Raw genomic sequence first — 57671 nt, 5'->3', positions numbered from 1 at the left:
CATCGCATGCATCACGGTCTCGACCGCGAGCTCGGAAGCTTGCACCTTCAGCAGCGTGATCGACGACTGGAAGTCGAGCGAGCCGAGTGCGCGCTCGTCATGCTCGGCGCGGGCGAAGGCCTCGATATTGGCGGCGATCAGCGCGCGGAGCTTTGCCAGCGACATTTTTGCCGCGGTGAAGTGCGCTGCTGCCGGCGGCATCTGGCCCCCGGAGCTGCGGGCCGCCTTGCGGATGAAGGCCTGCGCGCGCGTCACGGCCGCGGCGGCAATGCCGGCCCAGGCCAAGGACCAGCACAGATGCGCGAACGGCGTCATCGTCTGGGCATGGATCTTGTCGTAGGCTTCCGGGAAGACGCGGTCGGTCGGGCAGTCGACCTTCAGCTCGAATCCGGTGGAGCAGGTGCCGCGCATGCCGAGCGTTTCCCAGCCCAGCGTACGTTTCAGCGAATAATCGTCCTTGGCGAGCGCCAGCAGCACCTGGTCCGAGGCGGCGGCGTCGGTGGCGCGGCGGGCGATGGTGACGAGGCCGTCGGCCTCGGCGCCGTAGGAGATCACGGTGGCGTCGCGCACCAGCGAGACGGTGTCGCCGGCGACGTCGACGGCGGCGGCGCTGGCGCGGATGTTGCCGCCGTTCTGGCCTTCTGTGGTGGAGGAAGCGAGCAGCCACTGGTCGCGGGCGACCCGGCGCATCATGGTTTCCATCCAGGGAATGCCGTGGCCGTGCCTGACGACGCAGGCGACTTTGGTCTGGTGCATCGCGTAGATCATCGCGGTCGAGGCGCAGGCGCGCCCGAGCGTGTAGCAGATGTCGGTGACGTCGTAGATCGAGGCGCCGAAGCCGCCGAACTCGACCGGGATCATGACGCCGAGCAATTTCTGCTCACGCGCGACGTCGAAAGCCTTGTGCGGGAAGCGGGCGTCGCGATCGACCCCGTCTGCGTCGGCCGCTGCCGCTACCGCGGTTCGGGCGACGCGCTCGATCAGGGAGGGACCCTGCTCGAGGAGGTTCGTCTGCGTTTCGTCGACAGTGAGAACTGCTTCACGCACGTTCATGCTCGTCCGCCTCCGGTTTGCCGTTCGAGATCGCCGGCATCATTCGCGATGCCGCGTAAGCGATCCTCCGGCCATCTTTGCTTGTGAGACGAGGCTACGGATTTAATTCAAATTCGTCGATGAAATACAGGGTAAACAAAGCCAAATTCCGAACGAACAGTTAAGGTCGGGTTGTTGGCATGGCCGGAATTTCCGCGATCGCGTTAGGGATCTGGAAGATGTCCGGATTCCAGAAAATCTGAGTCATCGTTTACTAAGAAACGCGAAGTAATGGTGCCGGCCATTGCGGGATCGGCCGTCCCTGACCATCGTAGGCGGCAGTCCGGACCGACTAGACAAACGGGAATTTGCCGATGCAGGCCTTCAATACCGACGTGCGCAATCGCATCATCAAGCTGGTGAAGGGCATCCTCGAACAGAACGCGCTCGCCGCGGACGTCACGCCACAGGCAAAGCTCGTCGATGTCGGCCTGACCTCAATGGACATGGTCAATCTGATGCTCGGCGTCGAAGCCGAATTCGATTTCACCATTCCGCAGTCGGAGATCACGCCGGAGAATTTTCAGTCCGTCGAGACTCTGGAGCGGATGGTGATGACCCAGCTGCAGCCGGCGACCGCGGCTTAGCTAAGCGCACAGCTGTCTCCCCGGGGTCGTCCTGGCGAAAGCCAGGACCCATTACCCCAGGCAGGAGTTTGGCGAAGTTTGGTCGTTCGGGATTGATATCGCGCCCCATCGATGGACCTCGCGGTATGGGTCCTGGCTTTCGCCAGGACGACACCGAACGTGTTACGAGCGCCTCACGCCCATCGTTCCCCCACCCCCGTTCCAAAACCGCCGCAAAACTGGCATAGCTTAACCATGTCGCACGTAGCGGGCAGGGTGGAGCAGGCATGACGCAGGCGGTATTGGGCATCATCGGTGGCTCCGGCATCTATGACCTGCCGGGCCTCGAGGGCGCGCACGAAGAGGTGATCAAGAGCCCGTGGGGCGAGCCTTCGGCGCCCCTGCGGCGCGGGACCATCGCAGGCCTGCCGATCGTGTTCCTGCCGCGGCACGACAAGGGCCACAGGCTGTCGCCCTCCGACATCAACTACCGCGCCAATATCGACGTGCTGAAGCGCGCCGGCGTCACCGACCTGATCTCGCTGTCGGCCTGCGGCTCGTTCAAGGAAGAGATGCCGCCCGGCACCTTCGTGCTCGTCGATCAATTCGTCGACCGCACCCACAAGCGCGAGAGCTCGTTCTTCGGCCGCGGCTGCGTCGCGCATGTGTCGATGGCCCATCCGGTCTCGCCGCGGCTGCGCATCCATCTTGCCGCGGCGGCCGAGGCCGAGGGTATCGCAATCGCGCGCGGCGGCACCTATGTCTGCATGGAGGGGCCGCAGTTCTCGACCTATGCGGAGAGCATGACCTACAAGACGCTTGGCTATTCCGTGATCGGCATGACCAACATGCCCGAGGCGAAGCTCGCGCGCGAAGCGGAGATCTGCTACGCCACGGTCGCGATGGTGACGGATTTCGACTGTTGGCATCCCGACCATGACGCCGTTACCGTGCAGGACATCATCCGCGTGCTGACCTCGAACGCCGACAAGGCGAAGGCGCTGGTGGCGCGGTTGGCAAAGGATTTCCCGCGCGAGCATGAGCCGTGCCCGATCGGTTCGGACCGCGCGCTCGACACCGCGCTGATCACTGCGCCCGAGGCGCGTGATCCCGAGCTTCTGAAGAAGCTCGATGCCGTAGCAGGGCGCGTGCTACGCGGCTGAGACGAAAGGCAGAAAGCCATGAAGGTTGACGGCAAGCATTTCCGCAGCATCTGGCGCGAGCGCGACGGCTGGTCGGTCGGCGCGATCGACCAGCGCCGGCTGCCGCATGAGTTCGTCGTTGCAAGGTTGACCTCGTGCGAAGACGCGGCCGTTGCGATTCGCGACATGCTGGTGCGCGGCGCGCCGCTGATCGGCGCCACCGCGGCGTACGGCATGGCGCTCGCGATGCGCGAGGACAGTTCCGATGTCGGCCTGAAGCGTGCCTACGAGACGCTGGTTGTGGCACGCCCGACCGCAATCAATCTGAAATGGGCCCTGGATGAGATGCGTGCGACCCTCGCGCCGATCGATCCGGTTGAACGGGCCGAGGCGGCCTATGCGCGCGCCGACGAGATCGTCGAGCAGGACGTCGAGATCAACCGCGGCATCGCCGCCAACGGTTTGGCGCTGATCGAGGCGATCGCGGCGAAGAAGCCGGGCGAGGTCGTCAACGTGCTGACCCATTGCAACGCCGGCTGGCTCGCCACCGTCGACTGGGGCACCGCGACGGCGCCGATCTACCTCGCGCATGAGCGCGGCATCAAGGTCCATGTCTGGGTCGACGAGACGCGCCCGCGCAACCAGGGTGCCTCGCTCACGGCCTGGGAGCTCGGCCATCACGGCGTGCCGCACACGGTGATCCCCGACAATACCGGCGGCCATCTGATGCAGCACGGCATGGTCGATCTCGCCATCGTCGGTACCGACCGCGTCGCCGCCAATGGCGACGTCTGCAACAAGATCGGCACCTACCTCAAGGCGCTCGCCGCGCATGACAACGGCGTGCCGTTCTACGTCGCGCTGCCGTCGCCGACGATCGATTTCGCCGTCCATGACGGCATCCGCGACATCCCGATCGAGCAGCGCAGCGGCGTGGAGGTCACCGATATGACCGGCCGCACCGCCGACGGGAGGCTGGAGACGGTGCGCATCGTGCCCGAGAACTCGCCGGTCGCGAACTACGCCTTCGACGTGACGCCTGCTCGCCTCGTCACCGGTCTCATCACCGAGCGCGGAGTGCTGAAGCCCGACCGCGCCTCGCTCGCCGCAGCGTTTCCGGAGCGAATCGCCGCCGCGGCGGAGTAGGCTCTCGTAGGGTGGGCAAAGGCGCGAAAGCGCCGTGCCCACCATCTGCTTGTCCCAATGGAATTGGTGGGCACGCTTCGCTTTGCCCACCCTACAGCCTTCGCGAACTATGTCAGCTTCAACCCTGTCGCCGCCTCGAGCTCGGCAATCGCCTGGGCGCCGCTGGTGACCTTGATGGTGGTCATTCCCATCTCGCGCGCGGGTTTGAGATTGACGCCGAGATCGTCGAGATAGACGCAATTTCCCGGATCGACCTTCATCGTCTCGACCATCATCTTGTAAATGCGTGGGTCGGGTTTGCGCAGGCCGATCTTGGCGGACTCGATGACGTGGTCGAACAGCACCATCACCTCGGCGATGTAGAGCGAGCGCCCGGTCATGCTGCCGATGGCGTTGGCAGGCAGGTTGTTGGTGATGCAGCCGGTCTTGAGCCCGGCCTTGATGCGCTTCAACGCTTCGACCATCTCGGGACGCAGATCGCCCTGAAGCAGCGGCAGCACGTCGCGGCCGCGCACCTCCGCGCCGAGCGCGCGCGACTCCTCCGCGAACAACGTGTCGAAGGTGTCGATGTCGACCTCGGCGCGCTCGAACCTGGCCCAGGCGTTCTCCAGATGGTTGGCCGCGTTGGTGCGCCGGATGATGTCGATGGGCAGCCCGCGCTCGGTCTCGAACCGCGCGAACGCCTCGAACGGCGAGCTCGTCAGCACGCCGCCAAAATCAAAGATCACCGCCTCGATCGCCAATGTCCTGCCCTCGTCAATTCCTTTCCAAGAGGGCTAGCATGCGCTATCGGCAAGGGCCAGTCCGAAGCAATCCGCCCTCACCGAGGCCGCCGCCAAAGCGTGTTCCCATGAAGAAGCTTGCAACTCCCATCATCGCGGCGCTGCTGCTCGCCGCGCCCGCCCATGCCATCGTCGGCGGCGGCACGCCGCAAGCCGACGGCGTTGCGCGCGCCGTCGTCACCATCGTCGGCTCGCGCGGCAATTTCTGCACTGGCAGCCTGATCGCACCAAAACTCGTGCTCACCGTCGCCCACTGCGTGCAGCCCGGCGCGGACTACAAGATCGTGGATCGCGGCACCGACGGCCAGCCGCAATTGCTGAATGTCCGCACCGTCGCGATCCATCCGAACTTCAACATGCAGGCGATGCAGGCGCATCGCGCCACCGCCGACGTGGCGCTGCTGCAACTGGAAATTCCACTCAAGGGAAAATCGGCGGTGCCGGTTGGCATGCCGAATATTCCAATTCAGGTCGGCAGCCGCTTCGTCATCGCCGGTATTGGCGTCACCGTGCGCGGTGATGGCAAGAGCGGCGGCGCGACGCGGGTCGCGGGCCTCGTCGCCACCGGCCAGCCCGGCACGCTTCAGATCCGGCTGGTCGATCCCGTAACCAACGGTGTTCGCGACGGAATCGGCGCCTGCACCGGTGATTCCGGCGGTCCCGTGTTCGAGGACAAGCCGAACGGCGCCGTGCTCGTCGGCCTCATCAGCTGGTCCACGGGGTCGAATGGCGCGGCTGGCTGCGGCGGGTTGACCGGCGTCACGCCGCTCACGCTCCACCGCGACTGGATCTTGCAGACCGCGCGGAGCTGGGGTGCGGCGCTGTGATTTGACCGCAACTTGATCTATGTCATTTTGTAGCGGAAGCGCGATGGGCGACCATGCCTGTCGCGGAGGAAACGCGTCGCTCAATCAAGGGCGGCCGCAAAAACAAGCAAGGCATAGAAGCAACAATGAATGTCGCTGTTCGCAGTCACGCCACGGCCAAACAGGTTTCAGAGCATTTCGACGTGCTGATCGTCGGCGCCGGCATCTCCGGCATCGGCAGCGCCTATCACGTCACAAAGCACCTGCCGGGCACGAGCTACGTCATCCTGGAAACGCAAGCGACGTTCGGCGGCACCTGGAGCACGCATCGCTATCCCGGCATCCGCTCGGACAGCGACCTCCACACTTTCGGTTATAGCTTCAAGCCCTGGGTCGGGCCGCCCATCGCGACCGCCGAGGAGATCCTCGCTTATATGAACGAGGTGATCGAGGACAACGATATCGCCCGCCACATCCGCTACAAGCACAAGATCAATTCCGCGAGCTGGTCGAGCGAACAAAACCTCTGGACCATCGAAGCGGTCACGACCGATACCGGTGAAGCAAAGACCTTCACCGCAAACTTCCTCTGGATGTGCCAGGGCTATTATCGCCATTCCGAGGGTTACACGCCCGAGTGGAAGGGCATGGATCGCTTCAAGGGCCGCATCGTCCATCCGCAGACCTGGCCTGATGACATCGACCTCACCGGCAAGAGGGTCGTCGTGATCGGCTCGGGCGCGACCGCAGCGACGCTGGTGCCGAACATCGCGGACGATTGCGCGCATGTCACCATGCTGCAGCGCTCGCCGACCTATTTCCGCCTCGGCCGCAACGCCATCGAGATCGCCGAGGAGCTGCGTCGGCTCCAGGTGGATGAAGCATGGATCCACGAGATCGTCCGCCGCAAGATCCTGTTCGAGCAGGATGCGTTCACGAAGCTCTGCGTGTCCAGGCCCGAGCAGGTGAAGAAGGAACTGATCGGCCAGATCAGCGCGGTGCTTGGGCCGGATTACGATGTCGAGACGCACTTCACGCCGAGCTACCGGCCGTGGCGGCAGCGCATCGCCTTCGTGCCCGATGCCGATCTGTTCAAGGGGATTGCCAGCGGCAAGGCCTCCGTCGTCACCGACGAGATCGAATGCTTCGTCGAGAACGGCATCCAGCTCAAGTCGGGCAAGCTGCTGGAAGTCGATGTCATCGTCACCGCGACCGGCTTCAATCTCGCGGCGCTCGGCGACATCGCCTTCGAGATCGACGGCAAGCCGCTCGCCTTCGGCGACACCGTCACCTATCGCGGCATGATGTTCACGGGCGTGCCGAACATGGTCTGGGTGTTCGGCTATTTCCGCGCCAGCTGGACGCTGCGCGTCGACCTCGTCGCCGATTTCGTCTGCCGTCTGCTCGGACATACGAAGGCGAAGGGCAAAAAGAAGGTCGAGGTGAGCTTGCGCCCCGAAGACCACAACATGCCGATCCTGCCCTGGATCGATCCGGAGAACTTCAACCCCGGCTACATGATGCGCAACATGAACCTGCTGCCCAAGCGCGGCGACAAGCCGGAATGGCAGCACAGCCAGGATTACTGGACCGAGAAGGACGAGATCCCGAAGACGGATCTGGATGACAAGGCGTTCGTGTACGGGTGAGGGGCTTGTTCCTGTAGGGCGATGGCCGTTGTCACGCATGCCACTGTCGTCCCGGGGCGCGAAGCGAGCCCGGGACCCATACTCTCAGGCAGTGGTCGTAGGGCGAGCAGATAACTCCGAGTCTTCGCCAAACGTCTCCCTGTGGCTATGGATCCCGGATCGGCGCTCCGCTCTAGACAACGCTACGCGTTGTCGGGAGCTGCGCTTGTCGGGACGACACCGTTTGTTGGGTTAGCGGTGTCCCAACTCATTCGCGCCGCGGCTACGAATTTCTCCGCGTTGCGCTCGTCGCAATCGCCGCCGCCGCAGTCCGGTTCTCCACGCCCAGCTTCGCGTAGATCTGCTCGAGATGCTTGTCGACCGTGCGCGGGCTCAATCCCAGGATCTGCGCGATGTCGCGATTGGTCTTGCCCTTGCTGAGCCAGGCCAGCACTTCCCCTTCGCGGGTGGTGAGGCCGAGCTCGCTGGTGAATTCCGGCGGCAACGCGGTGCCGGATTCCTTGGACAGCCGTAGCAGGAACTCGTTCGGCGCGGTTTCGCCCATGTAATAGAACCGGAGTTGCGGATTGTCGGGCAAGGAAGCGCCTTGCGACTTCGAGCTGCCCTTGCCCTTGGCCTGCTCCAGCCAGTGCAGCAGTGATGGCGGAAGGGCAAAGTCATCGGCCTGGGCCCCGTGGTGATCGGACAGCAGCTTCTGCGCCTGCGGGGTCGCCCAGAGGATGCTGCCCTGCCGGTTGACCGCGAACAGGAAGCGGCCGGAGACGTCGAGCGCGGCGCGCGCGCTCTGGGTCAGGCGGGCGTTGCCGAGATGGACACGGATGCGCGCCAGCATCTCCTCGATCACGATCGGCTTGGTCACGTAGTCGACGCCGCCGGCGTCCAGCCCGCGCACGATATGCTCGGTCTCGGCGAGGCCCGTCATGAAGATCGCGGGGACGTTGGCAAGGCCCGCATCGCGCTTGAGGCGGCGGCAGGTCTCGAAGCCGTCGATGCCGGGCATCACCGCATCGAGCAGCACGATGTCGGGCGTGATCTGCTCGACGATGCGCATCGCCGCCGCGCCGTCGAGCGCCACCATCACCGTCATCCCGGCGCCGTCGAGCGCGTCGGTGAGCAGCCGCAGCGTCTCGGGAGAGTCATCGACAACGAGCGCGACGTCGCGCTTCTTCGACTCAATGCTCATGCGCATGCAACGTCTTCAATGTGGTCATGTACTGGTCGAGATCGAAGCGGTCGACCAGCGATCGCATCTGGGCGACGAAGTCGGCATGCTCCGGATGCTCGCTGCCGATCTCGTCGAGCTTCAGCTGGATGCCCTTGACGTAGCCGATCTGGCCGAGCCCGATCAGCTCCTCGATGTGTCGCACCGGCGGCCGTGAGCCGCTCTCGGGCTGCCAGAACGGCACCGCGATCTCGTCCGAGCCGTATTGCCATTCGATCTTGAGCAGTTGGCGGATCGTCTCCAGCAGCCGCGGAATGTCGATCGGCTTCATCAGATAGCCGTCGTGGAACGGTTGCGCCAGCGGCGTGCCGTGAGCCTCCAGCGCGCTCGCCGAGACCATCAGGATTCGGGCCTGGTGATGGCCGCTCGCGCGCAGCGTCTCCGCGACCGTCCAGCCGTCCATGCCGGGCATGGAGATATCGAGCAGGAACAGATCGGGCCGGCAATGCTGTGCCAGCGCGAGGCAGCCCGGGCCGTCGGTGGCGCTGAGCAGGATGAAGCCGAGCGGCGTCAGCACTTCGCGCAGGAGGTCGCGATGAACGGGGTCGTCGTCGGTGATCAGGATCGTCTTGCGCGCGCCGTGATAGCCGGAGACCGGCGCCTCCACCGGCGCGATGCGCTGGGGATTGGCGACCTCCGACAGCAGGATCTTGACCTTGAACGTGCTGCCGGTGCCGACCGTGCTCATGACCTTGATGTCGCCGCCCATGACGCCGGCGAGCAGCCGGCTGATGGTCAGCCCGAGGCCCGTTCCGGTCTGCGGCTGCGAGACACCGAGGGCGCCGCGTTCGAACGGCGCGAAGATGCGTTCGAGATCGTCGCCCTGGATGCCGGGACCGGTGTCGATCACTTCGAATTCGGCAACGGGGCTGCGATAGTGCACGACGAACTGCACGCTGCCGGTCTGGGTGAATTTGATCGCGTTGGAGAGCAAATTGATCAGCACCTGGCGCAGCCGCTTCTCGTCGGCATAGACCACGACCGGCAAGTGGGCGGGACGCCTGAACACGAAGTCGATGCCCTTGGCGGCGGCCTGAAGGCGGAACATGCCGACGAGCTGGTCGAGGAATTCGCTGAGCCGCACCTCGTCGCGCGAGAGATACAGCCGCCCCGCCTCGATCTTGGAGATGTCCAGGATGCCGTCGATCAGGCCGGAGAGATGATCGGCGCTGCGGCGGACCACGCGGACCTGGTCGCGCGGCTTGGTGTTGAGCGTCGTATCCTGCTCGAGGAGCTGCGCATAGCCGCTGATCGCATTCAGCGGCGAGCGCAGCTCGTGGCTGAGGCCCACCACGTAGCGGCTCTTGGCGAGGTTGGCGGATTCGGCAACCTCCTTGGCGCGCTGGAGCTCGGCGTCGGTGCGCTTGTGCGCGTCGATCTCCTGGATCAGCAGCGTGGTCTGCCGCCGCGTCTCGGCCTCCGCGGCGCGCCGGCTCTGCTGCGCCAGCACGAACAGCCAGGCCACCACGCCGATGATGATGCTGAGCGAGAAGAACACCTTCCACAGCACGTCGGAGACGAGCATGTTCTCGCCATGCGCGCTCGCGGAGGTCTGGAGATAGATCAGCCCCAGCACGAGCGCGACGAGGCCGGCCGAGATCACGAACACGCCGATGTAATGGCCGAGCTGCGAATTGATCCGCTGGTAGATCGGCTGCGGCAGGATCTTGCCGAGCGTCTCGGAGAATTGCGTCTGTACGCGCGCATGCGGCTTGCAGAGGTCGTGGCAGCGGGCGTCGAGCGAGCAGCACAAGGAGCAGATCGGCCCGGCGTAAGCGGGGCAGGAGGCCATGTCCTCCGGTTCGAACGAGTGCTCGCAGATGCAGCACTGGATCGCCTCGATGTTCTGCCAGCTCCGCTTCGGCTTGCGCGCGATGTAGTATTTGCCACCGGTCGCCCATGCGATCAGGGGGGCGGCGAGGAAGGCAACCGCCAGCGCCTTCGCGGTCGGCCCGAACAGGCCGTAGAAGGCACTGATGGAGATGATGGTCGCGATCGTCATCGCACCGACGCCGACCGGATTGATGTCGTAGAGATGAGCGCGCTTGAACTCGATCTGCTGTGGCCGCAATCCAAGCGGCTTGTTGATGACGAGGTCGGCGACCAGTGCGCCGACCCAGGCGATCGCGACGTTGGAATAGAGTGCCAGCGTCTGCTCCAGCGCCTTGTAGACGCCGATCTCCATCAACAGCAACGCCACGATGACGTTGAAGACCAGCCAGACCACGCGGCCGGGATGGCTGTGGGTCAGGCGCGAGAAGAGATTCGACCAGGCGATCGAGCCGGCATAGGCGTTGGTGACGTTGATCTTGACCTGCGACAGGATCACGAAGGTGCCGGTCAGCGCCAGCGCGAGGTCGGGCTGTGACAGCACGTATCGAAATGCTTCGAGATACATATGCGCCGGCTCGGCGGCCTCTTCGGGCGGCACGCCGTGGCTGAGCGCGAAGAAGGCGAGGAACGAGCCGGCCAGCAATTTCAGCGCGCCGAGCACGATCCACCCGGGGCCCGCGCTCATCAGTGCGATCCACCAGGAGGTCCTGGAGGCCCGACGGTCGCGCGGCAGGAATCGCAGGAAGTCGACCTGCTCGCCGATCTGCGCCACCAGCGAAAACACGACCGAGGCCGCAACACCGAACAGCAGCAGATCGAAATGTCCGTTGAGGTCGCCGTGCTCGCCCGAGAACTTGCGCCACTCCGTGAACGAGTAGGGGTTGGCCCAGGCGATCGCCGCAAAGGGCAGGATGTGCAGAATGATCCAGAGTGGCTGGGTCCAGAGCTGGAAGCGGCTGATCAGCGTGATGCCGTAGGCCACCAGCGGGATGATGACGACCGCGCTGATGAGATAGCCGACCGGCCTCGGAATCCCGAAGCACATCTCGAGCGCGGACGCCAGGATCACGGCTTCGATCGCGAAGAAGATGAAGGTGAAGGACGCGTAGATCAGTGAGGTGACGGTCGAGCCGATGTAGCCGAAACCAGCGCCGCGCGTCAGCAGGTCAATGTCGATGCCGCATTTGGCGGCATAATAGGCAATCGGCACGCCGCAGCAGAAGATGATGGTCGAGACCACGAGGATCGCGGCGGTGGCGTTGGTGACGCCGTAGTTCAGGGTGATGGTGCCGCCGATCGCCTCCATCGCCAGGAACGAGATCGCGCCCAGCGCGGTGTTGGCAACGCGGGCGGTGGACCAGCGACGCGCGCTCTTGGCCGTGAAGCGCAGCGCGTAGTCTTCCAGCGTCTGGTTGGCGACCCATTGGTTGTACTGGCGCCTGACGCGGTCTATTCGCTGCCGCCCTGCCACTTAATCCCACTCCCGATACGACCCGGATCCCTCGCAAATCCCGTACCAAAAGCCTACGTCGGCATTTTGCGGTGCAGTATACGCGATCTTGCGTATGCTTGCGCTGCACAAATTCGAGCCATCCTCACGGCACCAATCGCGTGTCCTCGAACAAAAGTGGGGTGCTCATGTCAGACGAAGCAAGCAAGGGCCTGTTGTCGCCGCTCCGGCGCAAATTATTGATGGGAATGGCAGCCGTGCCGGCCATCACGATGCTGCCGCGGGCGTCTTTTGCACAGGCCCCGGCGACCTCGGCGGTCAATACCACGGGTCTCGCGGTCACCGACACCGAGGTGACGGTCGGCATCCTGCATTCGGCGACCGGCACCATGGCGATCTCCGAGACCGGCTCGATCGAAGCCGAAAAGCTCGCCATCGAGCAGATCAACGCCATGGGCGGCGTGCTCGGCCGCAAGATCAAGTTCATCCAGGAGGACGGGGCCAGCGATTGGCCGACCTTCGCCGAGAAGGCCAAGAAGCTGCTGGTCAACGACAAGGTCGCGGCGATCATGGGCTGCTGGACCTCGGCCTCGCGCAAGGCGGTGTTGCCGGTCGTCGAGCAGTACAACGGTATGCTCTATACCCGACCTTCTACGAAGGCCTCGAGCAGTCCAAGAACGTGATCTACACCGGCCAGGAGGCGACCCAGCAGATCCTCGCGGGCCTGAACTGGATCGCCAAGGAGAAGGGCGCGAAGTCGTTCTTCTTCATCGGCTCCGACTACATCTGGCCGCGCACCTCGAACAAGATCGCGCGCAAGCACGTCGAGAACGTGCTGAAGGGCAAGGTCGTCGGCGAGGAGTATTATCCGCTCGGCAACACCCAGTTCAATTCGGTCATCAACAAGATCAAGCTGACCAAGCCCGACGTGATCTTCACTGACGTCGTCGGCGGTTCCAACTCGCGTTCTACAAGCAGCTCAAGGCTGCCGGCATCGACCTCGCCAAGCAGCCGCTGCTGACGATCTCGGTGACCGAAGACGAAATCGACGGCATCGGCGGCGAGAACATCGCAGGCGCCTATGCCTGCATGAAGTACTTCCAGTCGCTCGACAATCCGAACAACAAGACTTTCGTGCCCGCGTTCAAGAAGATGTGGGGCGAGAAGACCGTGATCGGAGACGTCACCCAGGCTGCCTATCTCGGCCCGTGGCTGTGGAAGTTGACGGTCGAGAAGGCCGGCTCGTTCGACGTCGACAAGATCGCGGCGGCGTCGCCGGGCGTCGAGTTCAAGGGTGCTCCGGAAGGCTATGTGCGCATCCACGAGAACCATCACCTCTGGTCGAAGACCCGGGTGGGCCGCGCCAAGCTCGATGGCCAGTTCGAGCTGATCTACGAGACCGCCGATCTCGTCGAGCCGGATCCGTTCCCCAAGGGCTACCAGTAAGAAGCGCTACCAGTAAGGGCGCGGCCTCTGCCGCGTCTCCCTCGAGGCAAAACCGCGCCCTGGCGTGGATCGCAAGTCCATGCCCAAGACCCCCGCGTCGCGAACCTGCTCGCGACGCGGGACCCTTTCCCTGACGGAGGACATCGATGTTCGGCGACTACTCGATTGGCGACCTTGGCTCCATCTTCGTCATGCAGGGTTTTGCGGGACTGATCCTGTTCTCGGTCTACGTGCTGATGGCGCTCGGTCTTGCGATCATCTTCGGCCAGATGGGCGTCATCAACATGGCCCATGGCGAGTTCATGATCCTCGGGGCCTACGTCACCTGGATGACCTCCAATCTATTCCAGTCCTATTTGCCGAGCCTGTTCAGCGGCTACTTCTTCCTCGCGATGATCCTGGCCTTCGTCGCGTCCGGCGCGCTGGGAATGCTGGTGGAATGGGTGCTGATACGGCACCTCTACAAGCGCCCGCTCGATACGCTGCTCGCCACCTGGGGCCTCAGCCTGATGTTGCAGCAGGCCTATCGTTCGGTGTTCGGCGCGCGCGAGGTCGGCGTCGAGCTGCCGCAGTGGATGCTCGGCTCGCTGCACGTGACCGACAGCATCGAAGTGCCGATCAACGGCGTCTTCGTGATGTGCCTCACCGTGCTGATCACGCTGGGCGTCGCCTATGTGATGTACAAATCGCGCTGGGGCCGGCAGGTGCGCGCCGTCGTGCAGAACCGCATCATGGCCGGCGCCGTCGGCATCAACACCGAAAAGGTCGATCGCTATACCTACGGCCTCGGCTGCGGCATCGCCGGCATCGCGGGCAGCGCCTTCACCATGATCGGTTCGACCGGGCCGACCTCCGGTCAGCTCTACATCGTCGACACGTTCCTGGTGGTCGTGTTCGGCGGCGCCGCGAGCCTGCTTGGCACCATCGCCTCGGCCTTCTCGATCTCGCAGACCCAATCCACCCTCGAGTTCTTCATGTCGGGCTCGATGGCCAAGGTGCTGACGCTGCTCGCCGTTGTCGGAATCCTGATGCTGCGGCCGCAGGGGCTGTTCGCCCTCAAGGTCCGGAAGTAAGAAAATGGGGCTGATGCAATGACCGACAATCGGTTCTTCAATCGATCGGAGCTCATCGGAATTCTGGTGCTCGCGGTGTTCCTGGTGGTGGTGCTGCCGCTCTCGCTCGATGTCTTCAGGCTCAATCTGGTCGCGAAATACCTGACCTATGCCTTCGTCGCGCTGGGGCTGGTGATCTGCTGGGGCTATGGCGGCATCTTAAGCCTCGGACAGGGCGTGTTCTTCGGGCTCGGCGGCTACTGCATGGCGATGTTCCTCAAGCTCGAGGCATCGAGCGTTGAGAACACCAAGATCCAGTCGACCCCCGGCATTCCCGATTTCATGGACTGGAATCAGATCACCGCGCTGCCGTTCTTCTGGAAGCCCTTCAACAGCCTCACCTTTACCATCGCCGCCATCATTCTCGTGCCCGGCATCTTCGCTCTCATCATCGGCACCGCGATGTTCAAGCGCCGGGTCGGCGGCACCTACTTCGCCATCATCACCCAGGCCGTCGCTGCCATCCTCACCATCCTGATCGTCGGACAGCAGGGTTACACCGGCGGCATCAACGGCATGACCGATCTGCGCACGCTGAAGGGCTGGGACATCCGGCCCGACCACGCCAAGATCGTGCTGTACTTCTTCGAGGTTGGACTGCTGTTCGCCTGCATCATGATCGCGCAGTTCGTCCGGCACTCCAAGCTGGGGCGCATCCTGGTCGCGATGCGCGAGAAGGAGGACCGGGTTCGCTTCTCCGGCTACAGCGTCGCGAACTTCAAGATCTTCGCCTTCTGCATCGCCGCGGTCTTCGCCGCGATCGGCGGCGCCATGTTCGCGCTGAACGTCGGTTTCATGTCGCCCTCTTTCGTCGGCATCGTGCCCTCGATCGAAATGGTGATCTACACCGCGGTCGGCGGCCGGCTGTCGATCCTGGGCGCGATCTACGGCACGCTGCTGGTCAACTTCGCCAAGACCAGCCTGTCGGAAACCTTTCCCGAATTGTGGCTGTTTGGCCTCGGCGGATTGTTCATCGCCGTGGTCCTGGCCTTCCCGAACGGCCTTGCCGGGATCTGGGGCGACTATGTGCAGCCGCGCATCGATCGCCTGATCTCGTCACGCAAACCGAAACCCGAGGGCTGGACCGAAAGCTCGGTCGCCGACGGCGCTCCGGCAGAGTGAGGAGATCATCATGCTCGTAGGTCACCACGATGCCGATGCCATGCTGGCAGTGAGGAGATAGGTCATGCTCGTCGGTCATCACGATGCCGATGCCACGCTGGCAGTGAGGAGATAGATCATGCTCGTCGGTCACCAGCCCAAGGAATTCCTGCTCGCCGTCGAAGCGCTCACCGTGTCGTTCGACGGGTTCAAGGCGGTCAATGATCTCTCCTTCTACGTGGACGAGAACGAGATCCGCGTCATCATCGGCCCCAACGGCGCCGGCAAGACCACGGTGCTCGATCTGATCTGCGGTAAGACCAAGGCGACGTCGGGCTCGATCCAGTTCCGCGGCAAGGAGCTGACGCGGATGAAGGAGAACGAGATCGTCAAGACCGGGGTCGGCCGCAAGTTCCAGAACCCCTCGATCTACGACGATCTCACGGTGTTCGAGAATCTGGAGATCTCATATCCCCGCGGCCGCTCCGTGTTCGGCGCGCTGACCTTCACCCGCGACGCCGCCGTGCGCGACCGGGTGCACGAGGTCGCCGAGATGATCTTCCTGAAGGATCGGCTCAACGTGAACGCCGATCTGCTCAGCCACGGCCAGAAGCAATGGCTCGAGATCGGCATGCTGCTGATCCAGGACCCGGACCTCTTGATGCTGGACGAGCCCGTCGCCGGCATGAGCGTGTCCGAGCGCGCCAAGACGGCCGAGTTGCTCAACCGCATCATCAAGAACCGCTCGGTGCTGGTGATCGAGCACGACATGAAGTTCGTCGAGGACATCGCGCACAAGGTCACCGTGCTTCACCAGGGCCAGATCCTCTCCGAGGGGACCATGGAGAAGGTGAAGAACGATCCCAAGGTCGTTGAAGTCTATCTGGGTCACTAGGAGCGCGATGATGCTGGCAATTTCCGACCTCCACGTCGCCTACGGCCAGAGCGAGGTGCTGCATGGGCTCAACGTCAAGGTCGCGCCGAACGAGATCGTTGCGATCATGGGCCGCAACGGCATGGGCAAGACCACGCTGATGAAGTCGCTGATGGGCATTCTGCCGGCGAAAAGCGGCTCGGTGACCATGGACGGCGCCGGGCTCGGTGGTCTGCCGAGCTACGAGAGGGTGGCCAAGGGCCTCGCCTATGTGCCGCAGGGCCGCATGATCTTCTCGACCATGACGGTGAAGGAGAACATCGAGACCGGCCTCGTCGTCTCCGGCGGCACCGAGGTACCTGAAGACATCTACGAATTATTCCCGGTGCTGCTGGAGATGAAGGGCCGCCGCGGCGGCAATCTGTCCGGCGGCCAGCAGCAGCAGCTCGCGATTGCGCGGGCGCTCGCGACCAAGCCGAAGGTGCTGCTGCTGGATGAGCCGACCGAAGGCATCCAGCCGTCGATCATCAAGGACATGGCGCGCACCCTGAAGCGCATCCGTGACGAAAAGGGGCTCTCGATCGTGGTGTCCGAGCAGGTCCTGAGCTTCGCCCTCGATATCGCCGACCGCGTGCTGGTCATCGAGAACGGCGAGATCGTCCGCGACGATCCGCGCGACGCCGTCGATGCCGCGCAGGTCTCCAAATATCTGTCCGTCTAACCAACCGTAGTAAAAGGGGAGCATCTCGATGCCAGAGACACTGATCAAGGTCGATCTCACCAAGTCGGCCTACGAAAATGACATGGTGCATAATCGCTGGCACCCCGACATTCCGATCGTGGCCTGGGTCAATCCCGGCGACGATTTCATCATCGAGACCTATGACTGGACCGGCGGCTTCATCAAGAACAACGATTCCGCCGACGACGTGCGCGACATCGATCTGTCGATCGTGCACTTCCTCTCCGGCCCGATCGGCGTCAAGGGCTCCGAGCCCGGCGATCTCCTGGTCGTCGACCTGCTCGACGTCGGCCCGCTCAAGGAGAGCCTGTGGGGCTTCAACGGCTTCTTCTCCAAGCAGAACGGCGGCGGCTTCCTGACCGACCACTTCCCGCTGGCGCAGAAATCGATCTGGGACATCAAGGGCCTCTATACCTCGTCCCGTCACGTTCCGGGCGTCAACTTTGCCGGCCTGATCCATCCCGGCCTGATCGGCTGTCTGCCCGATCCGAAGATGCTGGACACCTGGAACAAGCGCGAGGCTGAGCTGATCTCGACCAACCCGACCCGCGTGCCCGGCCTTGCCAACCCGCCATTCGCGCCGACCGCCCATGGCGGCCGCGCCAAGGGCGAGGTCAAGGCGAAGATCGGCGCCGAAGGCGCACGCACAGTGCCGCCGCGCGAGCATGGCGGCAATTGCGACATCAAGGACCTGTCGCGCGGATCGAAGATCTACTTCCCGGTCTATGTGCCCGGCGCCGGTCTCTCGATGGGCGACCTGCACTTCAGCCAGGGCGACGGCGAGATCACCTTCTGCGGCGCGATCGAGATGGCCGGCTGGCTGCATCTGAAGGTCGAGGTGATCAAGGACGGCATGGCGAAGTACGGCATCAAGAACCCGATCTTCAAGCCGTCGCCGATCACGCCGAACTACAAGGACTACCTGATCTTTGAGGGCATCTCGGTGGACGAGGCCGGCAAGCAGCACTATCTCGACGTCCACATCGCCTACCGCCAGGCCTGCCTCAACGCCATCGAATATCTGAAGAAGTTCGGCTACTCCGGCGCGCAGGCCTACTCGATCCTCGGCACCGCGCCGTGCCAGGGGCACATTTCCGGCGTGGTCGACGTGCCCAACGCCTGCGCCACGCTATGGTTGCCGACCGAGATCTTCGACTTCGACGTGATGCCGTCGGCGGCGGGTCCCATCAAGCACATCACCGGCGATATCCAGATGCCGATCTCGCCGGACAAGTAATCCCTGCGCGACGGGATGCGGGACGGCGCGTATCTGCCGCCCCGCATCCGCCGCCAGGTGTGTTGAACAGGCAAGAGCGTGGGGATGATGCGATGCCGGTCTATGAATATCTCTGTGACGACTGCGGTCCCTTCAAGGACCTGCGCCCGATGGCGGAATGCGACGATCCGCAAAGCTGTCCGCATTGCGAGACCATGGCGCCGCGGGTGATCCTGACCGCGCCGAATTTCTTCTGCATGCCGGCGGAGAAGCGCAAGGCGCACGCCGTCAACGAGCGCAGCACGCACGCGCCGCAGACGCTCGCGCAATACAAGGCCTCGCACGGCCCCGGCTGCGGCTGCTGCTCCACGGGCAAGACGGTCAAGGACAAGGGCTCGGCGGACAAGAAGAAGCCGGCGCGGTTGATGACCAAGAGCAGGAGCGGCGCCAAGGGTTTTCCAACGGCCCGCCCCTGGATGATCAGCCACTAACCCACGCGACCGCTCGATCGGCGGCCAACCCAGAACAACAAGTCAAGAACAGGAGCGGTCAAAATGCTTCACGGCGACATTTCCAGCAGCAACGACACCGTCGGCGTCGCAGTGGTGAACTACAAGATGCCTCGCCTGCACACCAAGGCTGAGGTGCTCGACAACGCCCGCAAGATCGCCGACATGGTGGTGGGCATGAAGGTCGGCCTGCCCGGCATGGACCTCGTGATCTTCCCCGAATACTCCACTCAGGGGATCATGTACGATTCCAAGGAGATGTATGAGACCGCCTCGGCGGTGCCCGGTGAAGAGACCGCGATCTTCGCCGAGGCCTGCCGCAAGGCGAAAGTGTGGGGCGTGTTCTCGCTGACCGGCGAGCGCCACGAGGAGCACCCGCACAAGGCGCCCTACAACACCTTGATCCTGATGAACGACAAGGGCGAGATCGTCCAGAAGTACCGCAAGATCATGCCCTGGGTGCCGATCGAGGGCTGGTATCCCGGCAATTGCACCTATGTCTCCGACGGCCCGAAGGGCCTCAAGGTCAGCCTGATCATCTGCGACGACGGCAACTATCCGGAGATCTGGCGTGACTGCGCCATGAAGGGCGCCGAGCTGATCGTGCGTTGCCAGGGCTACATGTATCCGGCCAAGGAGCAGCAGGTCCTGATTTCCAAGGCCATGGCATGGGCCAACAATGTCTATGTCGCGGTCGCCAATGCCGCCGGCTTCGACGGCGTCTATTCCTACTTCGGTCACTCCGCGATCATAGGTTTCGACGGCCGCACACTCGGCGAGTGCGGCGAAGAGGATTACGGCATCCAGTACGCCCAGCTGTCGAAGCATCTAATCCGCGACGCGCGCCGCAATGGCCAGTCGCAGAACCACCTCTACAAGCTGGTCCACCGCGGTTACACCGGCATGATCAATTCCGGCGAAAGCTCGCGCGGCGTCGCGGCGTGCCCGTACGATTTCTACAAGAACTGGATCAAGGATCCCGAAGGCACGCGCGACATGGTCGAGGCGATGACTCGCTCGACGCCGGGGACCGACGAGTGCCCGATCGAGGGCATCCCCAATGAGGCAGCGTCCAGCAACTACTGAGCTGTCGCGGATGTCGCAGGGTGGGCAAAGCGTTCGCGTGCCCGCCCCTCATCGCGACCCCCCGGACAGGGGCGCCAAGCGTGTTCGCGGCGCAGCGCCAAGCCCCGACTGGCGGGGCAGTTCTACTGTGCATGGGGTTGTTTTCGACGTTTTTGGGGGGAGGGGCGGATCAGCTCGCTACGCCTACCGCTTCTTCTGCTCGGGCTTGCGCGGTGGCCGCGGCGGCACGGGCGTGCCGGCCATCTTGTTGGCGGTCTCGCTGACGTCGAGCAGCGAGCGACGAATGTCCTCGATGTAGCTCGCCGACTTCTTCCTCATGGTGTCGGTCAGCTCGCGCAGCCCCTGCACCGTCTCGAACAGCTCGTCGGCCCTGCCATCGACGAAGCCCGGCACTACGCCCTCGATCTTCGTGACCGCCTTGTCGAAGCCTGCGAAGGCGCTGTCGACCTTGGCCATGACGGAATCGATTTCGCCGCCCTTGCTCCTGAGGTCGGCACTGGAGTTCTCGAATGTGCGGAGCCCCTCCTTGATCGCAGGGGCGTTGCTCACGATCGTGCGCTCGACACTGTGCAAGGTGTCGACGATGGATTCGACGTCGCTGAGATCGGCGGTGAGCACGGGAATGCCGTCCGAATCAAGCGGCACTGGCGGTGCGGAAGGCGCTCCGCCGATCAGGGAGACCGCGGCGACGCCGGTGAGACCCTGGAACTCGATTCCCGCCACGGTGTCCTTGCGGATCGGCGCGGAGTTGTCGAGCATCACCAGCGCCACGACCTTGCGGGGATTGTCCAGCTTGATCGACAGGATCTGGCCCGCGAGCACACCGTCGAAATTGACCGGGCCGCCACGGCGCAGGCCGCTGGCGGAACCGCCTTCGAACACCACGCGCAGCTGGCTGCGACTCTGGATGGTGCGCCATTTCTGTACGCCGAGCAGGCCGCCGAACGCCACGGCGATCGCCGCCAGCGTCGCCGTCCCGATCACCAGATTGCTCGCGCGTGCCATGCGGGTGCGATTTTACGACCAAAGCGGGGAAGTTGGAAGGAGTCCGAACGACCGCAATGCTAACGCGGGCGGGTTAACGACTTGACCGCCGTAGCTCGAAGAGCGAAGGCGGAAGTGTAACCCGCCACTGCTCTCCGCCGTGCAAAATGGCGCGCTAGTACCCACTTTTCTTGGAACGTGAGTCGTGATTCAAGGTCGGGATGATACCCGAAGCAAGAGAAGTCCACCTTTCGAGGAAAGATCGCAAGGTGCTTGAGGCGTGCTGTCGCTCACCGGTGACGTTGCAGCGCGATTTGAAGCGGGCGCGGATAGTTCTGTTGGCGGCGGATGGGCGCAGCACCCGGTCGATCGCCAAGGAAGTTGGGGTCCAGCCGCGGATTGTCAGCCTTTGGCGGCATCGCTATGCCGACCATGGCCTTGAAGGGCTGCAAGACAAGCCGCGGCCTGGCAAGCAGCCGATCTATACGAAGACGACCGACAAGCGGATTCTGAAGCTGCTGGATAAGCCGCCACCGCAAGGGTTTGCGCGCTGGACCGGCCCCCTGCTGGCCGAGGCGCTGGGCGATGTCGATGTCCAATATGTCTGGCGGTTCCTGCGCAGCCACAAGATTGACCTGGTGGCTCGCAAGTCCTGGTGCGAGAGCAACGACCCGAACTTTACGGCCAAAGCCGCCGATGTTGTCGGCCTCTATGTCGCGCCGCCGGCGAAGGCCATTGTGCTGTGCGTGGACGAGAAGCCCTCGATCCAGGCTTTGGAGCGAGCGCAGGGTTATCTGAAGTTGCCCAATGGCCGCGCCTTGACCGGCCAAAGCCACGATTACAAGCGGCATGGCACCACAACATTGTTTGCGGCGCTCGAAGTCGCCACCGGAAAGATCATCGCGACCCATTCAAAACGCCGGCGCCGCGTCGAGTTTCTCGATTTCATGAACAGCGTCACCGCGGCTTTTCCGAACCGCAAGCTTCACGTCATCCTCGACAACCTCAACACCCATAAAAAGAACGAGGACTGGCTCAAGGCCCACCCCAACGTGCAATTTCATTTCACGCCGACAAGTGCGTCATGGCTCAATCAGGTCGAAGTATGGTTTTCCATCTTGCAGGGGCAGTCGCTCAGCGGCACCTCCTTCACGAGCCTCAAGCAGCTTCAGGAACACATCGATGCCTACGTCAACGCATACAACGACAGAGCCGAGCCCTTCGTCTGGACCAAGAAAAAGGTCCGTCAACGCCGTTTCAAAGGCCGCCGTATCACTCAGCTCTGATTCCGGGTACTAGTCCGCCCAACGCGACATCAATGCCCGGCCGCGCGCTTTGCCGCGGCATTGTTCAGCACGATCAGGGCATCGACGGCGACACCCGTCCTGGTGTTGATCAGGAACGGATTGATGTCGATCGAGGCGATCCGGTCGCCGGCATCCGCGATCAGGTTGGACAGGCCGACCAGCGCCTTCACCGCGGAAGCCTCGTGCAAGGCCGCCTTGCCGCGATAGCCGCGCATCTTGATGCCGGCCTTGGTGCGGCCGATCAGGAGCCGCGCCTCGGTCCCGTCGAGCGGCGCGCCGGCGAGCGCGACGTCCTTCATCAGCTCGATGTCGATGCCGCCGGTGCCGAACAGCACGACCGGGCCCATCTCGGCGTCGAGCGAGGCGCCGACCACGAGTTCGAGGTCGGCCTTGACCTGCTGCGCGATCAGGATGCCGTCGAGCCTCGGCTTGCCCTTCAGCCGCTTCACCCGCGCGGTGATATCGGCGTTCCTCACCTCGGCCGCATTGCTCAGGTTCAGCACCACGCCGCCGATGTCGGACTTGTGCAGGATCTCGGCGCTGACGACCTTTGCCACGACCGGGAAGCCGATCTGTTTCGCGATCTTCACGGCCTCCGCCGCCGTCTGTGCGGTCGCTTCCTTCGAGGTCGGGATGCCATAGGCCTTCAGGAGCTTCTTCGAGGCGACTTCGTCGAGCGCGGCGCCGTTCGCCGAAGTCAGCGCCTTTTCCAGCACGGCACGCGCGGCGGGTTTCGAGCTCGAGACGATGTCGGGTACTTCCTTGCGTAGCTTCGCATAGGCGAGCAGTGACTTGATCGCGGTCACCGCGCGGTCCATGCCCTGCATGACCGCGAGATGCGGCAGCGATTTGCGCAAGGACTTGGTGAACTCGGTGAAGCCGATCGACATCGCGCTGATGTAGATCACGGGCTTTGAGGCCCGGCTCGCCATCTCGTCGACGATGCGCAGGTTACGCTCGCGCAGCTCGTGCGGCGCCTTCGGCAGCTCGGCATCGATGATGACGATGTCGATTTCGGGGTCGTCGATCATCAGCTTGATCGACTTCATGTAGACGGAGGGATCGACGACCGCGGCAAAGCCGGCGTCAAGCGGATTGCCGACGATCGATCCGGGCCCGAGCATCCTCGCCAGCTCCGAGCTGACATGCGGGCTGAGCGGTGCGAAGTTCAAGCCTTCCGCATAGAAGGCGTCGATCAGCATGCCGCGCTTGCCGCCGGACAGCGTGACCGCGGCGAGCCGGTCCCCGTTGGGTACGGCGGCGTGGACGAAGCATTCGGTGGTCTCGATCAATTCGTCGAGCCCGCCGACCCGGATGACACCTTCACGCGTTGCGATTGCGTCGAACGTCTCGATCGAGCCCGCCAGCGCTCCGGTGTGCGCCATCGCCGCGGCGCGGCCGCCCTCGGATGCGCCGAGCTTGAGCGCGATCACGGGCTTGCTCGCCGCGCGCGCCGCCTTGCAGGCGTCGCGAAAGGCCTTGGTGTTGCGCACGCCCTCGAGGTAGACGACGATCACCTTGACGCTCGGATCCTCCGCGAAATAGCGCATCAGGTCCGGCGTCTCGAGCCCGGCCTCGTTGCCGGTCGTCACCATGTAGCCGACACCGACACCGCGATCCTCCAGCGCCTGGCGGATCGCCATGACGATGGCGCCGGATTGCCCGGCGATCGCCACCGCGCCCTGTTCCATGGTGACGATGCGGTCGTCGATATTGGTGAAGAGCTTTTCGCCGGCGCTTAAGTTGCCGAGGCAATTCGGGCCGGTGACGGCGAGGCCGGTTTCGCGGATGGCCGCTTGCAGTTCGGCGGCGAGCTTCTGGCTCTCGTCATCCTGCAACTCGCTGAAGCCGGAGGTGACGATGGTGGCCGAGCGCGCGCCGGCCGCGGCGGCATCGCGGATCACCTGCACGGCGAAACGCGCCGGCACCAGCACCAGGACATGATCGGGCTTTTCCGGGAGGGCTGCAAAATCCTTGTAGCAGGGCACACCCCAGATCGTCTCGCGCTTGGCGTTGACCGGATAGAGCCCGCCCTCGAAGCCGTATTTGACCAGATTGTTCCAGATGCGCTCGGCATAATTGCCGGGCTTGTCGGTCGCGCCCACCAGCACGATGTTGTGCGGGTGCAGCATGGCATGGATGCCTTTTACGATGTCGCTGGCGTCGGGCGATGGAGACCATGGGCGCGGAGAGGAGAATGCAGCAGATACGCGAGCTTCCATGGCGTGATCTCACCTGTTGTTCTTCTTGGTGGCGCGTCACTATGTTCTATGGCGAGTTCTTCGCAGTAGCAACCACATGGTATGCCGTGTGATGGAATGAGCGATGCATCGCTGCTATTCATTCGCTCCCATCAGGACGCCATGCAGGACATAACGTTCGGGACCGGACGTGACGGCGTCGAACGGCCAGCAGGTGGCGAGCACGAGCTCGGCATCCTGTGTCGCGGGATCGATGCCCGATGCGTCGAAACGGACAACGGCCGAAGAATCCACGCGATAGCGGAAATGCCTGCCGTCGCGGCGGGTGATCTCGATCACGTCTCCGATCGCAACATTCCGTAAGAAGCGGAAATGCGTATCGCGATGGGCGGCATAGACGGCAACGCCGCGTTCTCCGGCATCGGCTGTCCGCTCGATATGGCCGGGTCCGAAAGCGAGCGCCTGGCCGCTCGTGCCGTCCAGAACGATCGCACTAGCGCCGATCCGCTTCACCTCGATCCGGGCGACCGGCCAGGTATCGGCCCATGACCATGGCTTGACCACCTCTCCCGTCGCGACGCTTCTGTCGAACGCGCGTTCCAGCAGCACCTGCGCGAGCCACGCCTTGGCATGGATATAGGCGCCGTCGCCGAACAGGACGGCGCCGATCAGCGCGAGAATCAGGGGAGAGATGAGGCGCGGCATTGAGTATCTCTTGTTCGTCGTTCCGGGGCTCGCGTAGCGAGAACCCGGAACCTCGAGATTCCGGGTTCGGCTCTACGAGCCGCCCCGGAATGACATTCCCCAAAAAGGCGCGCGCGGCCGTTGGGTAGGGGACGGGCAGCCGCGCGCGCTAACAGAGGAGTTCGGGGCGCTCCTCTCTCAAGCGGCGTCAGTGAGCAAGGGCTGACGCCGGTTGAACACGAACAGGATCAGGGCGAGCACGATCAGGACCAGACCTGCGATCATCTTCAGCTCGGCCGAGGTGGCGGTCTTGGGCAGGCGGATCGCGTCGGGTGCGGCGGGGGTCGGCCGCCTTGCCGCCGGCTGGTTGCGCGCATCGGCATGACGCTCGCGCAGCTGCGTCGGCACCTGCTGCGGCCGTTCGCCGAAGATCTTCTCGAAATCCCAGCCGGCCGGCAGGTTGATCGGCAATTCGCTGAGCTTGAGCGGCTCGCCTTCGGGGCGGCTCGGCGTCTTGTCGACTGCGACGAGGCTGGTCAGCCGCGTGACGATCTGATGGTCGAGCGCCAGCGCCAGGATCGCCTTGTCGGCCTCTTCCGGCGTCATCTCGCGCATTGTGCGCGCCACTTCGGCGTCGCCGATCTTGCGCCTGGCCCGGAGTTTTGACAGGCCCTTGCCTTCGGCGGCATTCTGCAACGGCAGCGTTACCGACCACGGACGGTCGCCGACGCGACCCTTGATCTCGAGCGAGCCTGCGAGCTTGTCGAGCCTGGCCGCCAGCACCAGGGGCTCGTCGCGATAGACGTCCGGAATGATCGCCGGGGTGACGTCGGCCGTGGCTTCGGAGAACTTTGCGCTGAGGCCGGTCACCGCCGGATTTTCCAGCTTCGCGAACAGGCCGCGCATGCGCTCCTCGACCTGCTCGACAGAGCCGATATGGGTGAAGGCGCCGCGGCCGAGCTCGGAAGCGCGCGTCATCAGATAGGTGTTTGGCGCGGACCCGATGCCGACCATGAATACGCGCGAGCGGCCGCGCATCGCCGTGATCGTCTCGAACAATTGCTGCTCGTTGCCGATCGCGCCGTCGGTCAGGAACACGACCTGGCGAACCATGCCGGTGTCACCGATCTTGTCGGTCAGCGCGGCGCGCATCGCCGGCACCATCTCGGTGCCGCCGCGCGCCTGCAAGGCGCTGACAAACGAGGTCGCTTCGCCGACATGGGCGGCATCCGCCGGCACGGAGGCCGGAAACAGCACGTCCATGGTATCGTCGAAGCGGATGACGTTGAAGCGGTCGGCCGGCTGGAGGCGGCCGAGGGCGTAGAGCAGGCTCGCCTTGGCCTGGACGATCGAGGTGCCGCCCATCGAGCCCGAATTGTCGATCACGAACACGACCTCGCGCGGCAGCGGCTTCTGCGTTGCCTGCTCGGCGCTCGGCGGCGTGACGAAGGCGAGCAGGTAATCGGCATCGCCGACATGCTCGCGGAACAGGCCGACCGACGGTGCTTTCTGAGCCGCCGGCTTCCACGTCAGTTCGAAATCGCGGTCGGCGGGCACCGCGCCGTCGGCGAGCGTGACGATGCGCGTCGCGTTGTCCGGGCTCTCGATCTTGACGCTATGATGGTGGCTCTTGACCTCGCCGAGCGCAAAGCCGGCCTTCAGACGCACTGTGATGCTGGTCGGGTTAGCGGGCGCATTCCTGGCGGGATCCAGCACTGTCGGGGAAATACGCTCGCGGTCGGGCACGGGATCGGACGTGGCGGCGCCCCAGCCGGAGCCGTCGTTGCGGAAGTCGACACTCTGTACAATCGGCGCCGGATTGTAGCGCGGGGCGACCACCAGCGGCACGCGGAGCGAATATTCATTGCCGGATTGATGCACCGGCTCCTGATATTCGATCTGCACCAGCACGGTTTCGCCGGGACCGATATTCGCAACCGAGTTGGTGAAGATGTTGGGCCGCTCCTGCTCGGTGAGCGCGGCCTTCTGGCCGGCGCTGCGCGCCTGTTCGTAGATCACGCGCGCCTGTTGCCGCTCCTTGATGTCGCCGACGATGACGCGGTCGCCGACCACCATCTTCAGCGTGTCGACGGCGCCATTGGTCGCGAGCGGATAGACATAGGTGGCCTCGACCCAGTCCTTGGTCGGATTGCGGAACGCCTGGGTGACGCGGGTGCGCAGCGTCGGGCCCGATACCGTGATGTCGATATCGATGCCGAGGCGGATCGCTTCGGTGGTGGCGCCATCTTCCTTCAGGAGGAGGGTGCCGGACCTGGCATCGCCGGGCTGGAGCAGGCTGGCCTGTTCGGTCGTTGCTGACCAGCTCGTCCCGAAGCTCACCAGCAGGGCCACGAAGGCGACCAGCATCACTGCGATGCCCTGCGCGAGAAGAAACAATCCGAGCTTGATCAGCCGGCTCAGCATGGGATGTTCGTCGCTGTCGGCTGTGTCGTAGGTATTCATTTGGCCTGCTCCCGAAGGATGTTTGCAGGCTCAGCATCCGCCGGGAGGGCCTGATTTCGCGAGCAGAATGATCGGCAATGTTCCGCCGCGGCCGGCCCGGGCGGGCGGCGGACGGGTGGCCATGTGCGGTTTTGTGCTGGTTTGTCCGCCCTGCTAGAATGGTGCTCCCAAGGCAGGGGTGACGATGCAGACGCAGGGCGACAAGCAGCTTTCGGACGAGCAGAGCCGCGAGATCGCGGAGACCATTCGCGAGGAGCTCGCCAGGCGCCGGATCTCCCGGCAGGCGCTGGCCGAGCAGGCCAAGCTCAGCCTGTCGACGCTGGAGAAGGTGCTCGGCGGCCGCCGGCCGTTCACGCTGGCGACGACGGTTCGGCTGGAGCAGGCGCTAGGCGTGTCCTTGCGCAAGAGCGTCGTCGTCGTGACGCCTGCGGCCGCGAACGATGTCGCGCCCGACAGCCTCGGCTCCTATGCGCATCGCGCGGTGACCTGGCTCGAGGACGTCTACATCACGCTGCGGCCGTCGTTTGGCGACAAGGACGCGATCTTCGCCTACCGCACCGAAATCTTGTGGGAGCCGAAGGTCTCGTCGCTGGTCTTCCGCGAGGGCGATCGGACCGATGCCGCCTATGAGCACACCGGCGAGGTCGCCGTGCCGCATCAGTCCGGCTTCATCTATCTCGTCATCATCAAGCACGGCCAGCATCGCGTGATCACGGTGTCGCGGCCGACGGTCGCCGGCGAGATGTACGGCATCATCTCGACGCTCCGCGCCGGTCCCGGCTCGCAGCTGACGCCGATTGCAGCACCGATCGCCTACGTGCCGCTCAGGAACGTTCCGACGCCGTCCTTGGGACGGGTCGCGTCCGGCGACGCCAACTATGAGCTGTACCGAAAACACCTGCGTCGCACGGTGGAAGAGCCGTTCGCGCTGTTCTTGCCGGCATAGGTTAACCCTGGAGATCCGCGGACAAGGAGATGGCGGCCTCGCGGCCGCCATCTCCCATGCACGGAGAGTTCGCCGAGACCTAGCCGCTCGGCTCCGCGCTGATGATGGGGCCGAACAGTTCCCACTGGCCGTTCTTGAACCGCCACATCTTGAGCTGTTCGATCGGCGCGAAGTCGGTGGGCGAGGTGTTGATCTTGATCCCCGGGATCAGCGTATCGGGGGCGAAGTCCTTCAGGCTGGCGGCCTGCTTCATCACGTTCTCGCGGGTGAGATTGTCGCCCGCCTGCTTCAGCACCTGCACCATCGTCTGGGCCGCGGCATAGCCGTAGACCAGATTGGCGTCCGAGATGTTTGCGCCGGGCATGTATTTGTCGATGAAGGCCATGAACTTCTTCATGCCCTCGTCGTCCTTCCATTGCGGATCCGACGCGTCCTTCAGATAACCGGCCGATAACACGCCCTCGGAGGCTTCGAGGCCGGCGGGCTTCATCACCGCGCCGATGGACACCGAGACATCCGTCATCAGGTGCATCGGCTTCCATTCCAGCTCCGCGATCTTCTTGATGGCTTGCGCCGCGAATTTCGGGGTCGAGATGTTCACGAAGACGTCCGCGCCGGCGCCCTTGAGCTTGACGATGTGCGAGTCGATCGATGGCTCCGACGTCTCGTAGCTCTCTTCGGCCACGATCAGCTTCGATGCCTTGTCGCCGAACACGTCCTTGATGCCGGCGACGTAGTCCTTGCCGAAATCGTCGTTGGCATAGAAGATCGCGACCTTCGCGTCCGGCTTCTCCTTCAGGATGTACTTGGCGAAGATCCGCGCCTCGACCCGGTAGCTCGGCTGGAAGCCCATGGTCCACGGGAAATTTTGCGGGTCGTTCCACTTGCTGGCACCGGTGGCGAGGAAGAGCTGCGGGATCTTCTTGGCGTTGTGATATTTCTGCACGGCGGTCTGGGTCGGCGTGCCCAGCGCGTTGAACACCAGGAACACTTCGTCGCTCTCGATCAGCTTGCGGACCTGCTCCACGGTCTTGGGCGGCGAGTAGCCGTCATCATAGGAGATCCAGTTGATCTTGCGGCCGTTGATGCCGCCCTGGTCGTTGATCATCTTGAAATAGGCTTCCTCGGTCTTGCCGATGACGCCGTAAGCGGAGGCGGGGCCGGAATAGGCCTCGACATTGCCGATCTTGATCTCGGTGTCGGAGGCGCCGGTATCGTACCTCTTCTGTGCGTAAGCCCCTTGAACCGAGAGCAATGTCAGGGCCGTCGCCGCCGCGAGCAGGACGCGTTTCTTGTTTTTCATGGCAATTCCTTGGGTTTCTTGTGGGTCGGAGCAGGCACTACAAAAGGAAAAAGCGCCCGCGAGAGGGGCGCTTTGGTCAGGCGTTGGCGACTTTCTTGTCGACTTCGGAGGCCGCCGAGAATTCCTTGCGCAAGGTCGGCTTGTGGATCTTGCCGGTGGCGTTGCGCGGCAGCGCATCGACGAAGCGAATTTGGCGTGGGCATTTGAAGCGCGCGAGATTGGCCGCGCAATGTGCGAAGACGTCGGTTTCCGTCAGCCTTTGTCCTGGCTTGACCGCGACGATGGCAAGGCCCACCTCGCCCCATTGCGGATCGGGAATGCCGATGACGGCGGCTTCGGCGATGGCGCCAAGCTGGTGCAGGACGTTCTCGACCTCGGCCGGATAGACGTTCTCGCCGCCGGAGATGTACATGTCCTTCCAGCGGTCGACGATGTAGTAGAAGCCTTCCTCGTCGATTCGCGTCGCATCGCCGGTGTGGAGCCAGCCGTCGGTGAAGGAGGATTTGTTCGCCTCCGGCCTGTTCCAGTAGCCGGGCGTGATGTTTGGTCCCTTCACCCAGAGCTCGCCAAGCTCGCCGACATCGGCGTCGCTGCCGTCTGGTCGCACGATGCGGACTTCCGTGTGCAGCACCGGCTTGCCGGCGGAGCCGGCCTTGCGCGCCGCATCCTCGCGGTCGAGCACCAGCACGGCCGGCGAGGTCTCGGTCATGCCATAGCCCTGCTGGAGTGCGACGCCGCGCGCCTCCCAGACCTTCAGCAGCGGCACCGGCATTGGCGCGCCGCCGACACCGCCGACGATCAGCCGGGTAAGGTCGGTCGTTGCGAAGGCGCGATGCTGCGCCATGAACTGGTAGATCGCGGGGACGCCGAAGAACACGTTGATGCCCTGCGCGGGATCGTTGATCAGGCCGAGCGCCGTGCCGGGATCGAAGGCCCGCATGATCATCACGGTGCCGCCAGCATGCAGCACCGGATTGGTGTAGCAATTCAGCCCGCCGGTATGGAACAGCGGCAGCACGGTGAGCAGCACCGAGGACGGTCCGATGCAGGCGGGACCGCCGAGATTGACGCAATTCCAGAACGTCATGCCGTGGGTGATGGTCGCGCCCTTCGGATGACCCGTGGTGCCGGACGTGTACATGATGGTCGAGACGTCATCGAGTGTGACCTCCTCGATCCGGTCGAGCGGCTTTGCGGCGGCGATGCCGGCCTCGTAGGCCCCGCCGGGGCCGAGCAGCAGGCTGGTCGCTACACCGCAGAGCTTGGCGACGCTCAGCGCCGTCTCGGCGAGGTCGGTATCATGGATCATCACCTTCGGCGCGCAATCAGCGGTGATGAACTGGAGCTCGGGAACGGTGAGGCGGGTGTTCAGCGGCACGAAGATCGCACCTAACCGCCCGCAGGCAAACTGCACCTCCAACGTATCGGTCGTGTTCAGCGCCAGCACCGCGACGCGGTCGCCGCGCGAGACCTTCAGCGTGTGACACAGGAACGAGGCGAGACGCGAGACCCTCGCATCCAGCTGCGAATAGGTGAAGCGGCGCTCGCTCGCGAGGTCGATGACCGCGACCTTGCCAGGCGTGCGGCGGCCATGATGGGCGATCCAGTCGTAGTAACGAACGGCCAAAAAACCCTCCCTCGGCGGTCTTGTACCGCCTGTATCCCTATTGCCGTGCACCATGCCCGGCGTGGCCCTGGGGCCAGCCGGAGTTTGTGCGACACGTCTTTTTTGATTTGGAGTTGGCGCGCGAGGGGCGAAAATCGTCTTGCGTTGAGTTGCTAGGTGATGGCCTGCTGAATGGCCTTACCGGGTCAGCCACTCCGCGCAAGTGAGCTGCCCAGGTTCCAGCCATGGTGGATGAGACGAATCCGTCCGCGAGGCGAGAGTGCGATGAAGAACCCGTTCTATACCGCCGAGCACGATGCCTTCCGCGACGTGATGCGCCGCTTTGTCGAGAAGGAGATCTCGCCCTTCGCCCATGAATGGGACGAGGCCGGCGAATTTCCCCGCGCACTCTATCGCAAGGCGGCGGAGATCGGCCTGTTGGGGCTCGGATTCCCCGAGGAATACGGCGGGATTGCCGCCGACCAGTTCATGAAGATCGTGGCGAGCCAGGAGCTGGCGCAGGCCGGCGCCGGCGGCGTCAGCGCCAGCCTGATGAGCCACACCATCGGCTCGCCGCCGATCGCGCGTGCGGCGCGGCCGGAGGTGAAGGCGCGCGTGCTGCCGCAGGTGCTGGCAGGCGAGAAGATCTCCGCGCTCGCGATCACCGAGCCGGGCGGCGGCTCGGACGTTGCAAACCTTCGCACGCGGGCGCGGCGGGACGGCGATCACTACGTCGTGAGCGGCGAGAAGACCTTCATCACCTCGGGCATGCGCGCCGATTATCTGACCGTCGCCGTGCGTACGGGCGGCGAGGGCGCCGGCGGCGTCAGCCTGCTCCTGATCGCGGGCGACACGCCCGGCCTGTCCAGGACAAAACTGAAGAAGATGGGCTGGTGGGCCTCCGACACCGCGACGCTGCATTTCGACGACTGCCGCGTGCCGGCCGAAAATCTGATCGGCGAGGAGGGCCAGGGCTTCAAGATCATCATGCAGAATTTCAACAGCGAGCGCATGGGTATGGCGGCGGGCTGCACCGCCTTCGCACGCGTCTGCCTCGACGAGGCGATTGCCTACGCCAAGGAACGCAAGACCTTCGGCAAGCCGCTCGCCCAGCATCAGGTCATCAGGCACAAGATCGTCGACATGGCGCAGAAAGTCGCGGCCTCGCAGGCGATGCTGGAGATGCTGGCCTGGCGCCTGGAGCAGGGCGAAAGTCCGGTCGCCGAAATCTGCATGATGAAGAACCAGGCAACGCAGACCATGGCGTTCTGCGCCTCGGAAGCGGTGCAGATCTTCGGCGGCGCCGGCTTCATGCGCGGCATCAAGGCCGAGCGCATCTACCGCGAGGTCAAGGTCAACGCCATCGGCGGCGGTACCGAGGAGATCATGAAGGATCTGGCGTCGCGGCAGATGGGGCTGTGACCTTCGCCGTCATTCCGGGGCGGCGCGAAGCGTCGAACCCGGAATCTCGATATTGTAGGACTCATCTCTGGATTCCGGGTTCGCGCTACGCGCGCCCCGGAATGACGGGAAGGAGCATTAATGTCCATTCTCGAAAATACCATTTCCCCCGGCAGCGCGGCCTACCACGCCAACCGCGACGGCATGCTGGGTCTGATCGACCGCATGCGCGCGCTGGAAGAGCGCACGCGTGCCGCATCGGCCGCGGCAAAGGACCGCTTTCACAAGCGCGGTCAGCTGCTGCCGCGCGAGCGCGTCGCGCTGGTGCTCGATCCCGGCGCGCCCTTCATCGAGCTGTCGACGCTCGCCGGCTACATGTTCGACGTGCCCGATCCGAACAAGAGCGTGCCGGGCGGCGGCGTCATCGCCGGCATCGGCTTCGTCTCGGGCATCCGCTGCATGGTCAGCGCCAGCGATTCCGGCATCGACGCCGGCGCGCTGCAGCCGTTCGGCCTCGACAAGACGCTGCGGGTGCAGGAGCTCGCGCTGGAGAACAAGCTGCCCTACGTGCAGCTGGTCGAAAGCGCCGGCGCCAATCTCTTGCGCTACCGCGTCGAGGATTTTGTTCGCGGCGGCAACATCTTTCGCAACCTGGCGCGGCTCTCGGCGGCGGGCCTGCCGGTCGTGACCGTAACGCACGGCTCATCGACCGCGGGCGGCGCTTATCAAACGGGCCTGTCCGACTACATCGTCATGGTGCGCGGCCGCACCCGCGCCTTCCTCGCAGGTCCGCCACTGCTGAAAGCCGCAACCGGCGAGATCGCGACCGAGGAAGAGCTTGGCGGCGCCGAGATGCACACCCAGGTCTCCGGCCTCGGCGACTATCTCGCTGAGGACGATCGCGACGCGCTGCGCATCGCGCGCGAGATCATGGCTGCGCTGGAATGGGAGCGGCCGGACGGAGCTGCTCCGCAATTCAAGCCGCCGCGCTACGACCAGGACGAGCTGCTCGGTATCATGCCGATGGACCACAAGCGCCCCGTGGACATGAAGCAGGTGATTGCCCGCATCATCGATGATTCCGACTTCACCGAGATGGCGCCGAATTACGGCCCGGCCACTGTCTGCGGTCATGCCCGCATCGAGGGCCAGGCCATCGGCATCATCACCAACAACGGCCCGCTCGATCCTGCCGGCGCCAACAAGGCAACGCATTTCATCCAGGCTTGCTGTCAGACCCGCACGCCGCTGCTCTATCTCAACAACACCACCGGCTACATGGTCGGCAAGGCCTATGAGGAAGCCGGCATGATCAAGCACGGCTCCAAGATGATCCAGGCGGTGACGTCGGCGACGGTGCCGCAGATCACCATCTATTGCGGCGCCTCGTTCGGCGCCGGCAATTACGGCATGTGCGGGCGCGGCTTCCATCCGCGCTTCTGCTTCTCCTGGCCGAACGCCAAGACGGCGGTGATGGGCGGCGAGCAGGCGGCCGAGACCATGGCCATCGTGACGGAAGCCGCCGCCGTGCGGCGCGGCAAGCCGATCGAGAAGGACAAGCTCAATGCGATGAAGGCGCAGATCGTCGGCGTGTTCGACGGCCAGATGGACGTGTTCTCGACCAGCGCGCGCGTGCTCGACGACGGCGTGATCGATCCGCGCGACACCCGGGCGGTCCTCTCCGAAGTGCTCGCGATCTGCCGCGAAGGCGACGCACGCACGCCCCAGCGCATGCAGTTTTCGGTGGCCCGGCCATGAGGAACGGATCAGTGCAGCACCGGCCGTTCTTCAAGGTCCTGATCGCCAACCGCGGCGAGATCGCGTTGCGGGTGATGCGCAGCGCGCGCAAGCTTGGCCTCGGCGTCGTCGCGGTCTATTCCGACGCGGATCGCGATGCGCTCCATGTGCGGCAGGCCGATCAGGCCGTGCGCATCGGCGAGGCGCTGCCGGCGCAATCCTATCTCAACATCCCCGCGATCATTGCCGCGGCGAAAGCCAGCGGCGCGGATGCCGTCCATCCCGGCTACGGTTTCCTCGCCGAGAACGAGGACTTTGCGCAGGCCTGCAAGGACGCCGGTCTCGTCTTCATCGGCCCATCGCCACAGGCGATCGAGGCGATGGGCAACAAGGCCGGCGCCAAGGAGATCATGCGGAAGGCCGGTGTGCCCTGCGTGCCCGGCTATCAGGGCCTTGAGCAAGGCGACGAGGTCATGCTCGCGGAGGCCAGGAAGATCGGCTTTCCCGTGATGATCAAGGCGGTGGCCGGCGGTGGTGGCCGCGGCATGCGGCTTGTGACCGATGCTGCATCCTTCCCTGACGCGCTACGCAGCGCGCGGTCGGAGGCGAAAGCCGCGTTCGGCGATGCCACGGTCATTCTCGAACGCGCGATCCAGAACCCACGCCATATCGAAATCCAGGTGTTCGGTGACAGCCACGGCAACGCCATTCATCTCGGCGAGCGTGACTGCTCCGTGCAGCGGCGGCACCAGAAGCTGATCGAGGAAGCGCCGTCGCCGGCCGTCACGCCGGAGCTGCGTGCGAGAATGGGCGATGTCGCCGTCGCCGCGGTGAAGGCGCTGCGTTACGAGGGCGCCGGCACGCTGGAATTCCTGCTCGATGCGGGCGGGGAGTTCTACTTCATGGAGATGAACACCCGTCTTCAGGTCGAGCATCCCGTGACCGAGGCGATCACGGGGCTAGCCCGATCTATTCACGAGAGCACGGTCGTTCTTGACGTCTGACGGGGGCTGGCGGCTGGCGTGGGTGACCGTCCGGCCTTTTCTCACCGGGTTCTACATCAAGCTGTTTTGTAGGCGATGGAGGAGTGGGGCGGGTGAGCGGGCGCAGGCCCGGTCGGTTACGGACCGAGCGGGAGCAGCGCGCCGGGCAAGCCGCGGATCAGGTCGGCTTCGGGACATGCCGCGGCAAACGCAAGGCGAATGCGGCTCGTGGTCTCGACCACACGGGCAGCGAGTTTCAAGAGACGAAGACGCAGCGTCGCGAACTCGGCAGTGGCCAATTCCCGGGCTTTGGGAATGGCGTCGCGCACGGTCAGCATCAGCCAATAAGCGGCCGTATGGAGCACGAGACGGACCTGGTTGGCGAGCGCCGAACGGCAGCTGGTGCGGTCGGAGGCGAGCTGTGTCTTATGCAGCTTGATCAGATTCTCTGCTTGGCCGCGCGCGCAATACAGGCTGTCGTAGATCCACTCGGCCGAGCCGACATCGAGGCTGGTGACGACGAAACGGATGTCGAGGCCGAGCATCGTCGCCTCAATACGGGCGACGGTGCGCCGTTCGCGATCCCAGGACTTTGCCTTGTGGCGGGTCTCGGTATAGCCACGCAGAACCGGCAGGTTCTCGATGGCGCGTCGGGTGCGGATGTCGTCGGCGACCTCGTCGACTTTTCTGGCGAGAGGCTTGGTGCCGGACAGACCGAAGATGTAGTCGATGCCGTTGGTCTCGCACCACGCCATGGCCTCCGGCCGGGCATAGTGCCCGTCGCCACGGAACGTAATTCGCGTGTTGTGCCATCGCGTGCGGATATGCCGTACCAGGCGGCGCAGATGGGCACGCACCTCGACGCCGCCCGGCGTCTTGCCGGGCCGCAGCACGACGGCCACGGGCCGGCTCTTCTCCGTGTCGTAGACGTGGATCGGCAGAAAGCAGCGTTCGTCATAATGAGCGTTGAACAGCGAGAGCTGCTGATGGCCGTGGACGACGTCGCAGGTATCATCGATGTCGAGCGTGACGGATGCCGGCTCGTGGGGGTAGCTATCCATCCATGCGTCGACCAAAATGTAGGTCAGTCGGATCACGTCGCGCAGGCGCGGAGCATTCTCCAGCCGCGACAGCGTCGGCTGGGAACACAGATCCCGGCCCGTGTCCGGTAGGCGACCGCAGGCCAGCTTGAATGCCGGATCGGACCGCAGATGATCGAGGTCGTCGGCGTCCTCGTAGCCGCAGCAGATCGCGAACATGCGCGCGCGGAACATATCGACCAGGCTGTGCACGACCCGCGTCGGATCGCGCCGATCCGGGAACACCCGGGCCAGATTGTCGGCCAAGCCGAGACGCCGCTCGGCCATCGCCAGAAGCATCACGCCCCCGTTCGAGGTTAGGCGCCCACCATCGAAGGCAGCTGTGACTTTCTTGGCGTGAATGGCTGGAAACGAGAAGGGCGGAATCGTATCGTCGGTCATGGCGGGCGTGGCGTTCGCGGTTGGAGGTGATGGGGTTGGCTTCACAACCGAATCCTACGCCGTATCAGCGCTTTACACCACGCTCGCCAGCCTCTCGGGCGCCTCTTACGAATAAGACAGGCTAGATCTCGTCGAGCTGCAGCTGCGCGTCGCGCGCGGCGAGCAATTGCCGGTAAAGCAGCAGGACATCCGCTTCGCAGGTCACGCCATCGAGGTGCGGCTCTGCTCGGAAGATGCCGCGCAGGATTTCATGCCGCAGTCCGGCCGCATGGCGCGCTGGCAAGCGCCGGATGGCATCCGCGTCGAGCACGCGCTGCAATCGGGCTCGGAGATCCCGCCGTTCTACGATTCCATGATCGCCAAGGTGATTAGCCATGGCGCGACACGCGAGGAGGCGAGGGGGCGGCTGATCGTCGGCCTGGAGCAGCTCACCGCCTTCGGCGTGACCACCAACCAGGCCTTCCTGATGTCCTGCCTGCGTCATCCCGGCTTTGCCAGGGGCGAGGCGACGACGGCGTTCATCGGCGCGCATCGCGACGAGCTGCTGGCTCCCCCGGCGGACGCGGCGTTCGGCACGGCGCTGGCAGGCCTGCTGCTCTACGTCACAAATCCGCGCGCGCCGTCATGGCGGGGCGGCCGGAGCCTGTCGGCAACGTTTCCGCTTCCTGCGAAAATCGAGATCGCCTGCCAGGCGCGCGAACTCGAAGTTACGCGAGAGCGGGATGGTGGGTACACCGTCGCCACCGACGGCCGGCAGGACAAGTTCGAAATTGATCAGCTCGATCCTGACGCGATCCGCTTCCGTCACGACGGCATGATGGACAGCGCCAAATTCCTGCGCGATGGCGATCGGCTCTATCTCCAGCATCGCGGCTTTCCGCTCGCGGTGACCGACTTCACTCTCGCTGCGCCAAAGGCGGCGGCAACCAACGGCGGCGACGGAAAAGTCCGCGCCGCCATGAACGGCCGTGTCGTCGCCGTCCTGGTCAAGCCGGGCGACCGCGTCGCCGCCGGCCAGCCGGTGCTGACGCTGGAAGCGATGAAAATGGAGCACGTCCACAAGGCCGGCATCGACGGCGTGGTCGCCGCGATCGACGTCACCGAGGGTGAGCAGGTCACGACGGGCAGGATCGTCGCGGAGATCGGAGCGGGCTAGCGCGGCAAATTCGATTGCGAGCGCAGCGAAGCAATCCAGAATCTTTCCGCGGCGGCAGTCTGGATTGCTTCGCTGCGCTCGCAATGACGACGGAGATGCTGCCCCGAACTCAACTCGCTGTGGGTTGCTGGCCTCCGTCTCGTATGGAATCATAAATAATTTCAAAGAGATGTTAGAAATTTGCATCGATCGCGCGATTCAGATTGAACAATGTTCATTAGTGGATTACCAACGCTGAACATTGTTCAAATACGGAGCTCCCATGTTGTGCGCACATGACCACGCTCAAAAGCCCAATGTCACGTTCCCCTCAACGCCCCGTCGGTGCGCCGCACCTACAGTTCGCGAAAAATACCTGATCGGCGCGCTCTTCGTTCTGGCCCTGGCGGCGCTGCTGGCGCCGACTCTGCCCCCCGGCGCGTGGCACATCCCGCATTTCGTCGACGCCCGCTCCTGGCTCGGCGTGCCCAACGCCGGCGACGTACTGAGCAATCTCGCCTTCCTCGCGATGGGCGTCTGGGGCTCGGAGCGGCTGCGCGCCCGCCATGATGCACCCGTGGGAGCAAGCTGGTTTTTTGTGGGACTGATCCTCACTTGCTTAGGCTCGGGCTTCTATCATCTGGACCCCGACATGCCGCAACGGCTCGTGGCTGATCGTCTCGGCATGGCGGTGGCGTTCGCAGGATTCCTGGGCATCGCGGCCAGCGAGCGCATCAGCGTGCGCGCAGGCGAGGCGGTGCTGGTGCTGATGATGGTTGCGGGCCTGCTCGCGGCCTGGGTGGCACGCGAGAACCTCACGCCATGGGTGGTCGTGCAGTTCGGCGGCATGGCGTTGGCCGTGGGACTGGCGCTGACACGGCCCCGGCCTGGTGCGCTTGGCGTGCCGCTCGGCGGCGTGATTTTCTTTTATGTGCTGGCCAAGCTTTTCGAGCTCGGCGACGAGGCCGTTTTCGAAGCGACAGGGCACATCGTCTCGGGCCACACACTCAAGCATCTGGCTGCTGCGCTGGCGGCGTGGCCGGTGATCCGGGCGTTGGCGCCTGTTGCTATTGGCTCCGCCCAGTCCCGTCATTGAGCAAACACGCCACCTGGTGCCCGTCGCCCGCATCTAATAGCGCCGGCCGCTCCGTCCTGCACCGGTCCATCGCGAACCGGCAGCGCGTGTGAAACGCGCAGCCGGATGGCGGATTGACCGGGCTCGGCACGTCGCCGTCGACCAGCGGCGCGAGCTTCTTCGCGAGCGGGTTGGCGATCGGCACCGAGGCGAGCAGGGCCTGCGTGTAGGGATGGCGGGGGTTCCTGAACAGCTCGTCCTTGGCGGCGATCTCGACGATGCGGCCGAGATACATCACCGCGACGCGGTGGCTGATATGGGCGACCACGGCGAGGTCGTGCGCGATGAAGAGATAGGAGAAGCCGTGCTGGCGTTGCAGGTCGATCAGCAGATTGATCACCTGCGCCTGGATCGAGACGTCGAGCGCGGAGACCGGCTCGTCGCAGACGATCAGGCGCGGCCCCAGCGCGAGCGCCCGTGCGATGCAGATGCGCTGGCGCTGGCCGCCGGAGAATTGATGCGGAAAGTTGCGCATCTGGTCGGGCCGCAGGCCGACCTGCTCGAACAGCTTTGCAGTCCGCGCTTCCAGCTCCTTGCCGCTCGCGAGCCCGTGCACGGCCAGCGGCTCTCCGACAATGTCGCCCGCGGTCATGCGCGGATTGAGCGAAGCAAAGGGGTCCTGGAACACGATCTGCATCGAGCGACGGTGCGGGCGCAGCGCCGCCCTGGAAAGATGCGTGATGTCCTCGCCCTCGAGACGGATCTGGCCCGAGGTCGGTTCGACCAGCCGCAGCACGCTGCGCGCCACCGTCGACTTGCCGCAGCCGGACTCGCCGACCAGCCCCAATGTTTCGCCGACACCAACCGTGAACGAGACGCCGTCCACCGCGTGCACGGTGCCGACCTGCCGGCGCAACACGCCGGCGCGCACCGGGTAGTGCTTCCTAAGGTCGGTGACCTCGAGCAGCGCTTCGGTCATGCGACCTCCGCCGCGCGCCAGCAGGCGGCGAGATGGCCGCCGCCCCAATCCTGCAATGGCGGGTACTCCTCGCAGCGCTTGATCGCGAGCTTGCAGCGCGGCGCAAAAGCGCAGCCTGACGGCAGCCGCACCAGCGACGGCACGGTGCCGGGAATTTCGTTGAGCCGCGCCTGCGTCGCGGCGCCGGACGCCGGCACCGACGGAATCGAGGCCATCAGCCCGCGCGTATAGGGGTGTCTGGGATCGGCGAACAACGCCTCGACGCTGGCTTCCTCGACCTTCCTGCCCGCATACATCACGATCACGCGCTGCGCGGTCTGCGCGACGACGCCGAGATCATGCGTGATGAGAACGAGCCCGGTGCCGAGCTCCTTCTGGAGGTCGAGGATCAGCGCCAGGATCTGCGCCTGGATGGTGACATCCAGCGCAGTGGTCGGCTCGTCCGCGATCAGCAGCGCCGGCCGGCAGGCCAGCGCCATCGCGATCATCGCGCGCTGACGCATGCCGCCCGACAACTGGTGCGGATATTCCCGCGCGCGCCGTGCCGGCTCTGGAATCCGTACCAGCCGCAGCATCTCGACTGCGATGTTCCGGGCTTCTTTGGCCGACGTCACCCGGTGCAGCCGCACGGCCTCGACGATCTGGTCGCCGATCCGCATGACGGGATTGAGCGACGTCATCGGCTCCTGGAAGATCATGGAGATGCGGTTGCCCCTGACGGCGCGCATCTCCGCTTCGTCCAGCGTCAACAAATCGGTGCCTTCGAGCGAGACCGACCCGCCGACGATGCGGCCGGGCGGATCGGGCACCAGCCGCACCAGCGACAGCGCGGTGACGCTCTTGCCGCAGCCGGACTCGCCGACGATCGCCAGCGTCTCGCCGCGCCTGACGGTGAAGGAAACATCATCGACGGCCTTGAAGAGACCGGAGTTCGTGAAGAACACCGTCTTCAGGTTCTTCACTTCGAGCACGAGATCGGATTTATCAGCCATCAGCCGCGCTGCCGGGGATCGAGGATGTCACGCAGGGCGTCGCCGAACAGGTTGGCGCCGAACACGGCGAGGCTGATCGCGATCCCCGGGAAGATCACCAGCCACGGCGCGGTGCGGGCATATTCGGCGGCGGATTCCGACAGCATGCGGCCCCAGGACGGATAAGGCTCGGGAATGCCGAGGCCGAGGAAGGAGAGCGAGGCTTCGGTCAGGATCGTCGAGCCGAGCTGGGCGGTCGCCAGCACGATCAGCGGCGCCAGCGTGTTTGGCAGCACGTGGCGGAGCGCGATGCGCACCTCGCTCATGCCGATCGACTTGGCAGCTTCGATAAAGGGCAGCTCGCGCAGCGCCAGCGTGTTGGCGCGGACGACACGCGACACGGTCGGGATCAGCGGAATGGCAATGGCGATGATGACGTTCGGCAAGGACGGACCGAGTGCGGCGGTCATGATCAACGCCAGGACCAGCAATGGAAGCGCCTGGAGGACGTCGGAGACACGCTGGAACACCAGATCGACCCAGCCGGAGAGATAACCGGACGTCAGCCCGACGATCACGCCGATCGTGCCGCCGAGCGCGGTCGAGCCGATCCCGACCGCCAGCGAGATCCGCGAGCCATGAATGATGCGGCTGAAGACGTCGCGGCCGAAGGAATCCGTCCCCATCCAGTGCGCCAGGCTCGGGCGTGCCAGCGCACGGGCGGCATCGATCGTCAGGGGGTCATAGCGTGCAATGAAATCGGCAAAGATTGCGGTCAGCACGAACGCCGTCATGATGACGAGCCCCGCAGCGCCGAGCACATGCCGCTGCGCTAGAAACAGCACACGCCGCCAGCCCCCGGTCGCATGCATGCCGGCGCGCCTGAGTTCGAGATCATAGTCGATCGTGGCCAATCGGCTCTCCTAGTCCGTGTACCGGATACGCGGGTCGAACACCGCATACAGCATGTCGACGATGAAATTCGCGCTCACCACCACGACGGCGATCAGCATCACGAGGTTCTGCACGATCGGATAATCGCGCCAGCGGATCGCCTCGACCAGGAAGCGTGCGACGCCGGGGATGTTGAACACGGTCTCGGTGACGATCAGGCCGCCGATCAGGAACGCGGCCTCGATCCCGATCACGGTGATGACGGGCAGGATCGCGTTCTTCAGCGCGTGCTGATAGTTCACCGCGGCGTCGGACGCACCCTTGGCGCGCGCGGTGCGGATGTAATCTTGCCGCAGCACCTCCAGCATCGAGGAGCGGGTGATGCGCATGGTCAGTGCCGAACTGCGGAATCCGACCACCATCGCCGGGATGCAATAGGTTGCAACCGCCTCCCCAAAACTCTGGGGGTTCGGATTGAACAGCGGCATCTGGCCGAACATCGCCACCGACGCCGTGAGGACCAGCAGCCCCAGCCAGAATGACGGCAGCGACAGGCCGGAAAGACTGACGACACGCAGCGCGTAGTCGAGCCGCGTTCCCTGCTTCACCGCGCTGATGACGCCCAAGGGAATCCCGATGGACGCCGAGAACAGCAGTGCCAGGCCGGCGAGCCGCGCCGTGATCGGGATCCGCGGCAGGATCTCCTGAAGCGCCGGCTTCTCGGAGACATAGGAGTAGCCGAAATCGCCGCGCAGGAAGCCGCTGATCCAGTGCCAATATTGCACCACCAGCGGCTGGTCGATGCCGAGCTCCTTCTCCAGATTGGCCTTGTCGGCGGGATCGACATAGCCGGCCGCGGCGAACAGGATGTCGACGATGTTGCCGGGCACGATGCGCAGCAGGAAGAAGATGACGACCGAGATCCCGAACAGGGTCACGAGCATCAGGAACAGGCGCCGCACCAGATAGGCAAACATCCCGCGCCCTCCCGTCGAACCGTTAGCGCGCTACTTGTCCATCCAAACGTCTTCGTACCGGTATCCATTATAGGAGCTGTTCGACATCACCGTCACGCCCTTGACATAGGGCTGCCAGCAGCTGCCGGTGCGCGCATGGAAGATGATCGGGCGCGCGACGTCCTCCTGCAACTTCTTGTCGATGTCCCACACCAGCTTCTTGCGTTTGGCGATATCGGTCTCCTGCGACTGCACGTCGAACAGCTTTTCGATCTCCTTGTTGCAGTAGTTGGTGTAATTGCGTTCGGAACCGCAGGAATAGTTCTCGTAGAACGACTGGTCGGGATCGTCGACCGCGTTGCCGGTCAGGTTGAGCCCGAGCATGTAGTCCTTGCGCGCGATCTTCGGAAACCAGTTCGCGGTCTCGACCACGTCGAGCTCGCCGTCGATATAGATGCTCTTGAGCTGGTCGATCAGGATCACCGCGGGATCGCGGTAGACCGGAATGTTCCGGGTGGAGATCTTGACGGCGAGGTGCTTGTCCGGGCCGTAGCCGGCCTTCTGCATCAGCTTCTTGGCTTCCTCGCGGTTGGCGTTCACATCGGGGCCATAGCCCGGAATGGTCTCGAGCATCTCCTTCGGCATGCCCCACAGCCCGTTCGGCTGCGGCAGCATGGTGCCGCCGACATCGCCCTGGCCCTCGAACATGATCGAGATGAAGGCCTTGCGATCGAGCGCCAGCGCCATAGCGCGGCGGATGTCGATGTTGTCGAACGGCGGCGAGGAGGAGTTGACGATGATGTTGGTCGCGACATTGTTGGGCTCGACCACGCAGACCGCGTTCGGCGCCTGGGATTTCACGTCCTTGAGCAGCGGAATGCTCACCTCCGTCGGGAAGGTCATGTCGAACTTGCCCGCGACGAAGGCGAGGATGGCGGTCGAGCGGTTCGGAATGATGGTGAGCTCGATGCCGTCGAGATAGGGCCGGCCCTCGCGCCAATAGTCGGGATTGCGGGTCAGCTTGATCGATTCATTGGCCTTGAACTCGACGAACTTGAACGGGCCGGTGCCGATCGGGTGCGTGCGCATGTCGCCGGGCGAGACATGGCAGGGATAGACCGGCGTATAGCCCGAGGCGAGCAGCGCCAGCAGCGAAGGCTGCGGCCGCTTCAGGTTGAAGGAGACCTCGAGATCGCCGTTGGTCGAGATGTCGTTGACCTGGTCGTACCAGGTCTTGCGCGGGTTCTGCCGGAACTTCTGCTGCGATTTCCCCATCAGCATGTCGAAGGTGCATTTGACGTCCGCAGAGGTGAACGGCTTGCCGTCGTGCCATTTGACGCCCGGGCGCAGCTTGAAGGTCAGTGTCTTGTTGTCGTTCACCCAGGCCCAGCTCTCCGCGAGCTCGGGGACGATGGTGTCCATGCTGTTCTGCGCCACGTCCTGCTTGTAGATGACGAGGTTGTTGAACACAGGCATGAAGGGAACGTTGAGCGAGTAGGTCGCGCCTTCATGGATCGAGGCATTGCCGGGGCTGTCGCGGTGATACATCCGCAGGATTCCGCCCTGCTTGGGCCCGCCGGCCAATGCGATGGTCGAAAACGCCAGCAAAGATAGCGCCGCCGTCGCGGCAAGCGCCCGCACGCTCCGCATCCTCGTCCTCCCTGGACAACAGCCTTTTGCGGCCTGTTGAAGCGACGATAGCGACGCGCGCGCAGCGAGGCAACCGGCAAGGGTGGCGGCGCTCTCGACAATTCGGATGACGGAAGGCCGCAGGTCTCACTCTTTCACAATGAAAGAGTTCCCCCGGCGTCGTCCTGGCGAAAGCCAGGACCCATTACCCCAGGGAGGTGTTTGGCGAAGATCGTCGTCCGGTATTGCGACCTACAACAATCGCGAGATCACGCGGTATGGGTCCTGGCCTTCGCCAGGACGACGCTGAATGTGTGGCGCAGGATTGCCCAAAACCCCTCACACAATCCGCGACGACTTGTTCCCCCAGTACCGGTCGCGCAGCAGCCGCTTGTACAGCTTCCCCGTCGGCAGCCGCGGCAATTCCTTCTCGAAATCGACCGAGCGCGGCACCTTCTGCCGCGACAGCGATTGGCCGCAGAAGGCGATCAGCTCCTCGGCAAGCGCCTCGCCCGGCACCACGCCCGGCATCGGCTGCACCACCGCCTTCACCTCTTCGCCGAGATCGGGATTGGGCACGCCGAACACGGCGGCGTCCGCAACCTTCGGGTGCGTGATCAGCAGATTTTCGCATTCCTGCGGATAGATGTTCACGCCGCCCGAGATGATCATGAAGGTCGCGCGGTCGGTGAGGTAGAGGAAGCGGTCGGCATCGACATAGCCGACGTCGCCGACCGTGCTCATGCTGCCGTCGGCCGAGCGCGCCTCTTTCGTCTTCTCCGGATCGTTGAAATATTCGAACGGCGATGCGGTCTTGAACCACACCTGGCCCGGCGTGCCGGTCGGGCATTCCCGCATGTTCTCATCGAGAATGTGGAGGTCGCCCAGCAGCACCTTGCCGACGGTGCCGCGATGGCTAAGCCACTCCTCGCTGTTGCAGGCGGTGAAGCCGAGGCCCTCGGTGGCGCCGTAATATTCGTGGATGATCGGCCCCCACCATTTGATGATGTCGTCCTTGACGAGGGCCGGGCAGGGCGCCGCGGCATGGATCGCGATCTCGAGCGAAGACAGGTCGTAGCGCTTTCGCACCTCTTCCGGCAGCTTCAGCATGCGCGAGAACATCGTCGGCACCAGCTGGGTGTGCGTGATGCCCCATCGCTCGACGAGCTGGAGGTAACGCTCGGGATCGAACGTCTCCATGATGATGACGGTGCCGCCCATGCGGATCGTGAGGTTCACGGCGGCTTGCGGCGCGGAGTGATAGAGCGGCGCCGGCGACAGATAGACCATGCCCTCGCGGTAGTGCCAGAGCTTCGTCAGGAAATCGAACAGCGGCAGATTGTGTTTCGGCGGCTCCTCCGGCAGCGGCCGCAGGATGCCCTTCGGCCGCCCTGTCGTGCCGGATGAATAGAGCATCGCGGTGCCGAGCCACTCATCCGCAATCGGGGTCTTCGGCAGACCGGCGGTCACTTCGGCAAGTCCGACGATGCGGTCACTCTCGCCGGGACCGTCGGCGACGACACAGAGCCTGATGTCGGGGCAGGCCTGGATCGCCTCGCGCGCGATGTCGAGCTTCGCCACGGAGGTGATCAGGATTTTGGACTGGCTGTTGACCAGGAGATAGGCGAGCTCGCCGGGCGTGAGGAAGGAGTTGATGCAGGTGTAGTACAGCCCGGACCGCTCACCGGCGCCGCAGGCCTCGAGATAGCGCGAATTGTTCTCCATGAAGATCGAATAGTGATCGAGCCGCTTCAAGCCGTGCTTGCGGAACAGGTGCGCCAGGCGGTTGCTGCGCGCCTCGAGCTCACGATAGGTGACGGTCTCGCCGGTCGCCGCCATGATGAAGGCGGGCTGGAGCGGGCGCAGGCGGGCATGGAGACCAGTGTACATCGATCCTCCGGCTTGAGATTATGCGGCGAGAAGCAGGATTTCGCGCAACTGCGCGGGGCCGTCGATCTTGCGCGGGTTGCGCGGCACCCAGGGCGTGCGCATCGCCTGCTCGGCGATGGCGTCGAAATGCTCGGGCGAGACGTGCACCTCCGCGAGGCTGCGCGGCATGCCGAGCGAGCGGATGAAGGCGTCCAGCACGTCGGCGGCGTTGTGGCCGGGAAAGCCCATGGCGGCGGCCACGATCATCTGGCGCTCGGCATTGTCGCGCACATTCCAGCGCATTACCGCCGGCAGCATGATGCAGGAGGTGTAGCCGTGCGGCACGTCGAAGGCCGCACCCAGCACGTAACCGATGCCATGGCTCGCGCCCATCGGCACGCCGGCCGCAAGCGCGCCCATCGACAGCCAGGTGCCGATCTGCGCATCCATCCGCGCGTCAAGGTCGGCCGGATCGGCCTTCACCCGCGGCAGCGCGTCGGCGAGCATGGCGAGGCCCTTGACCGATTGCGCGTCGGCATAAGGGTGCGTCTCGCGTGAGCAGATCGCCTCGACGCAATGGTCCACCGCGCGGATGCCGGTGGACAGGAACAGCCATTCCGGCGTGTGCACGGTGATGGCGGGATCGAGGATGGTCGCGCGCGGCACCGTGAGCGGATGCCGCAGCATCTGCTTCACATGCGTGCTGCGGTCGGTCACGCCCGCGATCGCGCTGAACTCGCCGCCGGCAATGGTCGTCGGCACGCTGATCTGCCGTACGGTCGGCGCGTTCATCTCCGGCGCGACGCCCTTGTGCACGCGGATGCGCTCGATGCCGTCGACATCGTCGATGCCGTTGGCAAGGCAGAGCTGCACCGCCTTGGCGCCGTCGGTGATCGAGCCGCCGCCAACCGTGACGATCAGGTCGGCGCCCACCTCGCGGGCCGCATTGGCGGCGGCGATCACCGCCTCGCGCGGCGTGTGCGCCGGCATGGCGTCGAACACGCCCGCACAGCGTGCGCCGAGCGCCTGTCTGATCTTCTCGATTTCGTCGGTCTGCCGGTTCAGCGTGCCGGAGACCATCAGGAAGGCACGGCGCGTCCCCAGCCGGTCCATCTGCGCGACGATGGCGCCTGCCGCAGGATGGCCGAAGACGACCTCCTCGATCGCGCCGTAAACGACACGTCCCTGGTGCACGTCTGTCCTCCCGGACAATTCGTCTTGTTCTTGTAGAGGTAATCTAGCCGAGCCTGCCCCGCCCGTCATGCGCGAAGACGCTGGCTACTCTTCTCCCTCTCCCCGCCTGCGGGGAGAGGGTTGGGGTGAGGGGGGCTCTCCGCAAGGGAGGTGACAGTTGGACTCGCGGAGACTCCCCCTCACCCGGATCGCAACTTGCGATGCGATTCGGCCTCTCCCCGCAAGCTGGGAGAGGCGAAGGAGCGCCATCTCCCTCCCTGTCAACCCGTCATCAGGCTAGGTCCTCTCGCCGAGCGTTGCGCGAGCCATCGTCTTGAAGATTTCATTATGGCAGCCCATCTTGTGTCCCCCGCGGGTAGGCGAGTACCCTGCGTTTTCTGCGGCTTTTATGCGAGGACCTGGGATGAGCGGACCGGATGGAAGCGAGCAACTTGTCAAAACGCACGATTTCGTTCGGCCGCGGCCTTACGCCATCGCCGGCCTTCTCGCCGCGGCGTTTGCACTCACCGGTTGCGGACAGCCGACCTCGCAGGCCGCGGCCCCGCCACCTCCGCCGGTGACGGTCGCCCAGCCGGTCAAGCGCACCGTCACCGATTGGGACGAATTCACCGGCCGCTTCGAGGCCGTGGAGGAGGTGCAGGTGCGCCCCCGTGTCGGCGGCTTCGTCAACTCCGTCGAATTCCAGGACGGCGCCATCGTGCACCAGGGCGATCTGCTCTACGTCATCGACCCGCGTCCGTTCGAGGCGGTGGCGGAGCAGGCGGACGGTCAGCTCTCCGATGCGCGCGCCAAGGTGGAGCTTGCCAAGCGCGAGCTCGATCGCGGCCTCAACCTGGTGCAGACCAGCGCCGTCTCCGAGCAGGTCGTCGATCAGCGCCGCCAGGCCTTGCAGGCCGCGCACGCGGCGGAAGTGCAGGCCGAAGGCGCGCTCAAGGCCGCCAAGCTCAACATCGAATTCACCCATGTGACCGCGCCCCTCACGGGCCGCGTCAGCCGCCATCTCGTCAGCCCCGGCAATCTCGTGCAGGGCAGCGATACCGGCACTTCGACGCTGCTCACCTCGATCGTCGCGCTGGATCCGATCTACGTCTATTTCGACATGGATGAGACGACGTTCATCAAATACAGCAAGCTCTGGTTCGAAGGTAAGCGCCCGAGCTCGCGCGATACGGCGAACCCGGTGCAGGTGACGCTGGCCGGCGAGACCAAGCCCTCGCATGAGGGCACCATCAACTTCCTCGACAACCGCCTCGATGTCTCCACCGGGACCCTGCGCAGCCGCGCCGTGATCAAGAACACCGATCTGTCGATCCTGCCCGGCCAGTTCGGCCGCGTCCGCCTGATCGGCAGCGCGCCCCACGAGGCGCTGCTGATCCCGGATGTCGCCGTTGCGACCGACCAGTCCCGCAAGATCGTGTTCGTGGTCAAGCCTGATGACACCGTCGAAGCGCGTCCCGTGGTGCTTGGGCCGATCGACGATGGCCTGCGCGTGATCCGCGAAGGGTTGAAGGCTGACGACCGCGTCATCGTCAACGGCATCCAGCGCGCCCGCGTCGGCGCCAAGGTCGCTCCGTCTCCCGCGCCCGCGCCGGCCGGCGGCAAGCCCGGTGACAAGTCATGAACCTTGGCCGCCTCTCCATCAACCAGCCCATCCTGGCGATGGTGCTGTCGATCGTGCTGCTGATCGTCGGCGCGCTCGCCTACACCACGCTGCCGGTCTCCGAATATCCGCAGGTGGTGCCGCCGACCGTCGTCGTCACCACGCAATATCCCGGCGCCTCCGCGCAGACCGTGTCCGACACGGTCGCCGCTCCGATCGAGCAGCAGATCAACGGCGTCGAGGACATGCTGTATCTCTACAGCCAGGCGACCTCGAACGGGCAATTGACGATCACCGTCACCTTCAGGCTCGGCACCGACCTCGACAAGGCACAGGTGCTGGTGCAGAACCGCGTCGCGATCGCGCAGCCGCAATTGCCGGACGAGGTGCAGCGCAACGGCGTCGTCACCCGCAAGAACTCGCCCGACATCCTGATGGTCGTGTTCATGCTGTCGCCCGACGACAGCTTCGACCAGCTCTACATCTCCAACTACGCGCTGCTCCAGGTCCGCGACCAGCTGCTTCGCATCGACGGCGTCGGCGACATCCAGATCTTCGGCGCGCGCGATTATTCGATGCGGCTGTGGCTCGATCCCGACCGGATCGCCAATCTCGGCCTGACCTCGACCGAGGTGCTGGCGGCGATCCGTGCCCAGAACGTGCAGATCGCGGGCGGACAGATTGCCGAGCCGCCGATCGCCGATCGCGCCTTCCAGCCGAACCTCACCTTCACCGGACGCCTGAAGGACCAGAAGCAGTTCGAGGACATCCTGATCAAGGCTGGCTCCGACGGCCGCACGGTGCGCCTGCGCGACGTCGCCCGCATCGAGCTCGGGGCGCTGGCGTATTCCACCAACAGCTTCCTGTTGCGCAAGTCGGCGGTCGCGATGCTGGTGACGCAGCGGCCGGGATCGAACGCGCTCGCGACGGCCAAACACATCTCCGACACGATGACGAAGCTCAAGGAGAGTTTTCCGAAAGGCCTCGACTACAATATCGGCTACAACCCGACCGAATTCATCGCGCAGTCCGTCCATGAGCTGATCAAGACCATCTACGAGGCCATGCTGCTCGTGGTTGTCGTGGTGCTGGTGTTCTTGCAGGGCTGGCGGCCCGCGATCATTCCGATCATCGCGATCCCGGTTTCGCTGGTCGGCACCTTTGCGGTGATGGCGGCGCTCGGCTTCTCCATCAACAATCTCACGCTGTTCGGCCTCGTGCTCGCGGTCGGCATCGTGGTCGACGATGCCATCGTGGTGGTGGAGAATGTGGAGCGCCATCTTGAGCACGGCCTGAGCCGGCGCGATGCCGCGCTGAAGACCATGGAAGAGGTCGGCGGCGCGCTGGTCTCGATCGCGCTGGTGCTGTGCGCGGTGTTCGTGCCGACCGCATTTCTGGGCGGCATTTCCGGGCAGTTCTTCCAGCAATTCGCCGTCACCATTGCGGTTGCGACCGCGATCTCCTGCTTCTGCTCGCTGACGCTGTCACCGGCGCTGGCCTCGCAGATCCTGACGCCGCACGAGGAGAAGCGGCCGCCGGCGAGCTGGAACGTCGTCGCGCGCGGCTGGAATGCCTTCACCGGCGTCTTCAACCGCACGTTCGACCGTCTCGCGCATGGCTATGCCGGCCTTGCCAATTTCGTGATCCGGCACTCGGTGGTGATGCTGCTAATCTATGTCGTGCTAATCGGCAGCGCAGGCTGGCTGATCGGGACGACGTCGCAGGGCTTCATCCCGGCGCAGGACCGCGGCTACGTCATTATCTCAGTGCAGTTGCCGGGTGCGGCATCGCTGGCGCGGACCACCGAGATTGTCCGAGAGATCGAGCGGATCTCGCTGGACACGCCAGGCATTATCCGCGTGGCCGCCTTCGCCGGCTTCTCGGGCGCGACACGAACGCAGGCCGGCAATGCGGCGGCGCTCTTCCCTGTGTTCGATGAGCCCGAGGTGCGGCTGAAGAAGGGCCTGACCGCGAATGCCATCACGGCCGAGCTGCGCAAGCGCCTCGCCGCGATCCAGGGCGCCTTCATCATCGTGATTCCGCCACCCGCCGTGCCCGGCATCGGCACGGGCGGCGGCTTCACCATCCGCATCCAGGACCGCCAGGGCCGAGGGCCCGAGCTGCTGGCATCCGCGACCGACGAGCTCGTCGCCGCCGCCCGCAAATCGCCCTCGCTGCTCGCTCCGACGGTGTTCTCGCCGTTCTCAGCCAACACGCCGCAGCTCTTCGTCGACATCGACCGCACCAAGGCGCAGAAGCTCGGTGTACCCATCGCCAACATCAACGACACGATCCAGACCTATTTCGGATCGACCTATGTCAACGACTTCAACCTGTTCGGCCGCACCTACCACGTCACCGCGCAGGCCGATTTCCCGTTCCGCAAAGAGCCGAGCGATCTCGCGCGGCTGCGCACGCGCAACGCCTCCGGCGACATGGTGATGCTCGGCAGCGTGGTCGACTTCAAGGATGTCTCGGGGCCCGACCGCGTCGCGCGCTACAATCTTTACGCGGCGTCCGAGCTCCAGGGCGAGCCGGCGCCTGGGACGAGCTCGACCACCGCGCTCAACGCCATCAAGAAGCTCGCCGACGACACCCTGCCGAGCGGCTTCACCTTCGAGTGGACGGATCTCTCTTACCAGCAGGTCACCGGCGGCAACGCGGGCCTGCTGGTATTCCCGATCTGCGTGCTGTTCGTCTATCTCGTGCTCGCCGCGCAATATGGCAGCTGGACCCTGCCGTTCGCGGTGATCCTGATCGTGCCGATGTGCCTGCTAGCGGCCACCATCGGCGTCCGCATCATGGGGCAGGACGTCAACATCCTCACCCAGATCGGCTTCGTCGTGCTGGTGGGACTGGCGGCGAAGAACGCGATCCTGATCGTCGAGTTCGCGCGCGACATCGAGAACGAAGGCAAGCCGCGGTTGGAGGCCGTGATCGACGCCTGCCGCCTGCGTCTGCGGCCGATCCTGATGACCTCCTTCGCCTTCATTCTCGGCGTGCTGCCGCTGGTGGTCTCGACGGGCTCCGGTTCGGAAATGCGCCAGGCCGTTGGTGTCGCCGTCTTCTTCGGCATGCTCGGCGTCACCCTGTTCGGGCTTCTGTTCACGCCGATCTTCTATGTGGTGGTGCGCAACCTGGCTGAGGGGAAGAACGACGGGAAGCCGAAGGTCGCGATGTGATGTTTCTCCAGCGTCGTCCTGGCGAAAGCCAGGACCCATTACCCCAGGGAGAAGTTGCGGCGCGAGCAGGTTGCGACCACCGGTCTTCGCCAAATTGCTCCCTGGGGTATTGGGTCCTGGATCTACGCTCCGCTTCGCTGCGCTTGTCCAGGACGACGGTTTTTGTGGTGCCGCCCTTCATACTAACGACCAACACGCAATGGATGGGCATTCCCGGGGTTCTTCACTAGTATCCGCGCGATTTCAAAACAGAAAACTGCTGGGAGCCAACACATGAAATCAGCCCTTTTGGCCGCCGTCGCAACCTCGGCCCTGCTGCTGGCAGCACCGGCCTCCGCGCAAGGCGTCAAGATCGGCATCCTCAACGACCAGTCCGGCGTCTATGCCGACTACGGCGGCAAATGGTCGGTCGAAGCGGCCAGGATGGCGATCGAGGATTTTGGCGGCGAGGTGCTCGGCCAGAAGATCGAGCTCGTCACCGCCGACCATCAGAACAAGCCGGATCTGGCGAGCTCGATCGCGCGGCGCTGGTACGACGTCGAGAACGTCGACATGATCACGGAGCTGACGACCTCTTCGGTCGCGCTCGCGATCCATGAGCTCTCCAAGGAAAAGAAGAAGATCGACATCGTCGTGGGCGCCGCAACCTCGCGCCTCACCGGGGATGCCTGCCAGCCCTACGGCTTCCACTGGGCCTACGACACCCGCGCGCTCGGCGTCGGCACCGGTGGTGCGCTGACCAAGGCCGGCGGCGACACCTGGTTCTTCCTCACCGCGGACTACGCCTTCGGCTACGCGCTGGAGAAGGACACCAGCGAGATCGTCACCGCCAACGGCGGCAAGGTGGTCGGCTCGGTGCGCGTGCCGCTCAATTCGTCGGACTTCTCCTCCTTCCTGCTCCAGGCGCAAAGCTCGAAGGCGAAGATCGTCGGGCTTGCCAATGCCGGCCTCGACACCACCAATTCGATCAAGCAGGCGTCCGAGTTCGGCATCGTCGCCAGTGGTCAGAAGCTCGCGGGCCTCCTGATGACGCTGGCCGAAGTGAACGGCCTCGGCTTGCAGGCCGCGCAAGGCCTGGTGCTGACAGAAGGCTATTACTGGGATCTCAACGACCGCACCCGCAATCTCGGCGAACGTTTCCTCAAGCGCACCGGGCGGATGCCGAGCATGATCCATGCCGGCACCTATTCGGCGACGCTGAGCTATCTCAAGGCGGTCAAGGCCGCCGGCACCAAGGATCCGGATGCGGTCGCCAAGAAGCTGAAGGAGCTGCCGGTCGACGACGACTTCGCGCAGGGCGGCAAGGTTCTCGAGAACGGCCGCATGGTCCACGACATGTATCTGTTCGAGGTCAAGAAGCCCTCGGAGTCGAAGAAGCCCTGGGACTACTACAAGCTGCTCGCCACCGTCCCCGGCGACAAGGCGTTCTTCACCGCCAAGGACAGCGGCTGCCCGCTGACGAAGTAGGGACGAGGACCGCGCTACAATCTCCGAGTCGTCCCGGCGCAGGCCGGGACCCATAACCCCAGGGAGAAGTGTGGCGCGAGATTCCCACTACGAGTCTTCGCAAAACCACTCCCTGTGGGTATGGGTCCCGGATCTGCGCTCCGCTTCGCTGCGCTTGTCCGGGACGACGGCGGAATGGCCACAGCCCGCCCCTCATACCAGCCGCGACACCACCGCCCCGATCGCCCCTACCCATAGCGCAATCGCTGCGATGGCCTGGATCAAGAAGCCCGGGCCGCGCTTTGCGGCGGCCTGCGAATAACCGATGAAATAGACGATGCGGCCGACGATCCAGAGCGCGCCGATCCCGGCTGCGACGGCGTCGCTGATATAGATCGCGAACAGCCAGAGCGACGGCAGGAAGATAGGCATCCATTCCAGCGTGTTGACCTGGATGCGGAAGGCGCGCTCGAAGTCCGGGTGTCCTGAGGTCGCCGGCACCTTGATGCCCGTCCTCGCTCGCGCGCGCGAGACGTTGATGGTGGCGAAGAAATAAAACGCAATCGCCAGCAGCGTGACGAGGGCGGTGAGGTGATACATCGCTCGCTTCCTTGAAGAGGTCGCGCTTCAACACCCGGTCAGCTCGAGATAGCCAACACCGTCATGCGTGCCGGCAAAGCTGATCGGCCCTTCCCAATAGGAGAAGCCGGTCCCCATCCAGGCCCTTGGATTGAGCGGCTTGCAGGAAATCGAGAACGAGCGCGAGGGAATGGCGATTTGCCACTCCACCGGCAGCTTGCGCCCCGCGACCTCGGCGGTCGCTCCCGGCGTCATCTGAATGTCGCTGCCCGAGATCATCTGCGTGCTGCCGGTGGCGGTGATCCAGTTGCCGAACGGATAGTCCTTGCCGTCCTTCTGCCGCAGCCGGTACAGCATCAGCTTGTCGCCGGATGCAAGATGCAGCGACAGCCAGTCCCAGCCGGTCTGGTCGGCGTCGAGCGGCTGGCTGCTCCACTCGCGGTCCATCCAGGCCTGCCCCGACACATCGACCGGCTTGTCATCGATGGTGAGCGTGCCGCGCGCGCGGTAGAACGGCTGGCTGTAATAGTAGGAGGCCTGGCCGCGCTCCGACTTGCGGCTGAAGCCGCCGTCACCCTGCAACACCACCGCACGATCGGCCTCCAGCGTCAGCGCATAGCTGAAGTCCGTGCCGGAGGCCTTCAGCGTCAGGGGCGCCAAAGCGCGATCGTCGGTGCGCTCAAGACCCTTCATCTCCCAATCGTCGATCCACGCCGCGAAGGGCTTCACTTCGACGCCGGCCTGTCCGATCCCGCCGCGCGAAAACAGCTCGCTGAAGCGATGGGTGTCGGCACGCGTCACCGCGGCATGCGCCATCCAGATTTGCTGATTGGCCCAGCCTTCGCCTTGCGGTCCCGGCTGCGCCGCCTGACGGAACAGCGTCCATTGCAGGCCGCAAGCCGCGCCGCTGCGATCGACGAGGTTCGCCGTGAGATACCACCACTCGATGCGAAATTCCGGATGCGGCCCGTGATCGGCGGGGAAGGCGAACGCCTTTCCCGGCGTCACCTTCGCAAAACCGTCGGCCGTCTCGCCGAGTCCGGCATAGCCTTGCGCGCCGGCGCGGCGCGCAAGAGCGAGCGCGGCTATGCCGCCGGCAAATGCGCGCCGCGAGATCTTGTCAGCGCTCATTGGCAAACACCTTGACGAGGTTCGCCGGCTGCATCCGCGCCAGCCGTGCAACCGGCAGCAGCGCGGCGAGCAGCGAGGCGACCAGCGCGACCGCGACCAGCTCGACAAGTTGCAGCGGAAACACATGGAACGGCAGCCGCCAGCCGAACGCCTTCACATTGACGATCGCAATCAGGCACCACGCCACCAGCAGCCCGAGCGGCACGGCCAGCAGCGAGGTGAACAGCGCCACCGACAGCGTCTTGGTCAATTCGATCGCGGCGAGGCGCGGCCGCGTGATGCCGATCGCCCACAGCGGTGCGAGCTGCGGCAGGCGGGAGTTGGCCAGCGTCAAAAGACTGGTCAGCAGCGCGATGCCGGCGACACCGAGCGTGAAAGCGTTCAGCGCCGATGTCACCGCAAAGGTGCGGTTGAAGATGCGGATCGATTCCGCCTTCACCGTCGCCTGGTCGGCGACGCTGCGGTCGTCGAGTGCAAACCGCTTCTGCAAGGCCGCGATCAAGTCCGGAATCTTGTCCCGCGCGACGATGAGGCCGATCCGCGTCTGTGGCGTCTGCGGAAAGTGACGGATCAGCGCCGCGACATTCACGGCCAGCTGACCCTTGGGATTGCCGTAATCGGCATAGATGCCGACGATGTCGAGCTCCCAGGTCCCGCCCGGCGCCGGCACCTCGACGACGTCGCCGACGCGGACGTTGAGGCGGCGGCTCAATTGCTCGCTGATGAAGGCGGCATTGCCCGGCACCAGCTGGGTCCAGGCGCGTGGCGCAGTCTCCAGCAGCGGCCAGCGCTCGCGATAGAGTGCGTGATCGGGCAGGCCGAACAGCTCCACCGGCTGGCCCTGGACTTGCGTCTCGGCGCGGCCGCCCGACAGGATCGCCTGGACTTCGCTGCGCTCCTTCAGCCAGTTCCGGATCGCGACGCCGTGCGCATTGTCGGAAGCGCTGATGTAGACGTCGGCCGCGAGCCGCCCGTTGAGCCAGCCGACGAAAGTGCGGCTGAAGGTTTCCACCATGGTGGAGACGCCGACATTGACGGCGAGCGCGAGCAGCAGCGCCATCAGTGCCAGCGACAGCCCGGAGAGCTGCTGCCGGCTGTCCGCCCAGAACCACAGCGCGAGCGGTCCTCGCGCGCCGCGCTGGCCTATGAGCAGGATGATGTCGAGGAAGGCCGGCAGGATCAGTGCCGCGCCCAGCATCAGCGCCGCCAGCACGCCAAAGCCTGCGATCAGCGATTCGCCATAGTGAAGCAGCAGCAGCGCGACCGCGAACACCATGCACGCCGCAATGCTTTGCAGGATCAGCCAGCGGCGCTGCCTCTGCTGCCAGGCGTACGGCTGCGCGGTCGCCAGCACCGGCATCCTGATCGCCTTGATCAGGCTGGTCGCCGCCGCAACGAGCGCGCCGGCAACGCTGATGCCGATGCCGGCGAGCCACCATTCGGGCCGCAACGTGAGTTGCCCCGGGATCTGCGCGCCATAGAGCCCGCGCAGCGACGCCGCGACGTCGGGCAACAGCGCTTCCGCGATGAAATAACCGCAGACGAGCCCGATCAGTCCGGCGACCAGCGCCAGCGCCACCAGCTCGATCACCAGCACCGTGTTGACGAGGCGCGCCGAGGCGCCGCAGGCCCGCAACGTGCGCAGCATCGGCAGTCGCTGCTCGAAGGCAAGACCCACGGCCGAATTGACGATGAACAGGCCGACGAAGAACGACAACAGGCCGAAGGCGGTGAGGTTGAGATGGAAACTGTCGGTGAGGCGCTCCAGCTCCGTCTCGGCATTCGGCTCGACTCGTTGCAGCCGGTCGCCGACGACGCTCGCCAGCGGCGCCGGCTTGCTCTTCGGCTTGCCGATCAGCAACCGCGAGATTTGGTCCGGCTTGTTCAGGAGCTTCTGCGCCACGCCGATATCGACCACCAGCACGTCGGGCACGAGCTGCGGCTGCACGTGCAGCGGCGGCAGTGTTGCGCCGCTGCTGATCGGCGGCGCCGCGCCTTCCTGCTCCTGCAAGTCGGCCAGCGTCTCCTTCGCCACCAGCGTCTGGCCGGGCGGCGCGACGAAGCTCGTCAGGTCCGCGGCACCAAGGCGTGGCGCGTTGCCGACATCCACCGGCAGCGTCACCGGCTCGATGCCGAGCAGCCGCACCGAGCGCCCGTTGAT

41 protein-coding genes and 3 pseudogenes (2 of these 44 running past the window's edge) are annotated in these 57671 nt (G+C 64.7%); 23 read left to right on the top strand and 21 right to left on the bottom strand.

Annotated features, from left to right (window positions below; all coding sequences use genetic code 11):
- Positions 1-1053: the 5' portion of an acyl-CoA dehydrogenase family protein gene (locus ACFLEY_RS45710; RefSeq protein ID WP_060909475.1), read on the bottom strand. The gene continues 165 nt to the left of window position 1, outside the view; the window shows 1053 of its 1218 coding nt (coding positions 1-1053); its start codon is at positions 1051-1053; the stop codon falls past the left edge of the window.
- A 353-nt stretch (positions 1054-1406) separates the two neighbouring features.
- Here ACFLEY_RS45710 and ACFLEY_RS45705 point away from each other — a divergent pair, with 353 nt between their 5' ends.
- The 3 genes from ACFLEY_RS45705 to mtnA all read left to right on the top strand — a co-directional run bounded on the left by ACFLEY_RS45705 (position 1407) and on the right by mtnA (position 3946).
- A complete protein-coding gene (locus tag ACFLEY_RS45705) occupies positions 1407-1679 on the top strand; it encodes a phosphopantetheine-binding protein (protein WP_011083780.1) in 273 nt (90 codons plus the stop codon).
- Between the two features lie 266 nt (positions 1680-1945).
- Complete coding sequence (locus tag ACFLEY_RS45700; protein ID WP_060909474.1) at positions 1946-2821, top strand: S-methyl-5'-thioadenosine phosphorylase; 876 nt, start codon at positions 1946-1948, stop codon at positions 2819-2821.
- Between the two features lie 18 nt (positions 2822-2839).
- Positions 2840-3946 carry an S-methyl-5-thioribose-1-phosphate isomerase gene (mtnA, locus tag ACFLEY_RS45695; protein WP_060909473.1) on the top strand — a complete coding sequence of 369 codons (1107 nt, stop codon included), beginning with the start codon at positions 2840-2842 and terminating at the stop codon, positions 3944-3946.
- 107 nt (positions 3947-4053) lie between these two features.
- Here the strand turns inward: mtnA and ACFLEY_RS45690 are convergent, their stop codons facing one another.
- Positions 4054-4689, bottom strand: coding sequence for an HAD-IA family hydrolase (locus ACFLEY_RS45690; protein ID WP_060909472.1), 636 nt, complete (start codon positions 4687-4689; stop codon positions 4054-4056).
- Between the two features lie 107 nt (positions 4690-4796).
- Between ACFLEY_RS45690 and ACFLEY_RS45685 the strand changes: the two genes are divergently transcribed.
- Together ACFLEY_RS45685 and ACFLEY_RS45680 are read left to right on the top strand one after the other, a co-directional pair.
- The gene (locus ACFLEY_RS45685) at positions 4797-5555 is read left to right on the top strand and encodes a trypsin-like serine protease (protein WP_060909471.1); all 759 of its coding nucleotides are present in this window, start codon (positions 4797-4799) and stop codon (positions 5553-5555) included.
- Positions 5556-5680: 125 nt separating this feature from the next.
- Positions 5681-7183: an NAD(P)/FAD-dependent oxidoreductase gene (locus tag ACFLEY_RS45680; protein WP_060912784.1), complete on the top strand. Its 1503-nt coding sequence runs from the start codon at positions 5681-5683 to the stop codon at positions 7181-7183.
- Between the two features lie 262 nt (positions 7184-7445).
- On the opposite strand, the gene ACFLEY_RS45675 is transcribed toward ACFLEY_RS45680, so the two are convergent.
- Positions 7446-8372 (bottom strand): response regulator, encoded by a 927-nt coding sequence (locus ACFLEY_RS45675; protein WP_373565404.1) that lies wholly within the window; start codon positions 8370-8372, stop codon positions 7446-7448.
- A complete protein-coding gene (locus ACFLEY_RS45670; protein WP_396604455.1) occupies positions 8356-11709 on the bottom strand; it encodes an ATP-binding protein in 3354 nt (1117 codons plus the stop codon). Before ACFLEY_RS45670 ends, ACFLEY_RS45675 begins: the two co-directional genes overlap by 17 nt.
- Positions 11710-11876: 167 nt before the next feature.
- Between ACFLEY_RS45670 and urtA the strand changes: the two are divergent.
- From urtA to ACFLEY_RS45630, 8 genes and pseudogenes are all read left to right on the top strand, one after another.
- A pseudogene (gene urtA, locus ACFLEY_RS45665) lies at positions 11877-13134 on the top strand (urea ABC transporter substrate-binding protein).
- A 146-nt stretch (positions 13135-13280) separates the two neighbouring features.
- Positions 13281-14207, top strand: a complete 927-nt coding sequence (gene urtB / locus ACFLEY_RS45660; protein ID WP_060909468.1) for an urea ABC transporter permease subunit UrtB — start codon at positions 13281-13283, stop codon at positions 14205-14207.
- Positions 14208-14225: 18 nt separating this feature from the next.
- Positions 14226-15368: an urea ABC transporter permease subunit UrtC gene (gene urtC / locus ACFLEY_RS45655; RefSeq protein WP_028172642.1), complete on the top strand. Its 1143-nt coding sequence runs from the start codon at positions 14226-14228 to the stop codon at positions 15366-15368.
- 118 nt (positions 15369-15486) lie between these two features.
- Positions 15487-16242 (top strand): urea ABC transporter ATP-binding protein UrtD, encoded by a 756-nt coding sequence (urtD, locus tag ACFLEY_RS45650; RefSeq protein ID WP_011083791.1) that lies wholly within the window; start codon positions 15487-15489, stop codon positions 16240-16242.
- 10 nt (positions 16243-16252) lie between these two features.
- Positions 16253-16942, top strand: coding sequence for an urea ABC transporter ATP-binding subunit UrtE (urtE, locus tag ACFLEY_RS45645; RefSeq protein ID WP_396604454.1), 690 nt, complete (start codon positions 16253-16255; stop codon positions 16940-16942).
- A 28-nt stretch (positions 16943-16970) separates the two neighbouring features.
- Complete coding sequence (gene fmdA, locus ACFLEY_RS45640) at positions 16971-18200, top strand: formamidase (RefSeq protein ID WP_060909467.1); 1230 nt, start codon at positions 16971-16973, stop codon at positions 18198-18200.
- Positions 18201-18292: 92 nt separating this feature from the next.
- Positions 18293-18670, top strand: a complete 378-nt coding sequence (locus tag ACFLEY_RS45635; protein WP_060909466.1) for a zinc ribbon domain-containing protein — start codon at positions 18293-18295, stop codon at positions 18668-18670.
- A gap of 63 nt (positions 18671-18733) precedes the next feature.
- Entirely contained in the window at positions 18734-19774 is a 1041-nt protein-coding gene (locus ACFLEY_RS45630; protein WP_060909465.1) for an aliphatic amidase, read from the top strand.
- Positions 19775-19957: 183 nt separating this feature from the next.
- On the opposite strand, the gene ACFLEY_RS45625 is transcribed toward ACFLEY_RS45630, so the two are convergent.
- On the bottom strand, positions 19958-20779 hold the full coding sequence (locus ACFLEY_RS45625) for an MlaD family protein (RefSeq protein WP_060909464.1): 822 nt from the start codon (positions 20777-20779) through the stop codon (positions 19958-19960).
- A 200-nt stretch (positions 20780-20979) separates the two neighbouring features.
- Here ACFLEY_RS45625 and ACFLEY_RS45620 point away from each other — a divergent pair, with 200 nt between their 5' ends.
- Entirely contained in the window at positions 20980-22044 is a 1065-nt protein-coding gene (locus ACFLEY_RS45620) for an IS630-like element ISRj1 family transposase (protein ID WP_026192128.1), read from the top strand.
- A gap of 29 nt (positions 22045-22073) precedes the next feature.
- Here ACFLEY_RS45620 and ACFLEY_RS45615 read toward each other — a convergent pair whose 3' ends face one another.
- The 3 genes from ACFLEY_RS45615 to ACFLEY_RS45605 form a co-directional block, all read right to left on the bottom strand.
- Positions 22074-24287 (bottom strand): acetate--CoA ligase family protein, encoded by a 2214-nt coding sequence (locus ACFLEY_RS45615; protein ID WP_060909463.1) that lies wholly within the window; start codon positions 24285-24287, stop codon positions 22074-22076.
- 114 nt (positions 24288-24401) lie between these two features.
- Positions 24402-24971 carry a class GN sortase gene (locus ACFLEY_RS45610; protein ID WP_060909462.1) on the bottom strand — a complete coding sequence of 190 codons (570 nt, stop codon included), beginning with the start codon at positions 24969-24971 and terminating at the stop codon, positions 24402-24404.
- 177 nt (positions 24972-25148) lie between these two features.
- The gene (locus ACFLEY_RS45605; RefSeq protein WP_211434337.1) at positions 25149-27413 is read right to left on the bottom strand and encodes a marine proteobacterial sortase target protein; all 2265 of its coding nucleotides are present in this window, start codon (positions 27411-27413) and stop codon (positions 25149-25151) included.
- A 184-nt stretch (positions 27414-27597) separates the two neighbouring features.
- On the opposite strand from ACFLEY_RS45605, the gene ACFLEY_RS45600 reads away from it, so the two are divergent.
- Complete coding sequence (locus ACFLEY_RS45600) at positions 27598-28359, top strand: helix-turn-helix transcriptional regulator (RefSeq protein WP_060909461.1); 762 nt, start codon at positions 27598-27600, stop codon at positions 28357-28359.
- A gap of 79 nt (positions 28360-28438) precedes the next feature.
- On the opposite strand, the gene ACFLEY_RS45595 is transcribed toward ACFLEY_RS45600, so the two are convergent.
- Positions 28439-29662, bottom strand: a complete 1224-nt coding sequence (locus ACFLEY_RS45595; RefSeq protein WP_060909460.1) for an ABC transporter substrate-binding protein — start codon at positions 29660-29662, stop codon at positions 28439-28441.
- A gap of 76 nt (positions 29663-29738) precedes the next feature.
- On the bottom strand, positions 29739-31289 hold the full coding sequence (locus ACFLEY_RS45590) for a long-chain fatty acid--CoA ligase (RefSeq protein WP_060909459.1): 1551 nt from the start codon (positions 31287-31289) through the stop codon (positions 29739-29741).
- Positions 31290-31553: 264 nt separating this feature from the next.
- Here ACFLEY_RS45590 and ACFLEY_RS45585 point away from each other — a divergent pair, with 264 nt between their 5' ends.
- The 3 genes and pseudogenes from ACFLEY_RS45585 to ACFLEY_RS45575 all read left to right on the top strand — a co-directional run.
- Positions 31554-32690 (top strand): acyl-CoA dehydrogenase family protein, encoded by a 1137-nt coding sequence (locus ACFLEY_RS45585; protein WP_060909458.1) that lies wholly within the window; start codon positions 31554-31556, stop codon positions 32688-32690.
- Between the two features lie 120 nt (positions 32691-32810).
- The gene (locus tag ACFLEY_RS45580) at positions 32811-34427 is read left to right on the top strand and encodes an acyl-CoA carboxylase subunit beta (protein WP_211434338.1); all 1617 of its coding nucleotides are present in this window, start codon (positions 32811-32813) and stop codon (positions 34425-34427) included.
- Positions 34424-35368 (top strand): annotated as a pseudogene (locus ACFLEY_RS45575) (acetyl/propionyl/methylcrotonyl-CoA carboxylase subunit alpha); the annotation flags it as partial. The gene ACFLEY_RS45580 and the pseudogene ACFLEY_RS45575, both read left to right, overlap by 4 nt.
- A gap of 158 nt (positions 35369-35526) precedes the next feature.
- Here ACFLEY_RS45575 and ACFLEY_RS45570 read toward each other — a convergent pair.
- Positions 35527-36870 (bottom strand): IS1380-like element ISBdi2 family transposase, encoded by a 1344-nt coding sequence (locus tag ACFLEY_RS45570; protein WP_039183842.1) that lies wholly within the window; start codon positions 36868-36870, stop codon positions 35527-35529.
- A 121-nt stretch (positions 36871-36991) separates the two neighbouring features.
- Here ACFLEY_RS45570 and ACFLEY_RS45565 point away from each other — a divergent pair.
- Positions 36992-38026, top strand: a pseudogene (locus tag ACFLEY_RS45565) (biotin/lipoyl-containing protein); the annotation flags it as partial.
- 262 nt (positions 38027-38288) lie between these two features.
- Complete coding sequence (locus tag ACFLEY_RS45560; protein ID WP_060909456.1) at positions 38289-39101, top strand: hypothetical protein; 813 nt, start codon at positions 38289-38291, stop codon at positions 39099-39101.
- Here the strand turns inward: ACFLEY_RS45560 and ACFLEY_RS45555 are convergent.
- From ACFLEY_RS45555 to ACFLEY_RS45525, 7 genes are all read right to left on the bottom strand, one after another.
- Positions 39073-40059, bottom strand: a complete 987-nt coding sequence (locus ACFLEY_RS45555; protein ID WP_060912782.1) for an ABC transporter ATP-binding protein — start codon at positions 40057-40059, stop codon at positions 39073-39075. The genes ACFLEY_RS45560 and ACFLEY_RS45555 overlap by 29 nt on opposite strands.
- Positions 40056-41051, bottom strand: coding sequence for an ABC transporter ATP-binding protein (locus ACFLEY_RS45550; RefSeq protein ID WP_211433533.1), 996 nt, complete (start codon positions 41049-41051; stop codon positions 40056-40058). The genes ACFLEY_RS45555 and ACFLEY_RS45550 overlap by 4 nt, the downstream gene beginning before the upstream one ends.
- Positions 41051-41944, bottom strand: coding sequence for an ABC transporter permease (locus ACFLEY_RS45545; protein ID WP_028172662.1), 894 nt, complete (start codon positions 41942-41944; stop codon positions 41051-41053). The genes ACFLEY_RS45550 and ACFLEY_RS45545 overlap by 1 nt, the downstream gene beginning before the upstream one ends.
- A 9-nt stretch (positions 41945-41953) precedes the next feature.
- A complete protein-coding gene (locus tag ACFLEY_RS45540) occupies positions 41954-42901 on the bottom strand; it encodes an ABC transporter permease (RefSeq protein WP_011083812.1) in 948 nt (315 codons plus the stop codon).
- A 30-nt stretch (positions 42902-42931) separates the two neighbouring features.
- Positions 42932-44530, bottom strand: coding sequence for an ABC transporter substrate-binding protein (locus ACFLEY_RS45535; protein WP_028172663.1), 1599 nt, complete (start codon positions 44528-44530; stop codon positions 42932-42934).
- Positions 44531-44848: 318 nt separating this feature from the next.
- The gene (locus tag ACFLEY_RS45530; protein WP_060909454.1) at positions 44849-46399 is read right to left on the bottom strand and encodes an AMP-binding protein; all 1551 of its coding nucleotides are present in this window, start codon (positions 46397-46399) and stop codon (positions 44849-44851) included.
- 18 nt (positions 46400-46417) lie between these two features.
- Positions 46418-47572, bottom strand: a complete 1155-nt coding sequence (locus ACFLEY_RS45525) for an iron-containing alcohol dehydrogenase (RefSeq protein ID WP_060909453.1) — start codon at positions 47570-47572, stop codon at positions 46418-46420.
- Positions 47573-47975: 403 nt separating this feature from the next.
- On the opposite strand from ACFLEY_RS45525, the gene ACFLEY_RS45520 reads away from it, so the two are divergent.
- From ACFLEY_RS45520 to ACFLEY_RS45510, 3 genes are all read left to right on the top strand, one after another.
- The gene (locus tag ACFLEY_RS45520; RefSeq protein WP_211433534.1) at positions 47976-49193 is read left to right on the top strand and encodes an efflux RND transporter periplasmic adaptor subunit; all 1218 of its coding nucleotides are present in this window, start codon (positions 47976-47978) and stop codon (positions 49191-49193) included.
- A complete protein-coding gene (locus tag ACFLEY_RS45515; RefSeq protein WP_060909452.1) occupies positions 49190-52354 on the top strand; it encodes an efflux RND transporter permease subunit in 3165 nt (1054 codons plus the stop codon). The genes ACFLEY_RS45520 and ACFLEY_RS45515 overlap by 4 nt, the downstream gene beginning before the upstream one ends.
- 273 nt (positions 52355-52627) lie before the next feature.
- The gene (locus tag ACFLEY_RS45510; RefSeq protein WP_060909451.1) at positions 52628-53821 is read left to right on the top strand and encodes an ABC transporter substrate-binding protein; all 1194 of its coding nucleotides are present in this window, start codon (positions 52628-52630) and stop codon (positions 53819-53821) included.
- Positions 53822-54013: 192 nt separating this feature from the next.
- Here ACFLEY_RS45510 and ACFLEY_RS45505 read toward each other — a convergent pair whose 3' ends face one another.
- The 3 genes in view from ACFLEY_RS45505 to ACFLEY_RS45495 are tightly spaced (at most 27 nt apart) and all read right to left on the bottom strand, a layout consistent with a single transcriptional unit that may run on beyond the window.
- Positions 54014-54400 carry an MAPEG family protein gene (locus ACFLEY_RS45505; RefSeq protein ID WP_060909450.1) on the bottom strand — a complete coding sequence of 129 codons (387 nt, stop codon included), beginning with the start codon at positions 54398-54400 and terminating at the stop codon, positions 54014-54016.
- A gap of 27 nt (positions 54401-54427) precedes the next feature.
- Complete coding sequence (locus ACFLEY_RS45500; RefSeq protein WP_396604453.1) at positions 54428-55510, bottom strand: lipocalin-like domain-containing protein; 1083 nt, start codon at positions 55508-55510, stop codon at positions 54428-54430.
- Positions 55500-57671, bottom strand: the 3' portion of a protein-coding gene (locus ACFLEY_RS45495; protein ID WP_060909448.1) for an FtsX-like permease family protein. It continues 291 nt past the right edge of the window; 2172 of the gene's 2463 nt are visible here — the last part of the coding sequence; its start codon lies beyond the right edge, outside the window; it ends in the stop codon at positions 55500-55502. Before ACFLEY_RS45495 ends, ACFLEY_RS45500 begins: the two co-directional genes overlap by 11 nt.

The organism is Bradyrhizobium sp. YCK136 (assembly GCF_044570075.1).
Classification (GTDB): domain Bacteria; phylum Pseudomonadota; class Alphaproteobacteria; order Rhizobiales; family Xanthobacteraceae; genus Bradyrhizobium; species Bradyrhizobium diazoefficiens.
Note: the sequence above shows the minus strand (reverse complement) of the source record. Positions and strands in the feature narration are given on the sequence as shown.

Coding starts and splice junctions, on each gene's coding strand:
- ACFLEY_RS45705 (WP_011083780.1), top strand. CDS start 1,407: ATGCAGGCCTTCAATACCGACGTGCGCAATCGCATCATCAAGCTGGTG.
- ACFLEY_RS45700 (WP_060909474.1), top strand. CDS start 1,946: ATGACGCAGGCGGTATTGGGCATCATCGGTGGCTCCGGCATCTATGAC.
- mtnA (WP_060909473.1), top strand. CDS start 2,840: ATGAAGGTTGACGGCAAGCATTTCCGCAGCATCTGGCGCGAGCGCGAC.
- ACFLEY_RS45685 (WP_060909471.1), top strand. CDS start 4,797: ATGAAGAAGCTTGCAACTCCCATCATCGCGGCGCTGCTGCTCGCCGCG.
- ACFLEY_RS45680 (WP_060912784.1), top strand. CDS start 5,681: ATGAATGTCGCTGTTCGCAGTCACGCCACGGCCAAACAGGTTTCAGAG.
- ACFLEY_RS45675 (WP_373565404.1), bottom strand. CDS start 8,372: ATGCGCATGAGCATTGAGTCGAAGAAGCGCGACGTCGCGCTCGTTGTC.
- urtB (WP_060909468.1), top strand. CDS start 13,281: ATGTTCGGCGACTACTCGATTGGCGACCTTGGCTCCATCTTCGTCATG.
- urtC (WP_028172642.1), top strand. CDS start 14,226: ATGACCGACAATCGGTTCTTCAATCGATCGGAGCTCATCGGAATTCTG.
- urtD (WP_011083791.1), top strand. CDS start 15,487: ATGCTCGTCGGTCACCAGCCCAAGGAATTCCTGCTCGCCGTCGAAGCG.
- urtE (WP_396604454.1), top strand. CDS start 16,253: ATGCTGGCAATTTCCGACCTCCACGTCGCCTACGGCCAGAGCGAGGTG.
- fmdA (WP_060909467.1), top strand. CDS start 16,971: ATGCCAGAGACACTGATCAAGGTCGATCTCACCAAGTCGGCCTACGAA.
- ACFLEY_RS45635 (WP_060909466.1), top strand. CDS start 18,293: ATGCCGGTCTATGAATATCTCTGTGACGACTGCGGTCCCTTCAAGGAC.
- ACFLEY_RS45630 (WP_060909465.1), top strand. CDS start 18,734: ATGCTTCACGGCGACATTTCCAGCAGCAACGACACCGTCGGCGTCGCA.
- ACFLEY_RS45625 (WP_060909464.1), bottom strand. CDS start 20,779: ATGGCACGCGCGAGCAATCTGGTGATCGGGACGGCGACGCTGGCGGCG.
- ACFLEY_RS45620 (WP_026192128.1), top strand. CDS start 20,980: ATGATACCCGAAGCAAGAGAAGTCCACCTTTCGAGGAAAGATCGCAAG.
- ACFLEY_RS45615 (WP_060909463.1), bottom strand. CDS start 24,287: ATGGAAGCTCGCGTATCTGCTGCATTCTCCTCTCCGCGCCCATGGTCT.
- ACFLEY_RS45610 (WP_060909462.1), bottom strand. CDS start 24,971: ATGCCGCGCCTCATCTCTCCCCTGATTCTCGCGCTGATCGGCGCCGTC.
- ACFLEY_RS45605 (WP_211434337.1), bottom strand. CDS start 27,413: ATGAATACCTACGACACAGCCGACAGCGACGAACATCCCATGCTGAGC.
- ACFLEY_RS45600 (WP_060909461.1), top strand. CDS start 27,598: ATGCAGACGCAGGGCGACAAGCAGCTTTCGGACGAGCAGAGCCGCGAG.
- ACFLEY_RS45595 (WP_060909460.1), bottom strand. CDS start 29,662: ATGAAAAACAAGAAACGCGTCCTGCTCGCGGCGGCGACGGCCCTGACA.
- ACFLEY_RS45585 (WP_060909458.1), top strand. CDS start 31,554: ATGAAGAACCCGTTCTATACCGCCGAGCACGATGCCTTCCGCGACGTG.
- ACFLEY_RS45580 (WP_211434338.1), top strand. CDS start 32,811: ATGTCCATTCTCGAAAATACCATTTCCCCCGGCAGCGCGGCCTACCAC.
- ACFLEY_RS45570 (WP_039183842.1), bottom strand. CDS start 36,870: ATGACCGACGATACGATTCCGCCCTTCTCGTTTCCAGCCATTCACGCC.
- ACFLEY_RS45560 (WP_060909456.1), top strand. CDS start 38,289: ATGTTGTGCGCACATGACCACGCTCAAAAGCCCAATGTCACGTTCCCC.
- ACFLEY_RS45555 (WP_060912782.1), bottom strand. CDS start 40,059: ATGACCGAAGCGCTGCTCGAGGTCACCGACCTTAGGAAGCACTACCCG.
- ACFLEY_RS45550 (WP_211433533.1), bottom strand. CDS start 41,051: ATGGCTGATAAATCCGATCTCGTGCTCGAAGTGAAGAACCTGAAGACG.
- ACFLEY_RS45540 (WP_011083812.1), bottom strand. CDS start 42,901: ATGTTTGCCTATCTGGTGCGGCGCCTGTTCCTGATGCTCGTGACCCTG.
- ACFLEY_RS45535 (WP_028172663.1), bottom strand. CDS start 44,530: ATGCGGAGCGTGCGGGCGCTTGCCGCGACGGCGGCGCTATCTTTGCTG.
- ACFLEY_RS45530 (WP_060909454.1), bottom strand. CDS start 46,399: ATGTACACTGGTCTCCATGCCCGCCTGCGCCCGCTCCAGCCCGCCTTC.
- ACFLEY_RS45520 (WP_211433534.1), top strand. CDS start 47,976: ATGAGCGGACCGGATGGAAGCGAGCAACTTGTCAAAACGCACGATTTC.
- ACFLEY_RS45515 (WP_060909452.1), top strand. CDS start 49,190: ATGAACCTTGGCCGCCTCTCCATCAACCAGCCCATCCTGGCGATGGTG.
- ACFLEY_RS45510 (WP_060909451.1), top strand. CDS start 52,628: ATGAAATCAGCCCTTTTGGCCGCCGTCGCAACCTCGGCCCTGCTGCTG.
- ACFLEY_RS45505 (WP_060909450.1), bottom strand. CDS start 54,400: ATGTATCACCTCACCGCCCTCGTCACGCTGCTGGCGATTGCGTTTTAT.
- ACFLEY_RS45500 (WP_396604453.1), bottom strand. CDS start 55,510: ATGAGCGCTGACAAGATCTCGCGGCGCGCATTTGCCGGCGGCATAGCC.